Below are 49,154 nucleotides of genomic sequence, written 5' to 3'. Positions count from 1 at the left end.
TAGTTTAATCATGATTTTAGTGGAAATTATTAATCTATACAAAAAAACAAACTGAACTTATAAATTTAAGTTCAGTTTGTCCACAGTCTGAGGAGATGCGTTCGCATCTCCTTTTTGTTATGTTACATTTCTCTAAACAATCCAACAACTTTACCTAATACTGTAACGTTATCTAAATAAATAGGTTCCATTGTACTGTTCTCTGGTTGAAGTCTATAACGCGTTTCTTCTTTGTAAAAACGTTTAACTGTAGCTTCATCATCTTCTGTCATTGCAACTATGATATCACCATTCTCAGCGATTGATTGACTACGTACGATTACTTTATCGCCGTCTAGTATACCAGCTTCGATCATGCTATCACCGACAACATCTAATATAAAGATATTGCTATTATGTGTTGATGTGAAATGTGCTGGTAATGGGAAGTATTCCTCTACATTCTCTACAGCTGTAATAGGTATACCTGCTGTAACTTTACCGATAACTGGAACGTGAATGGTGTTCTCTTGGTTAATGTTCTCTCCAACTGTTTCTGTAATTTCTATTGCTCGTGGTTTAGTTGGATCACGTTTAATATAGCCCTTTTCTTCTAGTCTTGATAAATGACCATGTACTGTAGAGCTTGACGCTAAGCCGACTGCTAAACCAATTTCACGTACGCTAGGCGGATAGCCTTTCGTTTGTACTATATGTTTGATGAATTGATATATTTCAGATTGACGTTTAGTTAATTCTTTCATAGTCGCACGCTCCCAATTAATTATTTAAATTTATTATAGCACATACGTTTCCTTTGAACAAACATTTGTTCGTATTTTTATTGACTACGAACAGTTGTTCTGTTATTATGATAATACAAACAAACGTTCTAGGAGGAATTGAGTATGACAATTACAATTAAGAAGACAGTATTAGTGTATATCGCAGTATTCTTAATGACTCTATTAATTGGATATTTATATTTAGCTCAGTCTAATGATCTTTATAATACAGAACAAACGTACGAAATGACCGATCATCAAATTAAACAACAAAGTGATAATCAACATAACCATATATCTGATTCCAATACATTAGTAGGGTCAATAGATTGAATTTAAACACGAGTAAATCCATTTGGATTTACTCGTGTTTTTTGGTATCTTTTATGTATAAAGAAAGTGGGGATATTATGCTAGATAAAGCAAAAATAGAAAGAATCAATGAATTAGCGAACAAAAAGAAATCTGAAGGTTTAACAGATAGTGAAGCTAAAGAACAAACAAAATTACGTGCTGAGTATTTACAAGCTTTCCGCGGTAATTTTAAAAATACAATAGAGAACACTAAAATCATAGATCCAGAAGGTAATGATGTAACACCTGAAAAGGTAAAAGAAATTCAAAAAAATAATAATATAAGAAAGTAAGTATAAATTAAGTAATAATAATTAATTTTTGAAAAAATTTCATGTATAATGAAAAGGGATTACAAGAATAAAGGAGACTACATTTATGTTTAACGAAAAAGATCAACTTGCAGTAGATTCAATCCGTGCTTTAAGTATAGATGCTATTGAAGCAGCTAACTCAGGACATCCTGGTTTACCAATGGGTGCTGCACCTATGGCATATGCATTATGGACTAAGCATTTAAATTTCAATCCACAATCTAAGAACTATTTTAATAGAGACCGTTTTGTTTTATCTGCTGGTCATGGTTCTGCATTACTATATAGTTTATTACACGTTTCAGGTAGTTTAGAACTTGAAGAAGTGAAGAACTTCAGACAATGGGATTCTAAAACACCTGGACATCCAGAATTTAGACATACTGATGGTGTAGAAGTTACAACAGGACCTTTAGGACAAGGTTTTGCTATGAGTGTTGGTATGGCAATGGCTGAAAAACACTTAGCAGGTAAATTTAATAAAGATAAATACGATGTAGTAGATCATTACACATATGTTTTAGCAAGTGATGGTGACTTAATGGAAGGTATTTCTCATGAAGCAGCTTCATTAGCAGGTCACTTAAACCTTGATAAATTAATCACTTTATATGATTCTAATGATATTTCATTAGATGGTGAATTGAATAAAGCATTCTCTGAAAATGTTAAAGAAAGATTCACATCATATGGTTGGAGCTATATCTTAGTTGAAGACGGTAATGACTTAGAAGCTATTGATAAAGCGATTACTGAAGCTAAAACATTAGAAGGTCCAACATTAATCGAAGTTAAAACAGTTATCGGTTATGGTGCGCCTAATAAAGCGGGTACTAATGGCGTGCATGGTGCTCCATTAGGTGAAGAAGAACGTGAATTAGCATTAAAAGCATACGGTTTAGATCCTTCTAAACGCTTTAATGTACCTCAAGAAGTATATGACATCTTCAGTGAAACAATGCTTAAACGTGCAAATGAAGACGAAGCAGCTTGGGAAAAATTAGTTGAAGCATATACAAATGAATATCCTGAATTAGGACAAGCATTTAAACAAGCTATTTCTAATGAATTACCAGTTGATTATGATAAAGAATTACCAGTTTATGAAGCTGGAAATAGCAGTGCAACACGTGCGGATTCAGGTGAAGTGATTCAAGCATTAAGTAAATCAGTACCAGCATTCTTTGGTGGTTCAGCTGACTTAGCATCTTCAAACAAATCAAATGTTAAAGGTGAAGCTGACTTTAGTAGCGAAACTCCAGAAGGACGCAATGTTTGGTTTGGTGTTCGTGAATTCGGTATGGCTGCTGCAGTTAACGGTATGGCAGTTCACGGTGGTGTTAAACCTTATGGTGCAACATTCTTCGTATTCAGTGACTACTTGAAACCAGCTGTTAGACTTTCAGCAATTATGGGTGTACCTTCAACATTTGTATTCACACATGATTCAATTGCTGTCGGTGAAGATGGTCCAACACATGAACCAGTTGAACAATTAGCTGGATTAAGAGCGATTCCTAACTTAAATGTGATCCGTCCTGCAGATGGTAATGAAACAAGAGTAGCATGGAAAGTAGCTTTAGAATCTGAAACAACACCAACAGCTTTAGTGTTAACAAGACAAAACTTAACAGCTTTAGATGTTGAAGAATCAGTATTAGAAGAAGGCGTTCGTAAAGGCGGATATGTTGTATATCGTTCTGAAATCGAACCTGAATACTTATTAATCGCATCTGGTTCTGAAGTTTCATTAGCTGTAGATGCAGCTAAAGATATCGAAGCACAAGGTAAAGGTGTACAAGTTGTATCATTACCTAACTGGCATGCATTTGATCAACAAGATGCTGAATATAAAGCATCAGTATTACCAGCATCAATCACTAAACGTGTAGCAATCGAAATGGCATCTTCTCTAGGTTGGCATAAATATGTTGGCCTTGAAGGTAAAGTCATTACAATTGATACATTCGGTGCAAGTGCGCCTGGTGACTTAGTAGTTGAAAAATACGGATTTACAAAAGAAAATGTATTAAACCAAGTATTAAGCTTCTAAAGAATGTTAAAAAAGCCTCATCCAAGAAACTTGGCTGAGGCTTTTTCATTTTAAACATTAAGTTTCATCTTGATAAAATGTAATGAATTTAGTAAACTTTTATAGGATACAGAAAGTGGGTGAAATAATGGCAACGTGGTTAGCAATATTATTAATCGTCGTGGCATTAATCGGTGGGCTTGCACTTGGATTCTTCCTTGCACGTAAATATATGATGGATTACTTGAAAAAGAATCCACCAATTAACGAAGAAATGTTACGTATGATGATGATGCAAATGGGTCAAAAACCATCTCAAAAGAAAATTAATCAAATGATGACAATGATGAATAAGAATATGGATCAAAAAATTAAATAATCTTATATTAATCATAAGTAAAAATAAAACGTATAACCGTGATATTTTTAAACGAGTCTCAGACGTACACAACAGTCTAAGGCTCGTTTCTTATTTTGTTTAAGTTTTCACTTATTGTTCAAATAAAGGTGTTTTAACTTAATTGTTATTTGATAAAATAGAATATGAGTGAGAGGGGGATCATTGTGGAAATTACAGTATTTGTAGCTTTTGGTGCAGGCATATTAAGTTTCGTATCTCCTTGCGTATTACCCATTTATCCAGCTTTTATTTCTTATATAACAGGCATGAGTTATGACGACATCAAAACTAAAGGACTTAGTCGTAATGCAATCTTACATACGATTATCTTTTTGCTTGGTTTTAGTGTTATATATATGATACTTGGAATGGGTATAGGATATATTTCTGGTATGTTGATTAATTACCAAACGTTAATCAGGCAATTAGGTGCCATTATTATTATTGTATTTGGTCTCATTATATTAGGTGTATTTCAACCACAATTTCTAATGAAAGACCGTAAAATAAATTTCAAGACGAAACCCACAGGTTATATAGGTACTTTTCTTATAGGTATGGCATTTGCTGCAGGATGGACACCTTGTAATGGTCCGATTATTGCAGCGATCGGTACGTTAGCTGCTACTAATTCATCACAAGCATTACTGTATATGTTGTTATATGTATTAGGATTCAGCATTCCATTTTTCGTACTAACATTCTTTATAACTAAATTACAAATTATTAAAAAGTACAATGTTGCTATCATGAAGTTTGGTGGTATAATTATGATAATTATGGGAATATTACTGTTCTTTGATTTATTAACAGAGATCACGATATTCTTCCAATCATTAGGTTTAAATTAAATATTATTGATATTTCGTACTTATAAGGGGTTTTAGATATGTATTTCCTTTTTTCATTTGTAATAGCAGCTTTAATGGGATTGGCAGTTATTGTTGTTAGAATGAAAGCACAAAATTATCCAACGAATGCTAAAAAGATCGTATTACCGCCTTTTTTTATGGCTACAGGTGCATTAATGTATGTTGTACCGTACTTTAGATTAAATGGCAGTGAAATTATAGAAGCAATTTTAGTTGGTTTGTTCTTTTCTCTATTTCTTATCTTTACTTCTAACTTTGAAGTTAAAGGATCAGAAATTTATATGAAACGTTCTAAATTATTTCCGGTTATTTTAATATCGTTATTAATCATTAGATCAGTCGGTAAATTTTTCTTAAGTGATTCAATCGATCCAGGTCAATTAGCAGGTATGTTTTTCTTACTCGCATTTAGTATGATTGTACCTTGGAGAATAGCCATGTATGTTAAATATAAAAAATTAAAAGACCGTATGCCAATTGTAAATTAAAAAAACAACGCACATCTCAATTATTGAGTGTGCGTTGTTTTTGCATTTGAAATTTCTTCTCTATGATCAAAGATAGAAAATTTATTCTTCTCATCATCAGCTAATTCGAACAATTTTAAATATGGTGTATAATCTATATTAAGTTCGGTTAGCTTTTTCTTCATGAATTTGTGATCTCTTTTTGGTGTTGCTACGATATATCCTCTCATGATATGGTCAAGTTCGATTGTTGTGGCATGTTCTTCTAATGCAATTTTAGAGACACGACCACCTATCTTTTCTTTCGCAACATCCCTAAATAATTCTGGAACAGGTGAAACGAGTTCGTTTAATAAACTACGTGCTTCATCATTCCATAATGGTAAAGCTTTATTAATGTAGTAGTCTTGCCAATCAAGTTCACTCATACCATTATCTTTAGGCATACGTTTTAAGAATTTACGAAACATAAAGAATCCACCGATTGCAAGTAACGAAATAAATACGATGCACCATAAAATAATAAAAAATATAAATGCGTTACTCAATGAAATCACTCCTTAGATTTAGTATAAATGAAGCGTTTCAACCTGTCTAATAAATATTATAAAAGGAGCTATAAAATGAAAATTTTACATACTGCTGATTGGCACATTGGTAAAACCATCAATGGTCAATCCTTAATAGAAGATCAAAAGTATATACTTTCAAAATTATTCGATGCAATTAAAGAACATCAGCCAGATATTGTTGTGATTAGCGGTGATTTATATGACTTGCACTATCCTAATAAAGAGGCAATGGTTGTTCTTGAAGATGCACTTTCAACAATCAATTTAGAACTTAACACACCAATAATAGCCATAAGTGGTAATCATGATGGTAAAGAACGTTTAAACTACGGGGAAAGATGGTTCGAAAAAACAGGCTTAAAAATTATAACAGGGTACAATCAGTTGCTTGAACCTATTAAAGTGAATGATGTCAATATATACGTGATGCCTTACTTTACACCTGCTGATATTAGACATGTATTTGAAGTGAAAGATATTCATACACATCAAGAAGCGACTGAATTTATAGTTAATAAAATGAAAGAAGTTATAAATGAAGATGAAACGAATATTTTAATAGGTCATTTATTCGTTGCTGGTGGTGAATCGACAGACTCTGAAAGACCATTATCTATTGGGACTATAGAAACAGTTAGTGCGCAAACCTTTGATATATTCGATGCTGTATTATTAGGGCATTTGCATCACCCATTTGCAATACAGTCTGATTACATATTTTATTCTGGAACACCAATGCAATATTCATTTTCAGAGGCAAACCAAGCTAAAGGGTATAGACTATTTGATTTTGGTCATAAATCTTTTAAACAGTCATTTATTCCAATAGAACCTAGAAGAGCATTTCAAGTGATACAAGCAAGCTATGAAGATGTCATACATGAAAAGTTAGACATCAAAAATCGTGAAGACTATTTTCACTTTAAATTATCTGATATGGACCATGTGACAGATCCACTGATGAAGATAAGAAGTATATATCCGAATACACTACAAATATCTAGGCAAGATTATGAAGTTGCAAATGATGAAATAGATGTGGATGTTCATACTTTGACGGATTTAGAAATTATTGAATCGTTTTACGATCATGTAACGGGAGAACCGTTAGAAGGTATAAAAAGAGAGAAAATTATCGCATTGTTAGAAAATGATTTAAATAAGGGGGCACAAGAATAAGATGAGACCTTTATTATTAAAGATGCAATATTTTGGACCATTTATAAATGAGGAAGTTGATTTTACACATTTATCTAAATCACAATTGTTTTTAATATGTGGTAAGACAGGGTCAGGAAAGACGATGATCTTTGATGCGATGGTTTATGCTTTATTTGGTAAGACATCGACAGAATCGCGTGAAGAAGTTGATTTACGAAGCCATTTTGCTGATCCTAAGTTACCTACAAAAGTAGAATTTGAATTCGAAATTAAAAATGAGCAATATAGCGTCGTAAGAACTGTGAAATATATTAAAGAAGGTAATAAAAACCCTACCAATGCCACTGTTGAAGTTTATAAAAAAGTAAATGATAAGTGGTCATTAGAAACCAAAAGCATTAATACAAGTAATGATTATTTAAAAGCATTATTACATATGAATGTTAAGCAGTTTAGACAAATATTGATTCTTCCACAAGGTGAATTCAAACAGTTTCTCGTTTCAAACAGTACAGATAAAAGAAGTATATTAAGAACACTATTCGATAGTAATCGTTTTGAGTCGTTACAAGAACAATTAGAACTAGAAATGAAGAAAGAAATCGCATTAATCGAAAGTCACTATCAAAAAATCACACAGTATATAAATGATATGCATGATTTTGATGATGAAACGTTACAAGAACATAAACAAGTTGAAGGGTATCGTTATGAAGTGATTCAAGATGCATTAACGTCGTATGAAGCGGTAGGACAAGACAAGTTGAAAGAAATAGCAGAATTGAAGGCTAAAAAACAGCAGCATGTAGATGAAATTGAAAATGTCTTTGAACGGGAGAAAGCATTAAAAGCAAACTTTGAAACGTTAAAAGTTAAAGAAGCAGAATTAAATCAGTTGAAAAGTGAAGAAAAAGAAATAAATGATTTAAAGAAACAAGTCAAATACTTAAAAAGTGTACAGTCTTTAACATATCAATATGACCAACTTAAAGATAAAGAAACTAATCATACAAATGAATTAAAAAATGATGAAGTACTTCAAAAACAAATAAGTGACAATGCGCGAAAATTAGAAGCAATTGTACAACAAATAAATGATCTGCATAAAGAACATGAACAAATAGAAGAATATAGAGCATTTGTTCAAAATACGAAGCATATAAAAGTAAATATTGAAAAATATATAGAAGCAGAACAAGACATCGTAAAACAACAAGAAAAACAAGTTACTTTAAAAAAGGCAATTGAACAAAATAAGCAAGAAGCGGATGAACTTCATAATAAACTTGAACACATTACTTATGATGAACAAGATGAACAAACACAATTAAAAGAACAAGAAACAATGAAGTTAACATTACAAGGTCTAGAAACAACACAAAAACTGTATGCAGATAAACAAGCATTGGAAGAGAAAGTACAAGCATATAATCGTCAATTAGTAGAATATGAAAATGAAAAAACATCACTCGAACAACAAAACGATGCCGAAAATACATTTGATATATTGAATGTTGAAGATGAAATATTAAAAATTCAAAAGCATGTTCATAAAGGTGAAGATTGTCCTATATGTGGATCGATTATAGAAACAATCAATGGAGATGTTGATTTTGAAAGCTTAAAACAAGAAAAAGCGAAGCAATTAGAAGTTGAACAGCAGTTACAAGTAGTAAATCAACACATTACGACTTATAAAGAAAGAATTAATTTAACGAATGAACAATTGAACAAGCTAAGTGATGTTAAGGATGTGCAAAAGGATATAGCATCATTGAATGAAAGACTTGAACAAATAGTGAGTACTTTAAAAACATATCAAGAGAATCGTCAGCATATTCAACATCTAAAAATAGAAATAAGCGATGCAGAAAAGCAAATGACAGAACACACATTGCAATTAAATGATTTAAATCATAAAGTATCGACATATGAAAATGATTTAGCGTACTTTAATAAAGAGACGGGATATAATGAAGTATCATCATTTGTTGAACGAGTGAATACGGTAGAACAAACATTATCCAAGTTTGATCAAAGTATGAAACAATTGAACGAACAACAAGAACACTATCAAAAAGATAAGCAAACATTACAAATGCAACATGCTACGGTTAAAGAACGTTTATCTATGATTAAAGAACAAATTAAATCTACAAAAGACTATTTAAATACCGAAATGAGCAAACATGACATTTCATCATATGCTCAGTTAGATGAATTGTTGTTACAAGTAGAGGATATTGATCGATTAGAAGAAAGCGTTCAGCAATATGATAAAAAATATATAGAAGTTGAAGCGGTCGTTAAAGAGCTTAGTAAAAAGGTAAAAGATCAAGAAATGCCTGATATCGCTAATACGGAAGAACAATTAATAAGTGCTAAAGATTCTCTGAATAATTTAGTTAAACAATTGAATCAACTGCAATTGAAGGTTGAACAAAATGATCAAAAATCTAAAGCGATTCTTAATGTGATAGATAAGATTAATCAAGACCTTAAAGAACAAGAAGAAATGATTGATTTATCGAGAACTATGAATGGGAAGAATAGCCAGAAATTATCATTGGAAAATTATGTGCTTATTTATTATTTAAATCATATATTAGATAATGCAAATAGACATTTTCTTAAAATGACGAATAATCGCTATCAACTCGTACGTAGAAAAGAAAAGTCACAAGGGTTAAGTGGTTTGGAAATAGAGGTGTTTGATAGATTTTCAAATAGGACGAGACATATTACGTCATTATCAGGTGGGGAAACATTCCAAGCGTCGTTGTCATTAGCAATAGGGTTGTCGAATGTTGTCCAGCAAGAAGCGGGTGCCATTCATTTAGAATCGATGTTTATCGATGAAGGATTTGGTACGTTAGATGCTGAAACTTTAGAAACTGCGCTCGATACACTCGTTAATATACAAATGTCCGGTCGTTTAGTTGGTATTATATCTCACGTATCTGAATTAAAGACGAGAATTCCTACCATATTAAATGTAAACAAGAATGGATTTTTAAGTACAACGGCATTCTCGAATAATTGAATGACACACCAAAGACATAAATAGCTTAAATTATGTATTTAAGTTGTGATTTTTATTTGATATATTTTAACTAACAGAGTTATGGGAGTGTTAGGATGAAAAAGGGAATATTTCTAATATTGGTTGCAAGTATGATGATGATAATGAGTGCATGTAGTAATAATGCGATTGAACCGGACAGTCAATTTGGCAATAAAATGCAGTCATTCAATGTAACTGATCAAAATGGTCATAAATTTTCACAAAAAGATATGAAAGGAAAAGTGTATATCGCTGACTTTATCTTTACGAATTGTGAAACAGTATGCCCTCCAATGACATATAATATGAGTACTGTTATTGATCAACTTGAAAAAGATGGTGTCAAAAATTATGGGGTATTAAGTTTTAGTGTGGATCCAGAAAATGACACACCGAAAAAACTTAAAGATTACGTTAAACAATATAATGTACCAGATAATAAATGGACATTATTAACGAATTACGATTTTAAATTTATTAAACAATACGCACAAGATAACTTTAAATCAATTGTGGCGCCACCACCAAAAGGTAGTACTCAAGTGACACATGGTACAAGTTTCTATTTAATAGATCAGAATGGAAAGATTATTAAATCTTATAGCGGACAGGATGCTGGGGATAAAAAATTCCCTAAATCTGAAATTGTAGCTGATGTTAAGACATTAGTAGAAGAAGGCCCTGTAGAAGATTAATAAAGATATAAAAAAACCATCGATTATTGAACAATCAATAATCGATGGTTTTTTAAATATGTAAAACTTACTTTTCGCGCAAAGCGTCGCGGATTTCTGTAAGTAATACAGTTTGTTCATCAACTTCTTCTTCTTCTTCGCCTTTTTTCATAACAGTATTTGCAATTTTAATGAATACAAATAATGCGAATGCGACGATTAAGAAGTCAATGATAGATTGGATGAATAGACCGTACTTGATACCCATTAATGACCATTTTTCAGCGAAGTCTACTTCTCCAAAAATTAATCCAATAAGTGGCATTATGACGTTCTCAACTAAAGATGTAACAATTTTGTTAAAGGCAGCACCAATAACAACGGCGATTGCTAAATCTAAAACGTTACCTTGCAATGCAAAGTCTTTAAATTCTTTTAATAATGACATATTAAACACCTCCTTATCGAATTTTATCATACATGAATATGGCGCAAAAAGAAATAGTCAATTTGATTTTAGGTGTAATATTTGTTAAAGTGGTGAATGTTGCTGTTTTCATATATCACTTATTTGAAAATATCACGAATAAAATAAGTTAAAACGGGAATACATAATTTAAAGTTTGTTATTTTGAAAGGAGAATTATAATGGCCAATATTCCAACATATCCAAATGGAAGAAAAGTTTCAAATGTTTTTACAATTAGTGCCATCGTTGTTGCAATCATTGTTGCACTTGGTGTTATTTTCCCATCTCAGTTTGGTGAGATAACGGGTAATATCAGTGCATGGATTTCAAAATACTTTGGTTGGTATTACATGATTATTACAATTGGTATGGTATTTTTCTGTGTTTTCATTATATTCAGCCCAATTGGAAAGTTAAAACTCGGTAGACCACATGATAAACCAGAATTCAATACAATTTCTTGGTTTGCAATGTTATTCAGTGCTGGTATGGGTATAGGACTTGTGTTCTATGGTGCAGCTGAACCAATGTCTCATTTTGTTTCGCCACCAAACGCAGACCCTGAAACTAAAGCAGCAATGACTGAATCAATGCGATCTACATTCTTACACTGGGGTTTCCATGCTTGGGCAATCTACGGAGTAGTTGCTTTAGCATTAGCTTATTCTCAATTTAGAAAAGGTGAACCTGGTTTATTATCTAAAACATTAAGACCAATTTTAGGTGATAGAGTTGATGGTCCTATAGGTATCATTATTGATGTGTTATCAGTATTCGCAACTGTAGTAGGGGTTGCCGTATCATTAGGTATGGGTGCTTTACAGATCAATGGTGGATTAGAATATTTATTTGGTGTTCCGAATAATATCGTTGTACAAGGTATCATCATCGTTATCGTAACGATTTTATTCTTAATGAGTGCATGGAGTGGACTTAGTAAAGGTATCCAATATTTAAGTAATTTAAATATTGTTTTAGCTTCACTTTTACTGATTGTTACTTTAATTATCGGTCCAACAATTTTAATATTAAATATGTTCACATCATCAACTGGTGCGTTATTTGATTCATTCTTTTTCAATAGTTTTGATGTAGCACCATTAAATCCTCAAAAGAGTGAATGGTTAAATTCATGGACACTTTATTATTGGGGTTGGTGGATGAGTTGGAGTCCATTCGTAGGTATATTCATTGCCCGCGTTTCTAGAGGACGTTCAATTCGTGAATTTATTTTAGGTGTTATGCTTGTACCAACTATCATTAGCTTTATTTGGTTCAGTGTATTTGGTGTAACAGGTATTGAAGTTGGTAAGTCAACACCAGAAGTATTTAAAATGACAACAGAAACTCAATTGTTTGGTGTATTTAATGAATTACCAATGGGTGCGATTCTGTCAATAATTGCATTAGCACTAATCTGTACATTCTTTATCACTTCTGCAGACTCAGCTACATTCGTTCTAGGTATGCAAACAACTTATGGATCATTAGAACCATCAGGTAGAGTGAAGATTGTATGGGGTGTTGCACAATCACTTATTGCATTCGTACTATTATTATCTGGTGGAGATGCTGGATTAAATGCATTACAATCAGCAGCAATTATTTCAGCATTCCCGTTTAGTTTCATTATCATTATGATGATTGTCGCTTTCTATAAAGATGCAAACCAAGAAAGAAAATATCTTGGATTATCGATTACACCGAATAAGCATCGTATGAAAGAATATGTAGAAAAATCTAAACGAGAATATGAACAAGAATTAAAAGAACAACGTCGTTTAGCAAGAGAAATGGAAGATTAATATAAGTGATAGGCTGAGACAAATTGATGTCTCAGCCTATTTTTATATATAGTTGATAATCATTATCAATTAATAACTAAAAATTATGTATATTTGAAAATACATAAGAAAAACTTATAGTATCCTATTATAAACTTGAATGATAAATATATTCATTTTTAAGCGCAATGTATTGTTTTACTAAAGTATTGATTATACAATTGTATATGAAGCATTAACTTGCACAATTTTAAAGGGGGAACAAATAATGAGCTCAAGTTTAAAAGAACAATCTAAAAAATCTTTTGAATTGAACGGCAAAACATACACGTTTTATAGCTTAAAAACATTAGACGAATTAGGTTTATCTAATGTTGATAAACTACCGTATTCTATTCGTGTATTATTAGAATCAGTATTAAGACAGTTTGACGGACGTGTCATTAAAGAAGAACATATTATGAATTTAGCAAAATGGGGTAAATCTAACGATGCTAATGCAGAAGTACCATTTAAACCATCACGTGTTATTCTACAAGACTTCACAGGTGTACCTGCAGTTGTAGACTTAGCTTCTTTACGTAAAGCGATGGATGATGTTGGTGGAGATGTTTCTAAAATCAACCCTGAAGTACCAGTTGATTTAGTTATTGACCACTCTGTACAAGTAGATAGCTATGCATTACCAAATTCATTAGAAATGAATATGAAATTAGAATTCGAACGTAATATCGAGCGTTACCAATTCTTAAACTGGGCAACAAAATCATTTGATAACTATCGTGCTGTACCACCAGCTACTGGTATTGTTCACCAAGTTAACTTGGAATACTTAGCAAGTGTTGTACACATTAGAGAAGAAGAAAATGAACTTGTAACTTACCCAGATACTTTAGTAGGTACTGACTCACATACAACAATGATCAACGGTATTGGTGTATTAGGTTGGGGTGTAGGTGGTATTGAAGCCGAAGCAGGTATGCTTGGTCAACCTTCATACTTCCCAGTTCCTGAAGTTATCGGTGTTAAATTAACAAACGAATTACCACAAGGTACAACAGCTACTGACTTAGCTTTACGTGTAACTGAAGAGTTACGTAAGAAAGGTGTTGTAGGTAAATTTGTTGAATTCTTCGGTCCTGGAGTAGAAAAATTACCTTTAGCAGATAGAGCAACAATTGCTAATATGGCGCCTGAATATGGTGCGACATGTGGTTTCTTCCCAGTAGATGATGAATCATTAAGTTACTTACGTTTAACTGGACGTTCAGAAGAACAAGTTAATGTCGTAGAGAAATACTTAAAAGAAAATAATATGTTCTTCAATGCTGAAAATGTAGAACCAACATATACAGATGTTGTAGATCTAGATTTATCAACAGTTGAGGCATCATTATCTGGTCCTAAACGTCCACAAGATTTAATCAAATTAAGCGACATGAAAAAATCATTTGTTGAATCTGTGACTGCACCAGCAGGTAACCAAGGTCATGGTTTCGATAAATCAGAATTTGATAAATCTGTAGATATTGAATTACAAGATGGTACGAAGACTTCAATGAAGACTGGTGACATCGCAATTGCAGCCATTACTTCATGTACAAACACATCTAACCCATATGTAATGTTAGGTGCAGGTTTAGTAGCGAAAAAAGCAATCGAAAAAGGCTTAAAAGTACCAGATTACGTTAAGACTTCATTAGCACCTGGTTCAAAAGTTGTTACAGGTTATTTACGTGATGCTGGATTACAAGAATATTTAGATGATCTTGGATTCAACTTAGTTGGTTATGGTTGTACAACTTGTATCGGTAACTCTGGTCCGTTATTACCTGAAATTGAAAAAGCGATTGCTGACGAAGACTTACTTGTTACTTCAGTATTATCTGGTAACCGTAACTTCGAAGGTCGTATTCATCCATTAGTTAAAGCGAACTACTTAGCATCACCACAATTAGTTGTTGCTTATGCTTTAGCTGGTACTGTTGATATCGACTTACAAAATGATCCAATCGGTAAAGGTTCAAATGGAGAAGATGTATACTTAAAAGACATCTGGCCATCAATTGAAGAAGTTAGAGACACTGTATTATCAGTTGTTACACCTGAATTATTTAGAGAAGAATACAAAACAGTATTTGAATCTAATGAAGTTTGGAATCAAATTGAAACGACAGATCAACCATTGTACGACTTTGATCCTAATTCAACATATATCCAAAACCCTACATTCTTCCAAGGTTTATCTAAAGAACCACAAGATATTCAACCTTTAAGTGATTTAAGAGTTATGGGTAAATTTGGTGACTCAGTTACAACTGACCATATTTCTCCTGCAGGTGCAATCGGTAAAGATACACCAGCTGGTAAATACTTGCAAGACCATGATGTAGCAATTAGAGACTTTAACTCATACGGTTCTCGACGTGGTAACCATGAAGTTATGATGAGAGGTACTTTTGCGAACATTCGTATTAAGAACCAATTAGCACCTGGAACTGAAGGTGGATTCACAACTTACTGGCCAACAGAAGAAGTAATGCCTATCTTTGATGCTTCAATGAAATATCAAGAAAATGGTATTGGTTTATGTGTACTTGCTGGTAATGACTACGGTATGGGTTCTTCACGTGACTGGGCAGCTAAAGGTACAAATCTTTTAGGTGTTAAAACAGTTATTGCTCAAAGTTACGAACGTATTCACCGTTCTAACCTTGTTATGATGGGTGTATTACCTTTACAATTCAAAAAAGGTGAATCAGCAGATAGCTTAGGTTTAACTGGTAGAGAAGCCATTTCAGTAGATATTCATGAAGGTGTTAAACCACGTGATATTCTTAAAGTAACTGCTACTAGCGAAGATGGTAAAGTGACAGAATTTGAAGCTTTAGCAAGATTCGACTCTGAAGTTGAAATTGACTACTACAGACACGGTGGTATTCTACAAATGGTATTAAGAAATAAATTAGCACAATAATATAAAGCTCATTCATATTAGAGCAGTAGATATTCTTTGTAAATTGAATGTCTACTGCTTTTTATATAAACATTAAATATATGTATTTAAAAGAATATAATCACAGGCGCAATTATATTTATGTTATGATTAGGTTAAGGAATTTAGAAAGAGGGATTGAATCATGATTTATAGTGAAACACCAATAGATGTTAGATATGCAGAGACAGATAAAATGGGCGTTGTTTATCACGCAAATTATGCGATTTGGTTCGAAGTAGCGAGAACAGATTACATTTATAAAGCGGGATTTAGTTACGCAGATATGGAGAATGCAGGGATTATTTCTCCTGTAGTTGATTTGAATATTACTTATAAAAAGTCTATAACATATCCAGAAAAAGTTATTATTAAAACGTGGATTTCTCATTATTCACCTATAAGATCAATTTATTCTTATGAGATATTAAATGAACAACGAGAAGTTGTATCAACAGGATCAACAACACATGTGTGCTTGAAAAAAGGTTCAAACAGACCAATTAGATTAGATAAGAGTTTTCCTGAATGGCATAAAGCATATTTAAAAATTCATGAAGAAACTGAACAAGGTGTAGATCGTAAACTATAATAAATAAGCAGATGTGTTTCGCTAAATACACGAAATACATCTGCTTTTATAGTTTATCTTGAAGCTTTGACTTCATATTTAATTTCTCCATTATCATTTAAATCAATTACTAAGTCATTATCATCAAAGTACCATAAATCTTTTTCATCAATAAAAAATGGAATATCGTTTTTCTCGTCTTTAAAACCAACTTCAGAAGAACTTAATTCTTCTACAGTAAATGCGGGTGAGAAGCCTTGTTTTAACTGAAATTCACCGCCATAACGAACAAAAAATCGTAAGGCTTGATCATCATTGAATTCTAATTCATCTTTAAACCATTCGATAGCTTTTTCAGTAATTTCTAAATTCATAGTGCATTCTCCTTTACATCCATTTGATTTTTGGTTCTTGTCCTTTGAATATTCTTACGATATTTGATTGGTGTCTGACGAGCAGTATAACCAATATTGCAATAGATACGATTAAGAAAGGTATATCACCAATGATAATTGCACCTATAAAACAACTTATACCCGCTACAATACTAGATAATGATACATATTTAGTTAAATATAGAATTACAAAGAATATAATAGCTAGTATAATTAATAGTATCGGATGTACACCTAGAACAGCACCTGCACTTGTTGCAACGGCTTTTCCACCTTTGAATTTCAAAAATATTGGAAATACATGTCCGACTACTGCACAAATACCTACAAATATGCTAGGAATATCTACATTAAACCATATTGGGAAGAAAACTACAATAAAACCTTTGAAGATATCTAAAAACATCACGATAAATCCAGCTTTTTTTCCTAATACTCTAAATGTATTTGTAGCACCTAGGTTGCCACTTCCAAATTGTCGAATATCTTTTTTATAAAATAACTTACCTAACACAAGGCCACTTGGGAAGCATCCAACTAAGTAGCTAAGTATAATAACAACAAATGTCATTATTGAAACACTCCTTTGATAGCAGGTACTAATAGTTTACCATAACTGTATATCGGTTACTATTTAAAAATATGATAATGTCTGTACAATGTAAAGGGAAATTGTACCACAATTAGGGATAGGGCTTGCATTTTCTAGGGATTTATAACAAAATAACTATTGTAAAGTAAAAGAAACGAACGTACGTTTGTAGGAGGAGAAATATTGAATAAACAAGCAAAAGTTCAATATGGTGAAGATTCAATACAAGTACTCGAAGGTTTAGAAGCAGTAAGAAAAAGACCTGGTATGTACATTGGTTCAACAGATGTCCGCGGACTTCACCATTTAGTATATGAAATAGTAGATAACTCTGTTGATGAAATTTTAAATGGCTTCGGTACGGAAATCGAAGTAACAATTCATAAAGATAATAGTATTTCTGTTCATGATAACGGTAGGGGGATGCCTACAGGATTACATAAGACTGGTAAACCGACACCTGAAGTTATATTTACTGTCCTTCATGCCGGGGGTAAATTCGGTCAAGGCGGTTATAAAACATCTGGAGGACTACACGGTGTAGGTGCTTCAGTTGTTAATGCTTTGAGTGAATGGTTAGAAGTAACGATTTATAGAGAAGGTCATATTTATAAACAAAAATTCAAAAATGGTGGCGTACCTATTACAACATTAGAGAAAAAGGGGAAAACACGTAAAACGGGTACAACGGTTCATTTCAAACCAGATTCAAAAATATTTAAAGCTTCAACACATTTTAACTTTGAAACGTTATGTGAAAGACTTCAAGAATCAGCATTTTTACTGAAAGCACTTAAAATAAAAGTAACGGATTTAAGGGGAGAAGAACCAAGAGAAGTATTTTATCATTACGAAGATGGTATTAAAGAATTTGTGAATTATTTAAACGAAGGCAAAGACGTGTTGCATGACGTTGCAATGTTTAGTGGCGAATCAAATGGAATCGAAGTAGATATTAGTTTTCAATTTAATGACCAATATTCTGAAACGATTCTAAGTTTCGTAAATAACGTCCGTACTAAAGACGGAGGTACACACGAAACTGCCTTAAAGACAGCATTTACACGTGTATTCAATGAATATGCACGTAAAATTGGTGAACTTAAACAAAAAGATAAAAATCTTGATGGTAGTGACATTCGTGAAGGTTTGACAGCTATTATTTCTGTAAGAATTCCAGAAGATTTATTACAGTTCGAAGGTCAAACTAAGTCTAAATTAGGTACAACAGAAGCACGTGCAGCCGTTGATTCCGTTATGTCAGATCAACTGCCTTTCTATTTAGAAGAAAAAGGCCAATTATCAAAAGCATTACTTAAAAAAGCGATTAAAGCATCTCAAGCACGTGAAGCAGCAAGAAAAGCACGTGAAGAAGCTAGAAATGGTAAGAAAAACAAACGTAAAGAAACTTTATTATCTGGTAAATTAACGCCAGCACAAAGTAAAAATACAGAGAAAAACGAACTTTATTTAGTCGAAGGGGATTCTGCCGGAGGATCAGCTAAATTAGGGCGTGATCGTAAATTCCAAGCAATTTTACCGTTAAGAGGTAAAGTTATTAATACAGAAAAAGCTAAACTTGAAGATATCTTTAAAAATGAAGAAATCAATACGATTATTCATACAATAGGTGCTGGAGTAGGTGCAGACTTTAATATTGAAGATAGTAACTATAACAAAGTGATTATTATGACAGATGCCGATACAGATGGTGCACATATTCAAGTATTATTATTAACTTTCTTCTTCAAGTACATGAGACCACTATTAGAAGCAGGTAGAGTATATATTGCATTACCACCTTTATATAAATTAGAAAAGGGTAAAGGTAAGTCAAAACAAGTTGAATATGCATGGACTGATGAAGATTTAGAAGTATTAATGAAGAAAATTGGTAAAGGTTTCACACTACAACGATACAAAGGTTTAGGTGAAATGAATGCCGATCAACTATGGGAAACAACAATGGATCCTGAAACAAGAACGTTAATTCGAGTAAGTATTGATGATGAAGTACGTTCACAACGAAGAGTGACTACATTGATGGGTGACAAAGTTGAACCACGTAGAGAATGGATTGAAAGACACGTTCAATTTGGTATGCAAGAAGATCAAAGTATACTTGAAAGTGATGACATTCAAGTACTTGATGATGAAGTAGAATCATTAGAGGAGGAAGTTAAATAATGGTTGAACAAATTCAAAACCTTCCTTTAGAAGATGTAATTGGAGATAGATTTGGTAGATATAGTAAATATATCATTCAAGACCGTGCACTACCTGATGTACGAGATGGATTAAAACCTGTACAACGTAGAATATTATTTGCGATGTATAAAGACGGTAATACGTATGATAGAAACTTTAGAAAAAGTGCTAAAACGGTTGGTAACGTAATCGGTAATTATCATCCACATGGTGATACTTCTGTATACGATGCAATGGTTCGTATGAGTCAAGATTGGAAATTGAGACACGTACTCATAGAAATGCATGGTAATAATGGTAGTATTGATAACGACCCTCCTGCTGCAATGCGTTATACAGAGGCTAAATTAAGTAAATTAGCTGAAGTGTTATTACAAGATATCGATAAAGAAACAGTTGAACATGTACAAAACTTTGATGATACTGCGATGGAGCCGATGGTATTGCCAGCTAGGTATCCTAACTTATTAGTCAATGGATCTACAGGTATTTCTGCTGGTTATGCAACTGATATTCCACCGCATAATCTAGGAGAAGTCATTGATGCGACATTAAAGCTTATAGATAAGCCAAGTACATCTGTAGATGAATTAATTGAACATATAAAAGGACCGGATTTCCCAACAGGCGGTATAATTCAAGGGTTAGATGGCATTAAGAAAGCCTATAAAACAGGTAAAGGTAAAATCGTTGTTAGAAGTAAAGTAGAAATTGAAAAAATTAGAGGCGGAAGAGAACAAATCGTCGTAACTGAAGTACCATTTGAAGTTAACAAAGGTACATTAGTTAAGAAAATTGATGAACTCAGAGCTGATAAGAAAATTGAAGGTATAGTAGAAGTTCGTGATGAAACAGATAGAGAAGGTTTACGAATTGCGATTGAACTTAAGAAAGATATTAATAGTGAAGGTGTTCTGAATTATCTTTATAAGAACACAGACTTACAAGTACTTTATCATTTTAATATGGTTGCAATCAATAATAGAAGACCTGAATTATTAGGCCTTAAACCAATTCTTGAAAGTTATATTGAACATCAAAAAGAAGTCGTAACTAGACGTTCTCAATATGAATTATCCCAAGCGCAAAAACGTATGCATATCGTTGAAGGTTTAATTAAAGCATTGTCTATTTTAGACGAAGTTATTGAAACAATTAGAGCTTCTAAAAACAAACGTGATGCGAAAGAAAATTTAATTGCGAAATTTGAATTTACTGAAGAACAAGCTGAAGCAATCGTAATGTTACAACTTTATAGATTAACAAATACAGATATTGTTTCTTTAGAAAATGAATTTGATGAACTTAAACAAACTATCGAACGCTTAAAAGATATTTTAGAAAATGAAAAATCATTATTTAAAGTAATTAAGAATGAACTTAGAGCAGTTCGAAAAGAATTTGCTGATGAACGTTTAACTGAAATCGAAGAAAAAATCGAAGAAATAAAAATTGAAAAAGAAATTTTAGTTCCAAGTGAAGAAACTATTGTTTCTGTTACGCATGATGGATACATTAAACGTACTTCTAATAGAAGTTATATCGCAAGTGGTGTTGAAGAAGTAGGGCTTAAAGACGGTGACTACTTATTAATGCACGAAAAAATGAATACGCAAGATACTTTAATTGTATTCACAAATAAAGGTAATTACTTATTTATACCTGTACATGAAATTGTAGACTTAAAGTGGAAAGATCTTGGTAAACATATTTCACAAATGATTCCAATTGATGATGACGAACGTGTCATTTCTGTAAATAAAGAAACAGATTTCAAGCCATCGTCTAATTATATTATCGCGACGAAAAACGGCATGATCAAAAAGTCTACAAATGATAAATTTAAAGCGAGCAGAATTACAAAACCACTCGTTGCCATTAAACTTAAAGGTGACGATGAAGTTGTTTCCGTACTGAAAATAGTAAATGATGAACTTATAACAGTGATTACTGAAAAAGGTATGAGCTTAACTTATGATACGGATGAGTTATCCGACATTGGTTTAAAAGCAGCTGGTGTTAAATCTATCAACTTGAAAGATAATGATAAAGTTGTGATGACTGATAAATTACCAAATGATCAATCCGTGTTTATTGTGACAGATCGTGGTTCAGTTAAAAGGATGAAAGCAGAACAATTTGTACCTGCTAAAAGATCTCAACGTGGTTTAATGATCTTGAAAGAACTAAAATCTAAAGCGCATAGAATCATATTTGCTAGAACAATAGCAGAAGATGAAACATGTGTCATGATTTCAGAAAAAGATCAAGTCAAAGTGAATACTAAAGACTTTAACTTTAGTGAACGATACACAAATGGTCGATTTGTTGTTGACGAGAATGACTTTGGTCAAGTTATTGATGCATATTTTGAAGAAAAATCTATAGATTAAAAAAATATAGTCATAATGAATGGCACATGGTAAAATCATGATAGCAATTTATTATGACTATATTATTAGAATTGAGGGATTTATTTGAAAGATTTTGATAGTTATATCCCAGATTGGTTTCATAATTTTGTCCAATGGGGTAATGATTTAATTTGGACTCAAAACTTAATTTTCCTATTACTACTAGCTGGTGTATTCTTTACAATAAGTTCTAGAGTAGTACAACTTAGATGGCTACCAGAAATGTTTAGAGTCATTTTCGAAAAACCTGAAACATTAGAAGATGGAAGAAAAGGTATATCTTCTTTCCAAGCATTTGCTATAAGTGCTGCTTCTCGTGTTGGTACTGGTAATATCGCAGGTGTTGCAACAGCAATTGTACTAGGTGGCCCAGGTGCAGTATTTTGGATGTGGGTTATTGCATTCATTGGTGCAGCAAGTGCGTTCTTTGAAGCAACATTAGCACAAGTATATAAAGTTAAAGATAAAGAAGGTGGCTTCCGCGGTGGACCAGCTTATTACATAGAACGTGGTTTAGGTCAGAAATGGCTTGGTGTTGTGTTTGCAATACTTATAACAGTAACGTTTGCCTTTGTATTTAACACAGTTCAATCTAATACGATTGCAGCTTCTTTAAATGAACAGTATGAATTTTCAAATGTGATAACTGGAATTATCTTGGCTATTATTACAGCATTAGTTATCTTTGGTGGTGTAAGAAGTATCGCAACAGTATCTTCATTTATCGTGCCAATTATGGCAGTTGGATATATCGGTTTAGTTGGTTATATCTTATTTATGAATGTTGATCAAATTTGGCCAATGATTCAAAATATCGTAAGAAGTGCATTTGGTTTACATCCTGCATTTGGTGGGGCAATGGGATTTGCAATTATGCAAGGTATTAAACGTGGCTTGTTCTCCAATGAAGCTGGTATGGGTTCTGCAGCAAACGCAGCAGCAACAGCAGCTGTAAGTCACCCAGTTAAACAAGGTTTAATCCAAGCGTTAGGTGTATTCTTTGATACTATGATTATCTGTTCAGCAACAGCAATCATGTTATTACTTTATACTGATTTACAATTTGGAGCAGATGCGCCTCAAGGTGTGGCTGTAACGCAACAAGCACTTACAACACATGTAGGTGAATTCGGTGGTATATTCTTAACATTAGCTGTATTTATGTTCGCATTCTCTTCAATTATTGGTAACTATTACTACGGTCAATCAAATATTGAATACTTAACTAAAAATAAAATCGTAATGTTTATCTTTAGAGCATTAGTAGTAGCTATGGTATTTGTAGGATCAGTTGTACAAGTACAAACAGTATGGGATACAGCAGACTTATTTATGGGATTAATGGCAATCATCAATATCGTAGCACTATTCGGACTTGCAACAGTTGTATTTGAAGTTGCTAAAGATTATCGTGCACAAAGAAAGCGTAAGTTAAACCCAGTATTTAAAATTGAAAACTTAAAAGTTAACTATAATAATATCGAAGCATGGGGCGATAACCCTTATGCAACATTAAGCAAAAAAGAAACAACAGAACAATCATCTGAAGCAAATACAAAGTATGAAGAACCTAAAGAAGATACTTTCGACATTATTAAAGATGATGATAAAGACGAAGATAAATAATATAAGAAAAACGCCATGGGCACTAGCCCATGGCGTTTTCAATTTATTTAAATAAGTTTGCAATTGAATTGAAGATATCTTTAATAGCATTTACAAGTTTATCCCAGAAACCTTCGTCTTGAAGTTTGTCTTTAATATTGTTTCCTAAGTCTTCAGCTTTTTTCTTTGCATCTTTAAATTCATCAGATTTAACTAAATCATTAACATAATCTTTTGAGTTATTAATAAAGTCTTTTGCATTTTCACCGCTAAAGACACCGTCTTTTTGTGCTTTATCAATAACATTAACAATCATATTAATTTGGTTATCATTAATAACATTTGTTAAACCATTGTCTTCAATCTTTTGATTGACGATATTTGTAATTTCATTGATTGTTACATTACCTGATTTTTCTGCAACAGCTTGTTTTGATTCTGCAATCGTTTTGTTTAATTGTGATTGTGAAAATCCTTCTTGACCTTTATTTTCTTCAGTTATTTGGTTAATTGTAGATAATTCTTCTTGAGCGACTTGTGTTCTGCTTGAATCTACTTCTTCACCTTGTTCTTCAAATGCTTTGTATACACCAGCTAAGGCACTTTCGCCAGTTACATCTTCACTTGATGCAATTGTCACATCAGCATCTTGAATACCTGCTGTCATTAAAGCATTTTTATATGTGTCTTTAGTTACTTTTGTAATTTGACCTTGGTCTTGATTAATCGTTAAGTTAAGACCACTGCCTTTAGAAGTCTTTGTAATACGGATACTTGATTTTAAGACATCATTTGATGATTGCATATTTAAGTATTTATTTAAGTCATCAGCCGTAACGTAAGTTGTCTTGTCACTGTTTTTAGTGCCTAATAAGTTAGAAGTTGTATCTTTAGCACTTGAATTGTTTTGTAATGCTGCACCATAAACAGTAACGGCATTATCCCAAGCCTCTTCAGTTACCGCATGGGCTTGATGTTTCGGATATAAAATTGTAGATAATAATAAAACAGCAAGAACACTTATTATATATAGTTTCGTCTTTTTCATATGTTTGCACATCCTCGTATTTATTGATATAAAATATATCTATCATTATATTATCATCAAATGTATAATATGTAATAGGTCTTCAGAATGAGGTTTAATATATGGGAAAATACATTATCGAAAAGGCATTAAACAATAATGTGTTAATTGCTAATTATTATGATAAAGAAGTTATATTAGTTGGTAAGGGGATTGGTTTCGGAAAAAAACAAGGCGAAGAAATTAATACAGATTTAATCGAAAAGGTATATTTATTAGAATCTGAAAATGATAAAAATAAATATAAGCAATTATTAGATGGTACTAATAATGAAGTGTTTAATATTGTATTAGAAGTTGTAAATGGTATCGATAAACAGTTAGGTGGAAGTGTTAGTGAAAAGACGCTAATATCTTTAACAGACCATATGTTATTTGCGATCAAACGTATTAAAGAAGGTATACATGTTCATAATCCTTTTTTAAAAGAGACTGAACTGCTTTATCCGAGAGAATATCAAATAGCAGAAAAAGCTGTTAAAGCATTAAATGAAAAATTAAACTTACAGTTTATTGAATCAGAAGCTGGATTTATTGCATTACATATCCACTCTGCTGAAGTAAACCATTCAATTCATGATATACACAATATAAAAGCGATTATTCAAAAAGCAATCATTATAATAGAAGAAGGCCTAGAAGTTGATATTAACAAAAATAGTATTAATTATAGTCGTTTTGTTCGGCACCTTCACTTTGCGATTCAAAGAGTATTGGCAGATGAACGAATTCCAGATGCAACTAATATCGAAACACTATTGAAAGCGCAATATCCATTGTGCTATAATATTTCTGTAAAGATAGTGAAGATGATGCAAACACAGTTGAAGAAGCCAGTATATCAATCTGAATTGGCATATTTAACGATGCACATTCAACACTTTAATAATAACTTATAAATTGCGTGTTACTGATACGATCAGGCATGAGCAAATAGACTTTACTGTAATGGTAAGTTTTTTTGCTCATGCCTTTTTTCATGCCGTGATTTATAAAGTTAAACAATTAGGAGGGTATTAATTATGTTTAAAAAGTTCTTTGGACAATTGCAACGTATTGGTAAAGCATTAATGTTACCAGTTGCGATTTTACCAGCAGCAGGTATTTTACTTGCGTTTGGTAATGCAATGCAAAACGATCAATTCGTTGAAATTGCACCTTGGTTAAAATCTGATGTTATTGTCATGATAGCTTCAGTAATGGAATCATCTGGTCAAATTATCTTTGATAATTTACCATTGCTATTCGCACTCGGGACTGCATTAGGCTTAGCTGGAGGAGATGGTGTTGCAGCATTAGCAGCATTAGTTGGTTACCTTATTATGAATACAACAATGGGTGTTGTTAAAGGTATTTCAATTGATGATATTTATAGCTACGCTGAAGGCGCTAAAACTTTAGGACAAACTGCTAAAGATCCAGCAAACGCATTAGTTCTTGGTATTCCAACACTTCAAACAGGGGTGTTTGGTGGTATTATAATGGGTGCTCTTGCAGCATGGTGTTACAACAAATATTATAATATCAACTTACCACCATTCTTAGGATTCTTTGCTGGTAAAAGATTCGTACCAATTATCACATCTGTAGTTGCTATTATTGCAGGTATTATTCTTTCATTTGCATGGCCACCAATTCAAGATGGCTTAAACAACTTATCTACATTCTTATTAGATAAGAACTTAGCTTTAACGACATTTATATTTGGTATTATTGAACGTGCTTTAATTCCATTTGGATTGCATCACATTTTCTACTCACCATTCTGGTTCGAATTTGGTAACTATGTAAATTCTGCTGGTGAATTAGTTCGTGGTGACCAAAGAATATTCATGGCACAAGTTAAAGACGGTGTACCATTTACTGCTGGTGCATTCACAACTGGTAAATATCCATTTATGATGTTTGGTTTACCAGCTGCAGCATATGCAATCTATCGTCAAGCTCGTCCAGAGCGTAAAAAAGTTGTCGGTGGTTTAATGTTATCTGCAGGTTTAACATCATTCTTAACAGGTATTACTGAACCGTTAGAATTCTCATTCTTATTCGTAGCACCAGTATTATACGGTATTCATGTTATTTTAGCAGGTACATCATTCTTAGTGATGCATCTTCTACATATCCAAATCGGTATGACATTCTCTGGTGGATTTATCGATTACGTCTTATACGGATTATTAAACTGGGATCGTACTAATGCACTACTTGTTATTCCAGTAGGTATTATTTATGCGTTAGTTTATTACTTCTTATTCACATTTGCGATTAAGAAATTTAACTTAAAAACACCTGGTCGTGAAGATAAAGAATCTGAAACACGCAATAGTTCAGTAGCTGAACTTCCATTCGATGTATTAGATGCGATGGGTGGTAAAGAAAACATCAAACATTTAGATGCTTGTATTACGCGATTACGTGTTGAGGTATTAAATAAATCTGAAGTAAACAAAGATGAACTGAAAAGTTTAGGTGCATCAGGTGTACTTGAAGTTGGTAACAATATTCAAGCTATTTTTGGACCTAAATCAGATCAAATTAAACACGATATGGCACGTATCATTTCAGGAGAAATTACGAAACCTGATGAAACAACTGTTACTGAGGAAGGCGATCAAGAAAGTGCTGCTATTTTAGCTGAAGGTGGCGCAACAATTTATGCACCAATTAAAGGTGAAGTTGTTAATATCTCTGAAGTACCAGATAAAGTATTCTCTGAAAAAATGATGGGTGATGGCGTTGCAATTATTCCTGAAACTGGTGAAGTTGTTGCACCATTTGATGGTAAATTGAAAATGACATTCCCTACAAAACATGCAATCGGTTTAGAATCTAATGACGGTGTTGAATTATTAATCCACTTCGGTTTAGAAACAGTTAAATTAGAAGGTAAAGGATTTGAAATTTTAGCGGAAGCTGATACAGATATCGTTAAAGGTCAACCGTTAATGAAAGTAGATTTAGACTTCATTAAAGAAAATGCTGATAGTACTGTTACACCAATTGTTGTTACAAACCTTGGTGATGCTTCATTAGAAGTACTAACAACAGGTTCTGTTGAACAAGGCGATAAAATATTAGTCGTTAAATAAGAGTTTTATAGTTAAGAAGATACATCTTCATGGTGTATCTTCTTTTTATACTCTAAAAATAATTATAATATTATTATGTAAACTATAAATGTAAATTTTTGTTTTTAAAGTGAAACGATTAGGGTATAATAGATTATAAATCTTTAAGAGGAGGGCTTATTTTGGAAAAAGAAAAGCATTCCAATAATTCTTTTAATAAAACAACACGTTTTATGCAGTTTTTCGGTGGACGTGATATTTATTTCATTTTAGGATTATTGATACTGATAGGGTTAACAATATTTATTTTCCAACATGTTTCATTTATTTTTGAACCTATCGTTACGATTACGACAACTTTAATTGGCCCAATTATTGTTGCGTTTGTTGCATTCTATTTGTTTAATCCTTTAATTAATTTTATGGAAAGGTTTAACATCTCTAGATTATGGGGTATCATCATATTATTATGTGTAATTATCGCAGCATTTACACTAATTGTGACGTTATTAATACCTGTTGTGCAACATCAAGTTGAAAGTTTATCTAAAAATTTACCTACATATTTCGATGAATTTAGTGATAAATTAAAAGAGCTTTCTCAAAATTCATTTGTAGCGGATTACTATACACAAGCTCAAAATTGGTTCCAACAAAACTTTAGTGATATTCCAAAGAAAATATCTAATTCAGTAGGGGATTTCAGTAATAAGTTCCAATCATTTGTATCTACAATTACACATGTTGTTGTGATCATTATTACATTCCCATTTGTATTATTCTTCTTACTTAAAGATGGTGCAAAGTTTAGAAATTACTTTATTAGATTAATGCCACCAAAATTCAGAAAAGATACTCATGATTTAATTGATAAGATGAATGTACAAGTTGGTTCTTATATTCAAGGTCAAATGATTGTTGCTTTCTGTATTGGTGTATTACTATTTATTGGTTATTCAATCATTGGATTAGACTATGCACTAACTTTAGCAAGTATTGCTGCTGTAACAAGTGTTGTACCGTATTTAGGTCCAATAATTGCTATTTCACCAGCAATTATTTTAGCGGCAATTGATTCACCATTTATGTTATTGAAACTTGCAATCGTTTGGGCTGCAGTTCAATTTTTAGAAGGACATTTTATTTCACCGAATATTATGGGGAAAACAATGCAAATTCATCCTTTAACAATCATCTTTGTATTGTTATGTGCAGGTAATTTAGCAGGTATACTTGGTGTTATTTTAGGTATTCCAGCTTATGCTATTATTAAAGTAGCTGTGACACATCTCTTCACATTATTTAAACGTCGTTATAATAAGTATTATCAAGATGACTCAGGTCCATACGAGTTTAAAGATGAAGAAGTTGTATACGAAAAAGAATAAACAATAAAGATAGACTGCCTTTAACTTTTGAAGCTTAATGGCAGTCTTTTTTAAACATTTTAATTTATATATTTATATGGTATTATTTGGGAGTATTACAAAATAAAAGAAGGTTGGAATATGAGACTATTAAATCGAAAGAAAATTTTGCCAATATTAAAGGTTCTATTTATATGTATCGTATTATGCATCGTAGTATTTGTATTACATAATGAATTAGGGAAAATCGACTTTAAAAAGACAATCGTTCTTTTTAGAGAAATGAATACATTTTATTTTGTAGGCATCATTATATTAGGTGTACTTTCCGTTTCTGTTTTATCACTATATGACATGATGTTAAAACAATCTTTAAAAATCAGTTTACCGATACACAAAGTTTTATCCATTAGCTATATTATCAATACATTTAACAGTATTTTAGGCTTTGGTGGCTTAATAGGTGCTGGTTTAAGAATTTACTCTTATAGAAATGACGTTGAAGATAAGAAAGATTTAGTTAAAAGTGTTTCATTATTATTGTTATCCATGTTAAGTGGTTTAAGTTTATTATGTGCATTTATTGTATTTAGTGTTTTTAATGCGGATGCATTACTAGCTGATATTTCATGGGCTAAAATTGTCATATATATTGGCAGCTTGTTTCTTCCATTATTTATAGCTGTGTCGTATTTGAAACCATCTATAAGTCGAGATAGATTACTTGGTTTTAAATTTACAATTGTATCTGCACTCGAATGGATTGCTGCGAGCTACTTATTATTTGTCATTTTAAAAGCATTACATATTCACGTAGACTTTTCACACTTAGTCGGGATATTTGTAGTTGCTGCCTTATCAGGATTAATTAGTATGATACCCGGGGGATTTGGTGCATTTGATTTAGTGATCTTATTAGGTATTAAGTCGCTTGGTGTACCTGAAGAAAAAGTATTATTAGCGTTGTTACTTTATAGAGTTGCTTATTATTTCTTCCCATTCATAATCGCACTTGGTTTATCTACATTTGAATTTGGTAGTATCGCTAAAAAATACATCGAAGAAAGTAAATTCTATACACCGGCAGTTGATACAACATCGTTTATCAAGTCTGTTCAAAGTGACTTTATGACTAAAGTACCAACATTAGCACTAGGTTTATTATCAGGTATTACAGGCTTTGTGCTTTATTTTAATCACATATTAATCTTATATGATGCAATTTACTCACATCATTATACTTTTTATTCAATCTTATTAGCATTACATACAGCTGCTACACTCATGTTACTGATTTGTGCCAAAGGTGTAATGTCTGGTACGATGCGATCGATTCTTATGAGCATTATTTCTGTCATCGTGATGTTAGTCGTATCCATATTAACAAATAGTACAATCATAGCATTTTTATGGTTAGCGATACTTTTAGTATTATTATTTATCGGTTACAAAAATGCACTCGTTGTCAAAAAGATAGTAACACCTATGAAAATTGTTTTAAGTGGTGTATTAATTTTAACAATGTTTATCTTCAATAGAATTGTTACTAAAAATTATTTAAATTTATATCCACATGAAGTTACTAAATTTGATAAATATGCCGTGTTTACAATGTTCTTGATTGCACTTGCGATATTGTGTTTAATCGGTATGTGCATAACATATATACTTTCAAAAAAATTCCAAAAAAGTTTATATACAAATGCCAGTTATGAAACAATACAATCCATTATCGATCAAAATCAAGGTTCATATGTGAGTCACTTAGCATTTACAGGAGATAAATCATTTTATGTTAATAAAGATGAAGATGTCTTTATTATGTATCGACATACGATGAATGCAGTTATCGTGTTAGGAGATCCAGTCGGTAACTCGGATAAATATCATGCCGTATTAAAAGAATTTTATGATCAAATGCATTTTTTAGGGCATGATATTATTTTCTATCAAGTACAAAGTAAATTACTATCTTTATATCATGATTATGGAAATGTCTTTTTCAAATTAGGTGAAGAAGCACTCATAGACCTCGAAACATTCAGTTTATCAGGAAAGAAAAAACGTGGTATGCGTGCAACTCATAATAAAATGGCATCAGAAGGCTATCAATTCGACATAATAGAAGCACCATATGCACAAGATAATATCAACATATTGAAATCTATTAGTGATGGCTGGTTAGGTGACAAGAGAGAAATGAGTTTCTCAGTTGGATCATTTGATGAAGATTATTTAAATAAAGCACCTATTGCAGTTATAAGAAATGACAGCAAAGAAATAGTAGGTTTCTGTTCATTAATGTATACGAACTATAATGATTCAATTTCAGTGGACTTAATAAGATGGAACAAAGAAGTTGATTTACCAATGATGGATGCTTTATATATCCATATGTTATTATGGGCACAAGAACAAGGCTATAAACAATTTAATATGGGAATGGCTACATTATCTAATGTAGGACATAATCAATATGCATATTTAAGAGAAAAATTTGCAGCAAAAGTATTTGAAAATATGAATGGATTATATAGCTTCCAAGGATTACGGAATTATAAACAAAAATTTTATCCAGATTGGGAACCAAGATATTTAGTATATCGTAAATATAGTTCATTATTATGGAATTTAATAAGAGTATCTTTAACAATTAATCATAAATAAAAAGAGTCTGTGAGATAATTCCTAACTTAAATTAAATAACACCTCATACCACTGATTTATTCAGTATAAAATGAGGTGTTATTTTTTATAATCTACGATTTTGTTCGTGCATGCTTGCCTAGGGTATGGTTCGAGCCTGTAGTCTCTCACTCATACTATTCCCTCAGGCGTCAGCACTATACAAAATCGTTCCAAATTTCCAATTTTATACAAAAAAATAAGCGCTCTCGTATTCCAGAAAATGATATTGCACATTATGTTTTTTAGTTAAATCTCACTTTTATTCATTAATAGAAAATACTAAATGCAGAATAAAGTATTAATAATGACATAACAGTATTGAAAATATAATGATATTTATTGAGGTATCTTTTTAAGTAGTGTCCTAATACGCCCCATACAATAAGGCAAGTCCAACCAATAATAATTGTTAGTACCATATATACAAATGGTTTGTAATTGGAATTAGGGATAATAAAGACACCTAGTAACGTGATATAAAATAATAATGTTTTCATATTTAAAATTTGTAATAAAAATCCAGCTTTAAAAGTAGAAAATACATCACCAATTTCATCGTTTTTACTAGCAGTAAACGTTTTATAGGATAGATACAATAAATATATAAAACCAAATATTTTCAGTGTTTGTTCAACTGCTTCAATATATTCATCAAATAAGTATAAACAAATAGAAGCTAAAATAGCTAAAAATAAAAAACCTGCTAATATACCAAGTATAAATTTTTTTGCACCTAATAAACCATGTTTCTTTGTAGAATTCATAATAAAAATATTACTTGGACCTGGCGTAATAGATGTTACAAAAACATAAATTAAAAACGCAGACATGTTCTTCACCTCTATATAAATTTTAATGTCTTTTTGGTTATAAGTGAAATTAATGTTATTATTAATGCATTAATAAAATTAATGGGTGATTGAATGAATATAAAGCAGTTAAAAATTTTAAAGACACTTATAGAAACGAAGAGTTATACAAGAACAGCAGAATTACTAAACTATACGCAATCAAATGTATCTCAACAAATTAATCAGTTAGAATCAGAATTGAAGAATGAATTATTTATATACTCAAACAGAAAATTGATTGAAAGTGAGTTTCTTTTAAAAATATTACCTTTAGTTAATGACTATATTTCGACACACGATCAAATTATTAAATTATCGAATGAGGACATGACTAATAAATTAAAAATAGCAGCACCTGAATCATTAGTAACAACAGGGTTAAGTGAAGTTATAAAAATTTTTTTAGAAAAATTTCCAAATACAGAATTTGATTTACTCAATAATACTTGTAGCAAAAATCAAGCATTACTAATTAATGGTGAAGTAGATATAGCTTTTGTGATTAATACTGGAATCCAAAATAATGCAATAAAAAAACATAAATTAAGTGATGATGAAATTGTTATTGTGGCACATCATTCTGCTCCAGATACATTAGATGAGTTGTTAAGTAGTAGAAGATATAATCATTTTGTAATAAATGAAAAAGACAGTACTTATCGCACGATGTTTGAAGATTTTTTAAGTAGTAACTTAAAGGAAGTTTCTAAAAGAACAGAATTATGGAGTATAGATGCAATTAAGACATTTTTAATAGATGATATGGGATTTAGTGTATTGCCATATAGAACTGTAGAGAAAGAAATAAATTCAAATAGGCTGAAAATCATAGAGGGAAATGAGCAATTTCCTACTTTTTATTCATTTGCTTTAACAAAGAAGAAAAATTGGGATAACAATCTCATTGATTTATTTATTCAAGAAGCAAAAATATATATGGGAAGAAATATGAAAAAGGAAAAATAGATTGAATAACTAATACTAGTAGTAATAAATTTGTTGTTTATAATACAAAAAAACTTTCATAACCATTCCTTAAAAAAGGTGTTATGAAAGTTTTGTTTTTTATTTAATTAACACGTGTTTCTTTAATGCGTTTATACCATAAGTATAAGACGTATAGTACTGCTATTGCGATAATTACAATAAACACTTTAGAATACATACCTACATATACGAGAATTTGATGCCAATGATTGCCTAACATTTTACCGAGCATAATTAGAAATATATTCCACATACCTGTGCCGATTGCTGTTAAAAGTATAAATACGGGTAAGTTCATTTTAGTTATACCGGCTGGTAATGAAATGAGTGTTCTAACGATTGGGATAAAGCGTCCTAAGAAGATAGCCCAATGTCCATATTTATCTAACCATTGTATAGTCTTATCTAAGTCTTGTGTTTTGATACCTATATATTTGCCACGTTTATGTATAAATTTATATAAACGTTCTTCACCTATAAGAGCACCGATACTATATAATACAAGTGCTCCGAGTACAGCACCTAAAATTGTAAGTAAACATACAATTATGATATTCAACTCTGACTGTGAAGTCATGAATCCAGCAAATGTTAATATGATTTCAGAAGGGAAGGGGTGTATAACATATTCTAAAAATACGAGTATGAAGACACCGATATATCCATAATGCGTCATATAATCAGTAATCCATTGTTCCATAATGTTCTCCTTTTATATCTTAAATACTGATAGATGTTATATAAAAATAACAGTATAGCATAATTGTATACGATACTGTTATGCTATACTTGTTTATTTTAAACTTTGTCTAATTGTTTGTTCTTCTTGATATCTTTCAGGATTCTTCTTATAAAAATCTTGATGATAATCTTCAGCTTTGTAAAAAGGCTTATATGGTAATAGTTTTGTAACGACTGATTTTCCTTTTGGTAATTCTTTATTGAGTTGTTCGATATACTGTTCAGCAAGTTTCTTTTGATCAGCATTTGTATAGAAAATAGCTGTTTCATATTGTGTACCTCTGTCTTGGAATTGTCCATTAGCATCAGTAGGGTCAATAATTGCAAAATATATTTCTAGCAGTCTATTATATGAGAATAAAGCTACATCATATTGGATTTCGACAACTTCATAATGTCCGGTATCACCTTTTTTTACTTCTTCGTATGTTGGATTTTCAGTTGTTCCACCCATATAACCTGAAGTCACTTTATCTATTCCTTCATATTGGTCAAATGGCTTAACCATACACCAAAAGCATCCTCCTGCAAAATACGCTTTATTCATATTCATGATATTTTTACCATCCTTTATTCAGTCTCAAGTCTTATTTTTAAGTTAGCTTTGCAATTTTTCTTGATTTTTAGTATATAAATTGGTTAACTTAATGTATGAGTCTCATTATAATATAATTAGACTCAATTTTGAAGATAAAAGGTTGGTAACAATGACTTCGCATAATCAATCAGAAACTGAAGATAATCGTCAAACGAATATACCTACAAGAAGAAAAAAGCGTAGAATTAAAAAAAGACCTTTTATTTTCTTAGGTATAATCTTACTTTTAATTGGACTTGGATTTTATATTAATGCTTCTTATAAATCTGGTTTGAAAGTTTCATCAGATAACGGTAAAAAGCAGCAATTACATAAATTCAATAGTACAACGCGGAATGATGGTAAAGTAAATGTGCTCGTATTAGGTGAGGACCGCAAAGTAGATAATTCACAACCTAGAACAGACTCAATTATGATTGTTCAATATGATTACTTGAAAAAAGATCTCAAAATAGTATCAGTCATGAGAGATATTTATTCAGAAATCCCAGGTGGCTATCGTAATTATAAGATTAATACTGCATATTCATTAGGCGGACCTGAATTATTACGTAAGACATTGAAGAAGAACCTTGATATTGATCCGGAATACTATGCAATTATCGATTTTGATGGATTTGAAGAAATGGTCGATGAAATTGCACCTAAAGGCGTTCCAATCGATGTTGAAAAAGATATGTCTGCAAAAATTGGTGTTTCTTTAAAACAAGGGCAACATAATTTAAACGGGAAAGAATTATTAGGTTATGCGCGCTTTAGACATGATGAAGAAGGTGACTTTGGTCGTGTTAGAAGACAACAACAAGTTATGACTGCATTAAAATCAGAATTGATGAGTGTGGATTCAGTTGTTAAAGCACCGAAATTAGCTGGTATTGCTAGAGGTTATGTTAATACCAATTTAGATGATCAAACAATTTACAAAACGGGAGCTAGCTTCTTAGCTAGAGGCGATAAAGATATTAAGACGTTAACAGTCCCTGTTAAAGGTTCTTATACAAATGAGAATGATATTGAAAATGGGGCAGTATTAAAAATCGACAAAGAAAAAAATAAAGAAGCAATTAAAAAATTTCTTAACGATTAATCATTGAGGAAACTAAAAAAGCAATAAATGGTCATTTTGACCATTTATTGCTTTTTATATTGATATAGTTCTTATGAATCAGATTTACGAGTACCAGCAACACCATAGTGTTCAGGTTTCATTTCTTCAATAATCACATGAATATTTTCTTTTGGTGCTTTTGCATTTTGATGAACAGCTTCTGTAACATCTTTTACAAGACCTTTCAATTGTTCATCAGATCTACCTTCAATTAATTTAATGTTTACGATTGGCATTATAAACGCTCCTTATTATATTGAATATTTGCTGAAGGACCACTATCTCCATTCCAGTCTGTTTGACCATCATCTTCTATGAATTCAATGTTCACATCTTCAACATGAGATAAGTCTAACAATTTTAATATAATCCGTTTTCTGATATCTGACAACTCTTTAAGTGTATAATTGTGATTAACTTCTAATAAACATTCTATATGAAGTGCTTCACCTTCTTTAATAACAGCGAGTCTTTTAATATCACTAATTGCTTTATCATCTAATATGACACGTGAAGCATGTATTTCAGATTCATGATCTGCAATACCAAGAACGCCTTGAGCATTTTCAATGAAGATAATACCCACAACTACAAACATCATCACACCAATGATGACTGAAGCAATACCTTCTAACATACCCAATCCTGTTAATCTTGCGATAATGATTGAAAGAACGGCAATAATACCACCACCAGTTGCAACAGTATCTTCCATGAATACTAATTTTGTTGCAGGTTTAGCTTTACCAATCATTAAATAACTTTTAGTAAATGGTGTCAGTAATCCTTTACTGCTTTCACCAGCTTCTTCCAAGATTTCTTTACCAGCTTTTCTTAATACAGTACCTTCTAAAATAATACCGATACCTAGAACAGCGATATTAATCCAGAAGAATAATATTGGTCCGCCAGTTTCATTGGGATGAACAATATGGTGAAAACCTTCTTTAACTGTCTCATAAGATAAAATACCTACAATAATAACTGCTATTAAACAGACGAGGTTAATTAATCTTCCGTATCCAAGAGGAAACTTCTCATTTGGACTTCTTTTAGAAAATGCTGATCCTAAAAATACAAAAAGTTGGTTTGCTGCATCACCGAAAGAGTGCATCATTTCTGCAAACATAGCGATGTTTCCTGTAAAGATAAAAGCGAATAACTTTAAACAACCTAAAATAAAGTTAACGACTGCAGCAGAAAGCGAAGATTTGCTTCCTTTTTTAAGTAAATTAATGAAAGCTTTCATAAAAAACTCCTTTAAAATATTTTTGTTTTGATTATACCACTATAATACCCAAATTCATTATAATATAAGTATCTTTATTTAAATATCATAATAATATTATGTAAACTATAAATGTTAATTGAAATTTTTTAAACCATCATTTAGGTAATCTGTTATACTATTTATATAGATATATTAATTAAGTTATACTAATTCTCGACTATTTTAATGTAACTTAATAATAAAATTAACTTATTACACATTGTGCGCTTGTTGTCACTTTTTAAATGAAAGTATAAGGTTTATAATAGTAGTAATACATAGATTAATTCATACAAATTATTCATTTGTATATTTTTTATGGACATATATTTAGTCGAAATGGTTAATATTGAAAGGGGCTCTGTAGTTAATTATGAATGCTTTACATAAGAAAACAGATGTAATATTAATTGGTGGAGGCATTATGAGTGCTACTTTAGGTACAATGCTTAAAGAATTATCACCAAACTTAGAAATTAAATTATTTGAAAAATTATCAAAACCTGCTGAAGAAAGTTCTAATGAATGGAATAACGCTGGAACTGGACATTCAGCATTATGTGAATTGAATTATACTAAAGAAGAGGCGGATGGTTCAGTTAATATTGATAAAGCTATTCAAATAAATGAACAATTTCAATTATCAAAGCAATTTTGGACATATTTAGTAAACAAAGGTAGTTTAACAGATCCACAATCATTTATTCGTCCTGTACCACATATGAGTTTTGTGTATGGAGACAAAAATGTACAATTTTTGAAAAATAGATGTGATGCATTATCAAAAAATCCATTATTCAATGGTATGACATTTACGGATAATCTTGAGACGTTAAAGCATTGGATGCCACTTATGATGGAAGGGCGTTCGAAAGATGAAACAATTGCCGCAACTAAAATTGAATCTGGTACGGATGTAAACTTTGGGAATTTAACGCGCTCATTATTAAGTGACTTAAAAGATCAGGGTGTTGAGTTAAATTATAATCATTCTGTTCAGAATATTCGAAGAAATGAAGACAATTCATGGCAATTAAAGATCTATAATGCCGAAACTAAAAAGGTTGAATATCACAATACTCAATTTGTGTTTATCGGTGCTGGTGGCGGTAGTTTACCACTTTTACAAAAGACAGGCATTAAGGAAGCTTCTAATATTGGAGGTTTCCCAGTTAGTGGTTTATTTATGGTATGTAATAACGAAGATATTATTGCTAAACACGATGCTAAAGTATATGGTAAAGCAAAAGTTGGCGCGCCACCAATGTCTGTGCCACATTTAGATACTAGATATATTGAAGGTAAACGTTCATTATTATTTGGACCATTTGCTGGATTCTCACCTAAATTCTTGAAAACTGGCTCTAACTTAGATTTATTTGGCTCAGTGAAACCGAATAATATCTTTACGATGTTATCAGCTGGTTTAAAAGAAATGGGATTAACGAAATATTTAGTAGAACAAGTCTTATTGTCAGATGAAAAGCGTTTAGAAGAACTAAAAGAATTTATACCGACTGCTAAGTTAGAAGATTGGGATATCGTAATCGCTGGTCAACGTGTACAAGTCATTAAAGATACAAAAGAAGGAGGAAAGGGTACATTACAATTTGGTACTGAACTTGTAACAAGTGAAGATGGCTCTATTTCTGCGTTATTAGGTGCATCTCCAGGTGCTTCTACTGCTGTACACGTTATGTTGCAGTTACTTGAAAAATGTTTCCCTAATGAATTTGTAAACTGGGAAGATAAAATTAAACAAATGATACCTTCATTTAGAACAAATTTATCTGATAATCCAGAATTATTTAATGAAATTAATACATCAACTTCGAAAGCTTTAGGTTTATATAAGTAAGTTTATGTTGAAAATTGACGTTTGTTAAAAAAATATCAATTATAATTAAAAAAATCCTCTTTAATCACTTTAAATTTTAGTTTAATCGAGTTAAACTATCTTTAATGAAGATTAAGGGGGATTTGTATTATGTTTGAAAAGTTACTTACCTCTATAGGTGTCGGTAATCTAACAATCGATACGCGTTTAGAAAAGATGACTTTTAATGAAGAAGAGCCCATTAAAGGTAAAGTAATATTTAAAGGCGGTTCATGTGATTTAGAAGTTAAATATATTGAATTGTCTCTTATTGAACGTGTCAATAATCAAAATGAGGATAGTGATTTTTCGGAATTTGATTATGAATTGCATAAGCATAAAGTTAATCAATCCTTCTTGATTAAGAAGAAAGACCACCAAGAATACGAATTTGAATTTAAATTAGAACAAATTGAATTCAAAGGCGAGCCAGAAGAAATATTTTTAAAGACACATGTTCATATCGATCAGTCAATTGGTGCTGATGACGAAGAAAAATTAAGTATAGTACGATAACTTATAATGAAGTCTTACAAAGTTGACCTATAACAGGTTAATACTTTGTAGGACTTTTTTATTTAGATAAATAAATCTCTTGAAATAGAACATGTGTTCGTATATAATAGTGGTACAAACAAATGTTCTGGGAGGTGATGTGATGTACAATTACAGTGATTTCCAAGAGAGATATATTTTATGTTTAAGTCATCATAACTTTTTTGCAAATGTGTCATGTGTTTCTAAAGGTATTAACCCAAATGAATATAAATTAGCTGTTATTTCTGATACGAAAAGGCAAGGCGCTATCGTTATTTCTGCTACTGAGCCGTTACAAGAATTAGGAATCAAGACTGGTTCAAGACTATTTGAAATACCACATAGAAATGATATCTTTATTATCAATCCAAATATGAAACAATATATAAACTATGCAAATGCTATTTATAAAGTATTACTTAAATATGTACATGCAGATGATATCCAACAACATCGTATAGATGAAATTTTTATTGATGTGACACATTATTATAAACAATATTGTGATAATCCAATTGAATTTGCTGCAAGGATCCGAACTGAAATAGAACAAGAAACGCAATTAAATTGTCATATAGGTATTGGACCAAACATGTTGTTAAGCAAGTTGGCTTTAGATAATGAGTCTTACCAACATGATCAATTAATTGGAGTATTAAATTATAGCGATATAAGAGATAAAGTGTGGCCGATACATCCATTGCATAAAGTGTGGGGGATAAATGATCGGTTAGAAAAGGAACTAAATGAGCTTGGTTTATATACTGTTGGAGATTTAGCACGCTATCCAGTTAATAAATTAACACAATTATATGGCAAGATGGGTAAGGAATTGAATTTAATCAGTAATGGTATAGATACTAATATCGTACGTGAAACACATAGTATTTATAATCCGGACATTAAATGTGAAGTCGCGCTTGAAAAACAATACCAATATTATGAAATGAAAGAAATCATTCTTCAACAAGTGGAACGTTTAACGAAACAATTAAGATCTAGAAATTTATTAGTTAAGACCATTGCTTTTTCACTGAAAAGTAATGCCAATACAATTTCTAAATCTTACACTTTAAAAGACGGCACGAATATTACGATGGATATATTTAGAGTAATCTGGAGTTTTACAGAACAGTTATGTGATAAACAGGAGAAGTATTCATCATTAAATATTTCGCTTACACAACTCGTGCCAGAACGAGCTCGTGAATTGAATTTATTTATAGATACATTTGAGCGAGAACGTGATGAAGCATTAGTGTTGCTTACTAATGAAATGAGTGTCAATAACACATATAGTAGACAAGAAGAAAGTAATCATCATTTAATTAAACATAACTGAAATATAATAATTAATCGTTTTGTGTTTAAAATGTAAATTTTATTAACATTTGACAAACTCTTTGCACATTTATATACTTATTTTGATTAACAATCAAATATGGGGAGTGGTGCATGGTGATTAAACAAGTTACACCTTATCTTTACTTTAACGGAACTTGCGAAGAAGCGTTAGGGTTTTATAGTGAAGCCTTAGATGGAAGCGTAAGAGAATCACAAACTTATGGTGACGCAGGTGTAGATGCCTCCGAAGATCCTAATAGAATTATACATGCACAATTAGAAGTTAATGGTCATTTATTTATGTTTTCTGATATACCAAATGACGATGATTCACTTCATAAGAAACACAATATATATATTGTGTTAGAATTTGAGACAGAAGAACAAATTAATGAAGTTTATAATATTTTTAAAGAAGGTGGACAAGTTCAAATGGAACTTGGACAAACTTTCTGGGGACAGACATATGCGAAAGTAATCGATCAATTTGGTATAGGTTGGGATTTAACTTATACACATCAATAAAATAAAGTATAAAGAAAAACCATAAACAATTTTTGAGTAAAGTTTATGGTTTTTTAATCTAGTCATTTAATGAATTAACAATTTCTCCCCACGCTCTTTTTCTGTGAGACTGCATAGCTAATCGTGCGGCATGCTTATCTTTAGCTTCTATACATGCAATAATAGCTTTATGTTCAACGATAGATTGATAAGGAGCAGGTCGGTCATTGATCGTAAATAGTCTAGCTCTATATAATTGGTCTGCATGTATATTAATAACGCTACTTAAGCGTGTATTATTTGCAAAACTAATTAAATCCGCATGAAATTGATCATCTAATATAGACCATTCGTATAAATTATTCTGTTCAAGTTGTTCTTGCTGTAATGCAATTAAATGCTTTAAATGTGCTATATTTTCTTCTGTCACTTTTGTTGTCGCTAATTCTACTGCTAAACCATCTAACGTTTCAGTGATTTCATAGATTTCCTTCAAATCATGTTTTTTTATCGGATTGATATGAAAGCCACGCCTCGGAATTAAAGTCAATAATCCTTCAGTTTGTAATCTTACTAAAGCTTCTCTAACAGGCGTACGGCTCATTTCTAAAGCTTCAGCAATTTCCCTTTCTAAAATTGTTTGACCTGGCTCTAGTATTAAATTTTTAATCGCGATACGTAATATATGATAAGCACGAATAGGTAATCGCTGTTCATCTAACTGCTTAGCGATGTCTAGAAGTTTTCCTTTTAAAGAATCATATTCAGTTTGATGTTCCTCTGACATATCTCACCCTCCTCAAAAAAATACACGTCTTTCTTAAAATGAGTTTCCCTCATTATACCAGAAAGACGTGCGGTTATATAAAATGATTAAGAATAAAATTATTGCTTTACATTTGAATGTAAGTTCTCAATAATTGAATCTGCCATTTCTTTAGTTGATGTATTGCCACCTATGTCTATTGTAAGTGCGCCAGAACCTGTCGCTTTCTTAATAGCTTCATTGACTTGATTCGCTTCTTCTTTTAAGCCTAAATGATCTAACATTAATGCTGCACTACCAATAGCTCCAATAGGGTTTGCGATTCCTTTACCAGCAATATCCGGTGCAGAACCATGAACAGATTCAAACATGCTTGGATAACGACGATCTGGGTTTAAGTTTGCACTTGCTGCAATACCTAAACTGCCTGCTAATGCACTACCTAAGTCAGATAATATATCTGCTAATAAGTTAGATGCAACTACGACTTCTAAATCTTCTGGATGTAACACAAAGTGTGCCGCCATAGCATCAACTAACCATTGATCAGTTTCAACATCAGGATATTCTTTGCTCACACGTTTAAATACATCATCCCATAATACCATTCCATATTGTTGCGCATTACTTTTAGTAACACTTGTTACTTTTTTACGTTTACGCTTTCTTGCAGTTTCAAACGCATATCTAATCACACGTTCACAACCTTTTTCTGTAAATAAAGATGATTGAACGGCTACTTCATTGCCTTCACCTCTACCAGTAAAGTTACGACCACCAACACCAGAATATTCACCTTCAGAATTCTCACGGATTAGTACCCAATTTAAAGATTCAACATCAGGATGATTTAATTTACTTTCAACACCTGGTAAAAATTCAACTGGACGAATATTTGCCCATTGGTCAAAACCTTGGCATATAGCAATTCTCAATCCCCATAAGCTAATATGGTCGGGAACATTTGGGAACCCTACAGCACCAAAGTATATAGCATCATAGTCTTTTAAAGTTTCTAATCCATCTTCAGCCATCATGCGACCATTTTCTAAATAGTACTCACATCCCCAAGGGAAGTAATCAAAATCAAATGAAAATTGATTATTGGATTGCTCTGCTAAATGATCTAATACACGAACCCCTTCGTTAATAACTTCTTTACCAATACCATCACCTGGAATGACAGCGATTTTAAATGTTTTTTGTTGTGACATGATACATAACCTCCTGTTTCTTTGTGATACATCCATTATTAAATAATGTATACGTTGTTGTCAATGTATAACTTAAAAAGAAAAATATTTCACTAATTCATTGACTTAATGTATACGTTAATGTATGATGATTGAAATGAAAACGCTATCAAATTTTGAAATAAGGGGTGCTTAGAATGGACGGTTCAATAATTACTTTAATATTTTTAGTATTTGCAATTGTTATGTTTGCTTGGGAAAAGATACCGTTAGCAGTAACTGCAATGATTGTCGCAATAGGGTTAGTTATAACAGGCGTGCTCAAACCTGAAGAAGCTTTTGCAGGATTTGTCGATAGTAACGTACTATTATTTATGGCCATGTTTATTGTTGGCGGTGCGTTTTTCGAAACGGGAATGGCTCAAAAAATAGGGGGAATCGTCACAAAATTTGCTAAAACTGAAAAACAATTAATTATTTCTGTTATGTTAATAACTGGTTTAATGTCAGGTGTACTTTCTAATACAGGTACTGCCGCAGTTTTAATACCAGTTGTAATTGGTATCGCAGCAAAATCCGGTTTCTCAAGATCTACTTTACTCTTACCATTAGTTTTTGCAGCTGCAATGGGTGGTAACTTAAGTTTAATTGGGGCGCCAGGTAATATGATTGCACAATCAGCACTTAAACAAATAGGTGATGGGTTTGGATTTTTTGAATATGCAAAAGTAGGGTTACCAATTCTGATTATCGGTATATTATATTTCACTTTAATTGGACATAAATTATTACCAAAAAGAGAAGAAGTTGATCTTGAAGAAGATTCAATATATGCTCAAGAAGTTGATTATTCAAAGGTTCCAAAATGGAAACAAGTTATGTCTTTAGGCGTATTGATTTTAACCGTTATTGCAATGATTTTTGAACAGCAAATAGGTATTGCGTTACATGTTTCTGCATGGATTGGTGCTCTAGTATTAATAGCAACCAGAGTTATTCCAGAGAAAAAAGCAATGAGATCAATTGATATGAATACGATATTATTATTTGTAGGTTCACTTGCTTTAGCAAATGCTATTCAAGTATCTGGTGCAGGAAAGGTTATTGCCAGTACGTTAATAAGTACTTTAGGAAAAGACCCTTCTCCTTATGTATTATTATTTGTTATTCTCGTGTTATCTGCTACGATGACGAATTTTATGTCCAATACCGCAACAACTGCATTATTAGTGCCAATTAGTATATCTATAGCAAATGGTATGGGGGCTGATCCTAGCGCTGTATTGATGGCGACTGTAATCGGTGGTTCACTAGCATTTGCGACACCAATTGGTATGCCTGCTAATACAATGGTTTATGGTCTTGGAGGATTTAAGTTTAAAGACTATGCTATTGCGGGTATCCCACTTATTATTTTATCTATCATTGTTTCAATGATTCTGTTACCAATATTCTTCCCATTTTATTAATTAAATCTGTTAATTTTACATTTTTTCTGTAACATATAAATAGAACGAAATCTTAAGAAGGTGGCGATATTCATGAAAGTATTAATTGCACCAGATTCCTTTAAAGGTAGTATAGATGCGCTAAGTGCTGCGCAAGCGATAGAACGTGGCATTTTAACAGTAGATTCAGAAACTAAAACGTTTCTTCTTCCAATGGCAGATGGTGGAGAAGGCACGATGATTAATTTAGTGCAAGCTACTGAAGGAACAGTAGTTGAATTTAATAGTATAGATCCATTATCAAGACCTATACAATCAAGTTATGGTATAACTGGCGATGGAAAGACAGCTATTATCGAACTAGCAACGAGTTCGGGTATTGATTTACTTAAACGAGAAGAACTTAATCCGATACATACGACCACTTATGGTACAGGATTACTTATTAAAGATGCTGTTGAAAAAGGTATTAAACATTTTATTGTTTGTTTAGGTGGAAGTGCTACAAATGATGCGGGTATAGGATTGTTACAAGCATTAGGATATCAATTTCTAGATGAAAATGGTGTAGATATACCATTTGGTGCACAACATATTCATAATATTGAAACGATAGTTGAATCAAACGTTATGCCACAAATTAAGGATGTTAAATTTGAAATTGCTTGCGATGTGACGAATCCATTTGTCGGTAAACAAGGTTCAAGTTATATATTTGGCCCTCAAAAAGGTGCCACACCAGAAATCGTTGAGAGGCTAGATCAGTCACTTATTCATTTTGCAGATGTTATTAAGACATTTAAAGGCAAAGAAATAAGCAATATAGAAGGTGCTGGCGCTGCAGGTGGAACAGCAGGCGGCATGTTAGCATTCTTAAATGCAGAATTAAAAAGAGGTATCGAACTAGTAGTAGATTTTGTGAATTTTAAAGATATTATTAAAGAAAATGAAATAGACTTGATTATCACTGGTGAAGGTAAAATCGATGGACAAACTTCTGGAGGAAAAGTCATATCAGGAATTGCACAAATTGCAAAATCTTATCAAATACCTGTTATCGCAATTGGTGGTACAGTTGAGAGGCCATTGTCAGCACTTCATGAGCAAGGTTTAACTGCGGCATTTAGTATTGCAAATGGTCCAATAACTTTAGAAGAAGCGATGAATAATGGTGATAAACTCATTGAACAACAAACTGAACAAATTTTTAGAGCGCTTAAATTGAATTAATAAAAAGAGGTGGGAAATTATCCCATCTCTTTTTAATGATTATACCGATATTTCTGAACTTGATGAATAATAAAGACGCCACATATCATGAATAAGATAGCTAAAATAAGTGTGAATTTAAAATCAATTATACTTGTAATAAGTAATGCAATCGTTGTTACAACACCATTAAATATAGCAATCGGTACTTGGGTCTTATTGTGATCTTTATGGTCAGCACCAGCACCTGTTGATGATAGTATGGTCGTATCTGATATTGGAGAACTATGATCCCCAAAGATACCTCCAGAAATAACGGCTCCTATACAAACTGCTAACGAAATGTCTAAATGATATCCTAATGGAATTGCGAGAGGTAACATAATAGCAAATGTTCCCCAAGATGTTCCGTTTGCGAAAGACATACATGCACCTACAAGGAATATTAAAGCAGGTACAATAGCAGGTGGGATTGTGCCATCGATGACTTGAACGATGTAGTTAGCCGTTCCTAATTTGTCCAATACACTTCCTAAAGACCATGCTAATACTAAAATAACTAAAATATCTGTCATATTTTTCATACCGGACGTATAAATATTTAATGATTGGCTAATTGTTTTAACTTTATAAAATAACATTAATAAGATAATTGAAATAGCTGCAAAGAAATAAGATAAACTTAAAGCTATTCTGAAATCTTTACCTTCCACACTTTGGAACGGGAAGCCTTTAGGTGCTAATAAAGTAAACAATGAAACAATTAAAATGACAATAGGTAACCAAATTAGAATGGGTTTACTTTTATTTTCCACATCTTTATCGACTTCCACACTTTCTCTTAATGGCTTCGCATTGTCCCAATAAATTTGACCAGTATTCATTATTCGATCCTCAGCTGACTTCATAGGTCCGAAATCTAATTTTAATAAAATGATGAGAGGAACGATTAATACCGCAAGGACTGGATAAATAAAGTAGGGTAATGAAACCATAAAGGCATCCCATGAGGACATATCTATACTTAATCGCTTAAATTCTGTATCAATTAACCCCATAATATAAACGCCCCAACCAATAAATGGTACCATTACAGAAACTGGCGATGCAGTTGAATCAATAATCCAAGCTAATTTTTCTCGAGAAATCTTCGCTTTATCAAATAAACTTTCATAAATTGGTCCAACAATTAAAGGTGTGCCCATTTCAGAAAAGAATATTATAATACCACTAAACCAAGCAGCGAGTTGAATTTTGATACGACTTTTCGCACCGGATATAAATCGATTTGCAAATGTCTTAGCACCACCTGAATTCTCAAGCAATGCGACAAATCCACCGATAAACACTAATAAAATAAGAATTCCAGCATTATATTCATCCGCAACTGTGCTGTACAAATAATCTCCAAGTAATTTTTTTAAAGAAGATATTGGATGAAAACTCGTTAACAAGAGTATGCCTGAAAATAATCCTAAAAATAATGAAACAATAACACTTCTTGTAAGTAATACCATAATAATGGCTATAATTGGAGGAATAATCGACCAAAAGCCAAAATGATCCATAAAATTACCCCCTTCAAAATATTCTGAAATATGTAATTATTTAATCTTCACATATAATGACGAATAAGTAAATATGATATTAATAAATTAGCAATGATATGTATTCTTATGCGAAGAATTTGTGACAATTATATATAACAAAATGACAAGTATAGTTGTCATTTTGACTATAATCATGTATATTATAAATGTAGGTGGTGGTCAAATGAGAAATAGGGTAAAAGAGTTAAGAGCTCGGGAAGGATTTAACCAAACTGAATTGGCTAAAAGAGCAGGTATTTCAAGACAAACAGTTTCTTTGATAGAACGGAATAACTTTATGCCATCTGTATTGACTGCTGTAAGAATAGCAAGAATACTCAAAGAAAATGTTGAAGATATTTTCATATTCGAGGAGGATGAATTATGAAAAAGAATAAAATTATGTTAATTGGTAACTTTATATTATATATGCTGATCGGTGGTTTAGTAGGTGGATTACTTACAAGTATTTTTAAGAAAGGTCACGACTTTTTAGAAATTGAACTTACAACAGTGCAAACTGATATTACTGCCACCATTTTAACTATTGTATATATTATTTTAATAATCATCTTAATTAATGTTTATAAAAAAGCTGAAAAATATAGAAAATATGAAACAAACCCAGAAAATGAAGATGAAATAGAAATACAGTTAGAAAAAACATTAATTTACCCACCCATATTGCTTGGTATCATTATGACAATAGCATTAACAATCTTAAACATCGTCATTAACTTAACAAAAGAACCAAGTATGCTGTCATTGTTAATTGCAATCGTTTCATTAATATCAACAGCACCAATATCATATATGCATTTATCTAAATTGAGAAAATTATATCCAGAACGAAACTATCCAAAAGCAGGAGATAAACAATTAAACGAAAAAATGATTGATATGATGGATAGTGGAGAACAGTATATTACATTAATTGCACTACAAAAAACTTATACACTGAACCAACAATTAATAATCGGATGTATAGCACTAGCATCAATTTTCTCAATTTCTTCAGACAATAATCAATTCTTTAGTGTGTCATTATTGATTATTTTATATTTAGTCAATACAATGTATTACTCTAAAAAAGTATCAGAATCAATATAAAAAAACTGCCTAATAGGTAGTGACCCCCCAAAGTTAGAGTTTCCATTATGCTATTAATTGGCTGGATTGAGTTCGGTATTGTACTGGACTTCGTCCAGCCAATTTT

43 protein-coding genes are annotated in these 49,154 nt (G+C 31.8%); 29 read left to right on the top strand and 14 right to left on the bottom strand.

The genetic code is table 11. From position 1 onward, the window contains the following. Positions 1–122: 122 nt before the first annotated feature. On the bottom strand, positions 123–743 hold the full coding sequence (gene lexA, locus LQ686_RS08065) for a transcriptional repressor LexA (protein ID WP_025905896.1): 621 nt from the start codon (positions 741–743) through the stop codon (positions 123–125). Between the two features lie 144 nt (positions 744–887). Here lexA and sosA point away from each other — a divergent pair, with 144 nt between their 5' ends. The 6 genes from sosA to LQ686_RS08035 all read left to right on the top strand — a co-directional run bounded on the left by sosA (position 888) and on the right by LQ686_RS08035 (position 5,224). After that, entirely contained in the window at positions 888–1,097 is a 210-nt protein-coding gene (gene sosA, locus LQ686_RS08060) for a DNA damage-induced cell division inhibitor SosA (protein ID WP_107565978.1), read from the top strand. Between the two features lie 77 nt (positions 1,098–1,174). After that, positions 1,175–1,411, top strand: coding sequence for a DUF896 domain-containing protein (locus tag LQ686_RS08055; RefSeq protein ID WP_107565979.1), 237 nt, complete (start codon positions 1,175–1,177; stop codon positions 1,409–1,411). 85 nt (positions 1,412–1,496) lie between these two features. After that, positions 1,497–3,485: a transketolase gene (tkt, locus tag LQ686_RS08050; protein ID WP_049318962.1), complete on the top strand. Its 1,989-nt coding sequence runs from the start codon at positions 1,497–1,499 to the stop codon at positions 3,483–3,485. A 127-nt stretch (positions 3,486–3,612) separates the two neighbouring features. Then, complete coding sequence (locus LQ686_RS08045) at positions 3,613–3,843, top strand: YneF family protein (RefSeq protein ID WP_025905903.1); 231 nt, start codon at positions 3,613–3,615, stop codon at positions 3,841–3,843. A 185-nt stretch (positions 3,844–4,028) separates the two neighbouring features. After that, positions 4,029–4,715, top strand: a complete 687-nt coding sequence (locus tag LQ686_RS08040) for a cytochrome c biogenesis CcdA family protein (RefSeq protein WP_078104443.1) — start codon at positions 4,029–4,031, stop codon at positions 4,713–4,715. Positions 4,716–4,753: 38 nt separating this feature from the next. Then, positions 4,754–5,224, top strand: coding sequence for a CcdC family protein (locus tag LQ686_RS08035; protein WP_025905907.1), 471 nt, complete (start codon positions 4,754–4,756; stop codon positions 5,222–5,224). A 20-nt stretch (positions 5,225–5,244) separates the two neighbouring features. On the opposite strand, the gene LQ686_RS08030 is transcribed toward LQ686_RS08035, so the two are convergent. Beyond that, positions 5,245–5,751: a DUF2621 family protein gene (locus tag LQ686_RS08030; RefSeq protein WP_025905909.1), complete on the bottom strand. Its 507-nt coding sequence runs from the start codon at positions 5,749–5,751 to the stop codon at positions 5,245–5,247. A gap of 75 nt (positions 5,752–5,826) precedes the next feature. Between LQ686_RS08030 and sbcD the strand changes: the two genes are divergently transcribed. The 3 genes from sbcD (at position 5,827) to LQ686_RS08015 (ending at position 10,695) form a co-directional block, all read left to right on the top strand. Then, positions 5,827–6,954 (top strand): exonuclease subunit SbcD, encoded by a 1,128-nt coding sequence (gene sbcD / locus LQ686_RS08025; protein ID WP_025905911.1) that lies wholly within the window; start codon positions 5,827–5,829, stop codon positions 6,952–6,954. Between the two features lies 1 nt (position 6,955). Next, entirely contained in the window at positions 6,956–9,979 is a 3,024-nt protein-coding gene (gene sbcC, locus LQ686_RS08020) for an exonuclease subunit SbcC (RefSeq protein WP_103360572.1), read from the top strand. A 95-nt stretch (positions 9,980–10,074) separates the two neighbouring features. Further along, positions 10,075–10,695 (top strand): SCO family protein, encoded by a 621-nt coding sequence (locus LQ686_RS08015; RefSeq protein WP_103360571.1) that lies wholly within the window; start codon positions 10,075–10,077, stop codon positions 10,693–10,695. Between the two features lie 67 nt (positions 10,696–10,762). Here LQ686_RS08015 and mscL read toward each other — a convergent pair whose 3' ends face one another. Then, the gene (gene mscL / locus LQ686_RS08010) at positions 10,763–11,122 is read right to left on the bottom strand and encodes a large conductance mechanosensitive channel protein MscL (RefSeq protein WP_025905918.1); all 360 of its coding nucleotides are present in this window, start codon (positions 11,120–11,122) and stop codon (positions 10,763–10,765) included. A 200-nt stretch (positions 11,123–11,322) separates the two neighbouring features. Here mscL and LQ686_RS08005 point away from each other — a divergent pair, with 200 nt between their 5' ends. From LQ686_RS08005 to menI, 3 genes are all read left to right on the top strand, one after another. After that, the gene (locus LQ686_RS08005; RefSeq protein WP_107565981.1) at positions 11,323–12,948 is read left to right on the top strand and encodes a glycine betaine uptake BCCT transporter; all 1,626 of its coding nucleotides are present in this window, start codon (positions 11,323–11,325) and stop codon (positions 12,946–12,948) included. Between the two features lie 247 nt (positions 12,949–13,195). Beyond that, a complete protein-coding gene (acnA, locus tag LQ686_RS08000; RefSeq protein WP_103360569.1) occupies positions 13,196–15,904 on the top strand; it encodes an aconitate hydratase AcnA in 2,709 nt (902 codons plus the stop codon). Positions 15,905–16,067: 163 nt separating this feature from the next. After that, on the top strand, positions 16,068–16,514 hold the full coding sequence (gene menI, locus LQ686_RS07995) for a 1,4-dihydroxy-2-naphthoyl-CoA hydrolase MenI (protein WP_025905924.1): 447 nt from the start codon (positions 16,068–16,070) through the stop codon (positions 16,512–16,514). A gap of 53 nt (positions 16,515–16,567) precedes the next feature. Here menI and LQ686_RS07990 read toward each other — a convergent pair whose 3' ends face one another. After that, the gene (locus tag LQ686_RS07990; RefSeq protein WP_025905926.1) at positions 16,568–16,867 is read right to left on the bottom strand and encodes a HesB/YadR/YfhF family protein; all 300 of its coding nucleotides are present in this window, start codon (positions 16,865–16,867) and stop codon (positions 16,568–16,570) included. 13 nt (positions 16,868–16,880) lie between these two features. Next, on the bottom strand, positions 16,881–17,462 hold the full coding sequence (plsY, locus tag LQ686_RS07985) for a glycerol-3-phosphate 1-O-acyltransferase PlsY (protein WP_025905927.1): 582 nt from the start codon (positions 17,460–17,462) through the stop codon (positions 16,881–16,883). Between the two features lie 201 nt (positions 17,463–17,663). Here plsY and parE point away from each other — a divergent pair, with 201 nt between their 5' ends. The 3 genes from parE (at position 17,664) to alsT (ending at position 23,728) form a co-directional block, all read left to right on the top strand. Next, entirely contained in the window at positions 17,664–19,667 is a 2,004-nt protein-coding gene (gene parE / locus LQ686_RS07980; RefSeq protein ID WP_107565606.1) for a DNA topoisomerase IV subunit B, read from the top strand. After that, the gene (parC, locus tag LQ686_RS07975) at positions 19,667–22,081 is read left to right on the top strand and encodes a DNA topoisomerase IV subunit A (RefSeq protein ID WP_103360567.1); all 2,415 of its coding nucleotides are present in this window, start codon (positions 19,667–19,669) and stop codon (positions 22,079–22,081) included. The genes parE and parC overlap by 1 nt, the downstream gene beginning before the upstream one ends. A gap of 84 nt (positions 22,082–22,165) precedes the next feature. After that, on the top strand, positions 22,166–23,728 hold the full coding sequence (alsT, locus tag LQ686_RS07970) for a glutamine transporter AlsT (protein ID WP_103360566.1): 1,563 nt from the start codon (positions 22,166–22,168) through the stop codon (positions 23,726–23,728). Between the two features lie 43 nt (positions 23,729–23,771). Here alsT and LQ686_RS07965 read toward each other — a convergent pair whose 3' ends face one another. After that, positions 23,772–24,755, bottom strand: a complete 984-nt coding sequence (locus LQ686_RS07965; RefSeq protein WP_107565605.1) for a DUF1002 domain-containing protein — start codon at positions 24,753–24,755, stop codon at positions 23,772–23,774. 101 nt (positions 24,756–24,856) lie between these two features. Between LQ686_RS07965 and glcT the strand changes: the two genes are divergently transcribed. The 4 genes from glcT (at position 24,857) to mprF (ending at position 31,896) form a co-directional block, all read left to right on the top strand. Beyond that, positions 24,857–25,693: a glucose PTS transporter transcription antiterminator GlcT gene (gene glcT / locus LQ686_RS07960; RefSeq protein ID WP_103360564.1), complete on the top strand. Its 837-nt coding sequence runs from the start codon at positions 24,857–24,859 to the stop codon at positions 25,691–25,693. 123 nt (positions 25,694–25,816) lie between these two features. Further along, a complete protein-coding gene (ptsG, locus tag LQ686_RS07955) occupies positions 25,817–27,883 on the top strand; it encodes a glucose-specific PTS transporter subunit IIBC (RefSeq protein ID WP_103360563.1) in 2,067 nt (688 codons plus the stop codon). 161 nt (positions 27,884–28,044) lie between these two features. Further along, a complete protein-coding gene (locus LQ686_RS07950) occupies positions 28,045–29,250 on the top strand; it encodes an AI-2E family transporter (protein ID WP_103360562.1) in 1,206 nt (401 codons plus the stop codon). A 120-nt stretch (positions 29,251–29,370) separates the two neighbouring features. Next, positions 29,371–31,896: a bifunctional lysylphosphatidylglycerol flippase/synthetase MprF gene (mprF, locus tag LQ686_RS07945; protein WP_239733257.1), complete on the top strand. Its 2,526-nt coding sequence runs from the start codon at positions 29,371–29,373 to the stop codon at positions 31,894–31,896. A 287-nt stretch (positions 31,897–32,183) separates the two neighbouring features. On the opposite strand, the gene LQ686_RS07940 is transcribed toward mprF, so the two are convergent. Next, positions 32,184–32,747, bottom strand: coding sequence for a LysE family translocator (locus tag LQ686_RS07940; RefSeq protein ID WP_103360560.1), 564 nt, complete (start codon positions 32,745–32,747; stop codon positions 32,184–32,186). Between the two features lie 93 nt (positions 32,748–32,840). Here LQ686_RS07940 and LQ686_RS07935 point away from each other — a divergent pair, with 93 nt between their 5' ends. After that, entirely contained in the window at positions 32,841–33,734 is an 894-nt protein-coding gene (locus tag LQ686_RS07935; RefSeq protein WP_119594249.1) for a LysR family transcriptional regulator, read from the top strand. A 103-nt stretch (positions 33,735–33,837) separates the two neighbouring features. Here the strand turns inward: LQ686_RS07935 and LQ686_RS07930 are convergent, their stop codons facing one another. Together LQ686_RS07930 and msrA are read right to left on the bottom strand one after the other, a co-directional pair. Beyond that, on the bottom strand, positions 33,838–34,455 hold the full coding sequence (locus LQ686_RS07930) for a DedA family protein (RefSeq protein ID WP_103360558.1): 618 nt from the start codon (positions 34,453–34,455) through the stop codon (positions 33,838–33,840). Positions 34,456–34,548: 93 nt separating this feature from the next. Beyond that, the gene (gene msrA, locus LQ686_RS07925; RefSeq protein ID WP_103360557.1) at positions 34,549–35,049 is read right to left on the bottom strand and encodes a peptide-methionine (S)-S-oxide reductase MsrA; all 501 of its coding nucleotides are present in this window, start codon (positions 35,047–35,049) and stop codon (positions 34,549–34,551) included. Positions 35,050–35,203: 154 nt separating this feature from the next. Between msrA and LQ686_RS07920 the strand changes: the two genes are divergently transcribed. Further along, complete coding sequence (locus LQ686_RS07920; RefSeq protein WP_037587964.1) at positions 35,204–36,181, top strand: LCP family protein; 978 nt, start codon at positions 35,204–35,206, stop codon at positions 36,179–36,181. 71 nt (positions 36,182–36,252) lie between these two features. Here LQ686_RS07920 and LQ686_RS07915 read toward each other — a convergent pair whose 3' ends face one another. Beyond that, the gene (locus LQ686_RS07915; RefSeq protein WP_037560206.1) at positions 36,253–36,438 is read right to left on the bottom strand and encodes a 2-hydroxymuconate tautomerase; all 186 of its coding nucleotides are present in this window, start codon (positions 36,436–36,438) and stop codon (positions 36,253–36,255) included. Beyond that, a complete protein-coding gene (locus LQ686_RS07910) occupies positions 36,438–37,451 on the bottom strand; it encodes a cation diffusion facilitator family transporter (RefSeq protein WP_107565603.1) in 1,014 nt (337 codons plus the stop codon). The genes LQ686_RS07915 and LQ686_RS07910 overlap by 1 nt, the downstream gene beginning before the upstream one ends. Before the next feature lie 394 nt (positions 37,452–37,845). Here LQ686_RS07910 and mqo point away from each other — a divergent pair, with 394 nt between their 5' ends. The 4 genes from mqo (at position 37,846) to LQ686_RS07890 (ending at position 41,754) form a co-directional block, all read left to right on the top strand. Beyond that, the gene (gene mqo / locus LQ686_RS07905; RefSeq protein WP_107565602.1) at positions 37,846–39,330 is read left to right on the top strand and encodes a malate dehydrogenase (quinone); all 1,485 of its coding nucleotides are present in this window, start codon (positions 37,846–37,848) and stop codon (positions 39,328–39,330) included. Positions 39,331–39,459: 129 nt separating this feature from the next. Next, positions 39,460–39,864, top strand: coding sequence for a sporulation protein (locus tag LQ686_RS07900; RefSeq protein WP_025905962.1), 405 nt, complete (start codon positions 39,460–39,462; stop codon positions 39,862–39,864). 142 nt (positions 39,865–40,006) lie between these two features. Then, positions 40,007–41,227, top strand: a complete 1,221-nt coding sequence (locus tag LQ686_RS07895) for a Y-family DNA polymerase (RefSeq protein WP_103360554.1) — start codon at positions 40,007–40,009, stop codon at positions 41,225–41,227. Positions 41,228–41,340: 113 nt separating this feature from the next. Beyond that, positions 41,341–41,754 carry a VOC family protein gene (locus LQ686_RS07890; protein ID WP_180991426.1) on the top strand — a complete coding sequence of 138 codons (414 nt, stop codon included), beginning with the start codon at positions 41,341–41,343 and terminating at the stop codon, positions 41,752–41,754. 58 nt (positions 41,755–41,812) lie between these two features. Here LQ686_RS07890 and LQ686_RS07885 read toward each other — a convergent pair whose 3' ends face one another. Then, on the bottom strand, positions 41,813–42,520 hold the full coding sequence (locus tag LQ686_RS07885; RefSeq protein WP_103360553.1) for a GntR family transcriptional regulator: 708 nt from the start codon (positions 42,518–42,520) through the stop codon (positions 41,813–41,815). A gap of 98 nt (positions 42,521–42,618) precedes the next feature. After that, a complete protein-coding gene (locus LQ686_RS07880) occupies positions 42,619–43,713 on the bottom strand; it encodes a tartrate dehydrogenase (RefSeq protein ID WP_103360552.1) in 1,095 nt (364 codons plus the stop codon). A 176-nt stretch (positions 43,714–43,889) separates the two neighbouring features. Between LQ686_RS07880 and LQ686_RS07875 the strand changes: the two genes are divergently transcribed. Then, positions 43,890–45,161 carry an SLC13 family permease gene (locus LQ686_RS07875; protein WP_103360551.1) on the top strand — a complete coding sequence of 424 codons (1,272 nt, stop codon included), beginning with the start codon at positions 43,890–43,892 and terminating at the stop codon, positions 45,159–45,161. Positions 45,162–45,233: 72 nt separating this feature from the next. Continuing rightward, on the top strand, positions 45,234–46,370 hold the full coding sequence (locus LQ686_RS07870; RefSeq protein ID WP_103360550.1) for a glycerate kinase family protein: 1,137 nt from the start codon (positions 45,234–45,236) through the stop codon (positions 46,368–46,370). Between the two features lie 32 nt (positions 46,371–46,402). On the opposite strand, the gene LQ686_RS07865 is transcribed toward LQ686_RS07870, so the two are convergent. After that, on the bottom strand, positions 46,403–47,917 hold the full coding sequence (locus LQ686_RS07865; RefSeq protein WP_103360549.1) for a Na+/H+ antiporter NhaC family protein: 1,515 nt from the start codon (positions 47,915–47,917) through the stop codon (positions 46,403–46,405). Positions 47,918–48,122: 205 nt separating this feature from the next. Here LQ686_RS07865 and LQ686_RS07860 point away from each other — a divergent pair, with 205 nt between their 5' ends. Together LQ686_RS07860 and LQ686_RS07855 are read left to right on the top strand one after the other, a co-directional pair. Then, a complete protein-coding gene (locus LQ686_RS07860; protein WP_103360548.1) occupies positions 48,123–48,326 on the top strand; it encodes a helix-turn-helix transcriptional regulator in 204 nt (67 codons plus the stop codon). Next, positions 48,323–49,048, top strand: a complete 726-nt coding sequence (locus tag LQ686_RS07855; RefSeq protein WP_103360547.1) for a DUF3169 family protein — start codon at positions 48,323–48,325, stop codon at positions 49,046–49,048. The genes LQ686_RS07860 and LQ686_RS07855 overlap by 4 nt, the downstream gene beginning before the upstream one ends. The last annotated feature ends 106 nt before the right edge of the window (positions 49,049–49,154 follow it).

Origin of the sequence: Mammaliicoccus sp. J-M41, assembly GCF_022385935.1 — a bacterium.
GTDB lineage: Bacteria > Bacillota > Bacilli > Staphylococcales > Staphylococcaceae > Mammaliicoccus > Mammaliicoccus sciuri_A.
Note: the sequence above shows the minus strand (reverse complement) of the source record. Positions and strands in the feature narration are given on the sequence as shown.

Coding starts and splice junctions, on each gene's coding strand:
- lexA (WP_025905896.1), bottom strand. CDS start 743: ATGAAAGAATTAACTAAACGTCAATCTGAAATATATCAATTCATCAAA.
- sosA (WP_107565978.1), top strand. CDS start 888: ATGACAATTACAATTAAGAAGACAGTATTAGTGTATATCGCAGTATTC.
- LQ686_RS08055 (WP_107565979.1), top strand. CDS start 1,175: ATGCTAGATAAAGCAAAAATAGAAAGAATCAATGAATTAGCGAACAAA.
- tkt (WP_049318962.1), top strand. CDS start 1,497: ATGTTTAACGAAAAAGATCAACTTGCAGTAGATTCAATCCGTGCTTTA.
- LQ686_RS08045 (WP_025905903.1), top strand. CDS start 3,613: ATGGCAACGTGGTTAGCAATATTATTAATCGTCGTGGCATTAATCGGT.
- LQ686_RS08035 (WP_025905907.1), top strand. CDS start 4,754: ATGTATTTCCTTTTTTCATTTGTAATAGCAGCTTTAATGGGATTGGCA.
- sbcD (WP_025905911.1), top strand. CDS start 5,827: ATGAAAATTTTACATACTGCTGATTGGCACATTGGTAAAACCATCAAT.
- sbcC (WP_103360572.1), top strand. CDS start 6,956: ATGAGACCTTTATTATTAAAGATGCAATATTTTGGACCATTTATAAAT.
- LQ686_RS08015 (WP_103360571.1), top strand. CDS start 10,075: ATGAAAAAGGGAATATTTCTAATATTGGTTGCAAGTATGATGATGATA.
- mscL (WP_025905918.1), bottom strand. CDS start 11,122: ATGTCATTATTAAAAGAATTTAAAGACTTTGCATTGCAAGGTAACGTT.
- LQ686_RS08005 (WP_107565981.1), top strand. CDS start 11,323: ATGGCCAATATTCCAACATATCCAAATGGAAGAAAAGTTTCAAATGTT.
- acnA (WP_103360569.1), top strand. CDS start 13,196: ATGAGCTCAAGTTTAAAAGAACAATCTAAAAAATCTTTTGAATTGAAC.
- menI (WP_025905924.1), top strand. CDS start 16,068: ATGATTTATAGTGAAACACCAATAGATGTTAGATATGCAGAGACAGAT.
- LQ686_RS07990 (WP_025905926.1), bottom strand. CDS start 16,867: ATGAATTTAGAAATTACTGAAAAAGCTATCGAATGGTTTAAAGATGAA.
- parC (WP_103360567.1), top strand. CDS start 19,667: ATGGTTGAACAAATTCAAAACCTTCCTTTAGAAGATGTAATTGGAGAT.
- LQ686_RS07965 (WP_107565605.1), bottom strand. CDS start 24,755: ATGAAAAAGACGAAACTATATATAATAAGTGTTCTTGCTGTTTTATTA.
- glcT (WP_103360564.1), top strand. CDS start 24,857: ATGGGAAAATACATTATCGAAAAGGCATTAAACAATAATGTGTTAATT.
- ptsG (WP_103360563.1), top strand. CDS start 25,817: ATGTTTAAAAAGTTCTTTGGACAATTGCAACGTATTGGTAAAGCATTA.
- mprF (WP_239733257.1), top strand. CDS start 29,371: ATGAGACTATTAAATCGAAAGAAAATTTTGCCAATATTAAAGGTTCTA.
- LQ686_RS07940 (WP_103360560.1), bottom strand. CDS start 32,747: ATGTCTGCGTTTTTAATTTATGTTTTTGTAACATCTATTACGCCAGGT.
- LQ686_RS07935 (WP_119594249.1), top strand. CDS start 32,841: ATGAATATAAAGCAGTTAAAAATTTTAAAGACACTTATAGAAACGAAG.
- LQ686_RS07930 (WP_103360558.1), bottom strand. CDS start 34,455: ATGGAACAATGGATTACTGATTATATGACGCATTATGGATATATCGGT.
- msrA (WP_103360557.1), bottom strand. CDS start 35,049: ATGAATATGAATAAAGCGTATTTTGCAGGAGGATGCTTTTGGTGTATG.
- LQ686_RS07920 (WP_037587964.1), top strand. CDS start 35,204: ATGACTTCGCATAATCAATCAGAAACTGAAGATAATCGTCAAACGAAT.
- LQ686_RS07915 (WP_037560206.1), bottom strand. CDS start 36,438: ATGCCAATCGTAAACATTAAATTAATTGAAGGTAGATCTGATGAACAA.
- LQ686_RS07910 (WP_107565603.1), bottom strand. CDS start 37,451: ATGAAAGCTTTCATTAATTTACTTAAAAAAGGAAGCAAATCTTCGCTT.
- mqo (WP_107565602.1), top strand. CDS start 37,846: ATGAATGCTTTACATAAGAAAACAGATGTAATATTAATTGGTGGAGGC.
- LQ686_RS07900 (WP_025905962.1), top strand. CDS start 39,460: ATGTTTGAAAAGTTACTTACCTCTATAGGTGTCGGTAATCTAACAATC.
- LQ686_RS07895 (WP_103360554.1), top strand. CDS start 40,007: ATGTACAATTACAGTGATTTCCAAGAGAGATATATTTTATGTTTAAGT.
- LQ686_RS07890 (WP_180991426.1), top strand. CDS start 41,341: ATGGTGATTAAACAAGTTACACCTTATCTTTACTTTAACGGAACTTGC.
- LQ686_RS07885 (WP_103360553.1), bottom strand. CDS start 42,520: ATGTCAGAGGAACATCAAACTGAATATGATTCTTTAAAAGGAAAACTT.
- LQ686_RS07880 (WP_103360552.1), bottom strand. CDS start 43,713: ATGTCACAACAAAAAACATTTAAAATCGCTGTCATTCCAGGTGATGGT.
- LQ686_RS07875 (WP_103360551.1), top strand. CDS start 43,890: ATGGACGGTTCAATAATTACTTTAATATTTTTAGTATTTGCAATTGTT.
- LQ686_RS07870 (WP_103360550.1), top strand. CDS start 45,234: ATGAAAGTATTAATTGCACCAGATTCCTTTAAAGGTAGTATAGATGCG.
- LQ686_RS07865 (WP_103360549.1), bottom strand. CDS start 47,917: ATGGATCATTTTGGCTTTTGGTCGATTATTCCTCCAATTATAGCCATT.
- LQ686_RS07860 (WP_103360548.1), top strand. CDS start 48,123: ATGAGAAATAGGGTAAAAGAGTTAAGAGCTCGGGAAGGATTTAACCAA.
- LQ686_RS07855 (WP_103360547.1), top strand. CDS start 48,323: ATGAAAAAGAATAAAATTATGTTAATTGGTAACTTTATATTATATATG.